Annotated in this window: 52 protein-coding genes and 1 riboswitch (1 of these 53 running past the window's edge); of the genes, 22 read left to right on the forward strand and 30 right to left on the reverse strand. The window is 73.7% G+C overall.

All coding sequences use genetic code 11. The features are described from left to right. Positions 1 to 162 precede the first annotated feature (162 nt). The 4 genes from BJ983_RS15140 (at position 163) to BJ983_RS15155 (ending at position 5658) form a co-directional block, all read left to right on the forward strand. Positions 163 to 753, forward strand: a complete 591-nt coding sequence (locus BJ983_RS15140; RefSeq protein WP_218890289.1) for a sigma-70 family RNA polymerase sigma factor — start codon at positions 163 to 165, stop codon at positions 751 to 753. Beyond that, positions 750 to 1469 (forward strand): zf-HC2 domain-containing protein, encoded by a 720-nt coding sequence (locus BJ983_RS15145; protein WP_179794539.1) that lies wholly within the window; start codon positions 750 to 752, stop codon positions 1467 to 1469. Before BJ983_RS15140 ends, BJ983_RS15145 begins: the two co-directional genes overlap by 4 nt. Positions 1470 to 1636: 167 nt before the next feature. Next, entirely contained in the window at positions 1637 to 5437 is a 3801-nt protein-coding gene (locus tag BJ983_RS15150) for a multifunctional oxoglutarate decarboxylase/oxoglutarate dehydrogenase thiamine pyrophosphate-binding subunit/dihydrolipoyllysine-residue succinyltransferase subunit (protein WP_246326213.1), read from the forward strand. Between the two features lie 41 nt (positions 5438 to 5478). Then, positions 5479 to 5658, forward strand: a complete 180-nt coding sequence (locus BJ983_RS15155; RefSeq protein WP_179794541.1) for a DUF6104 family protein — start codon at positions 5479 to 5481, stop codon at positions 5656 to 5658. A 149-nt stretch (positions 5659 to 5807) separates the two neighbouring features. Here BJ983_RS15155 and BJ983_RS15160 read toward each other — a convergent pair whose 3' ends face one another. The 6 genes from BJ983_RS15160 to BJ983_RS15185 form a co-directional block, all read right to left on the reverse strand. Next, entirely contained in the window at positions 5808 to 6731 is a 924-nt protein-coding gene (locus BJ983_RS15160; protein WP_179794542.1) for a glycine betaine ABC transporter substrate-binding protein, read from the reverse strand. 5 nt (positions 6732 to 6736) lie between these two features. Beyond that, positions 6737 to 7468 carry an ABC transporter permease subunit gene (locus BJ983_RS15165; protein ID WP_179794543.1) on the reverse strand — a complete coding sequence of 244 codons (732 nt, stop codon included), beginning with the start codon at positions 7466 to 7468 and terminating at the stop codon, positions 6737 to 6739. Between the two features lies 1 nt (position 7469). Beyond that, on the reverse strand, positions 7470 to 8117 hold the full coding sequence (locus BJ983_RS15170) for an ABC transporter permease subunit (protein WP_179794544.1): 648 nt from the start codon (positions 8115 to 8117) through the stop codon (positions 7470 to 7472). Continuing rightward, positions 8114 to 9151, reverse strand: coding sequence for an ATP-binding cassette domain-containing protein (locus BJ983_RS15175; protein WP_179794545.1), 1038 nt, complete (start codon positions 9149 to 9151; stop codon positions 8114 to 8116). The genes BJ983_RS15170 and BJ983_RS15175 overlap by 4 nt, the downstream gene beginning before the upstream one ends. A 96-nt stretch (positions 9152 to 9247) precedes the next feature. After that, entirely contained in the window at positions 9248 to 12226 is a 2979-nt protein-coding gene (locus BJ983_RS15180) for an EAL domain-containing protein (protein ID WP_343054188.1), read from the reverse strand. A gap of 415 nt (positions 12227 to 12641) precedes the next feature. After that, positions 12642 to 13808, reverse strand: coding sequence for an NAD(P)-dependent malic enzyme (locus BJ983_RS15185; RefSeq protein WP_343054447.1), 1167 nt, complete (start codon positions 13806 to 13808; stop codon positions 12642 to 12644). A gap of 392 nt (positions 13809 to 14200) precedes the next feature. Between BJ983_RS15185 and BJ983_RS15190 the strand changes: the two genes are divergently transcribed. Next, positions 14201 to 14821: a dTDP-4-dehydrorhamnose 3,5-epimerase family protein gene (locus BJ983_RS15190; protein WP_179794547.1), complete on the forward strand. Its 621-nt coding sequence runs from the start codon at positions 14201 to 14203 to the stop codon at positions 14819 to 14821. A gap of 137 nt (positions 14822 to 14958) precedes the next feature. Here BJ983_RS15190 and BJ983_RS15195 read toward each other — a convergent pair whose 3' ends face one another. Together BJ983_RS15195 and BJ983_RS15200 are read right to left on the reverse strand one after the other, a co-directional pair. Beyond that, positions 14959 to 16569: a lytic transglycosylase domain-containing protein gene (locus tag BJ983_RS15195; RefSeq protein WP_343054189.1), complete on the reverse strand. Its 1611-nt coding sequence runs from the start codon at positions 16567 to 16569 to the stop codon at positions 14959 to 14961. Positions 16570 to 16722: 153 nt separating this feature from the next. Further along, positions 16723 to 17064, reverse strand: coding sequence for a S26 family signal peptidase (locus BJ983_RS15200; RefSeq protein ID WP_343054192.1), 342 nt, complete (start codon positions 17062 to 17064; stop codon positions 16723 to 16725). A 115-nt stretch (positions 17065 to 17179) separates the two neighbouring features. Between BJ983_RS15200 and sodN the strand changes: the two genes are divergently transcribed. Next, complete coding sequence (sodN, locus tag BJ983_RS15205) at positions 17180 to 17590, forward strand: superoxide dismutase, Ni (RefSeq protein ID WP_179797861.1); 411 nt, start codon at positions 17180 to 17182, stop codon at positions 17588 to 17590. 64 nt (positions 17591 to 17654) lie between these two features. Further along, positions 17655 to 18296, forward strand: a complete 642-nt coding sequence (locus BJ983_RS15210; protein WP_179794548.1) for an acid phosphatase — start codon at positions 17655 to 17657, stop codon at positions 18294 to 18296. A 51-nt stretch (positions 18297 to 18347) separates the two neighbouring features. Here BJ983_RS15210 and BJ983_RS15215 read toward each other — a convergent pair whose 3' ends face one another. Further along, on the reverse strand, positions 18348 to 18704 hold the full coding sequence (locus BJ983_RS15215) for a hypothetical protein (protein WP_179794549.1): 357 nt from the start codon (positions 18702 to 18704) through the stop codon (positions 18348 to 18350). A gap of 87 nt (positions 18705 to 18791) precedes the next feature. Between BJ983_RS15215 and BJ983_RS15220 the strand changes: the two genes are divergently transcribed. After that, a complete protein-coding gene (locus BJ983_RS15220) occupies positions 18792 to 19712 on the forward strand; it encodes a diacylglycerol kinase family protein (protein WP_179794550.1) in 921 nt (306 codons plus the stop codon). A 607-nt stretch (positions 19713 to 20319) separates the two neighbouring features. After that, the gene (locus BJ983_RS15225) at positions 20320 to 20568 is read left to right on the forward strand and encodes a WhiB family transcriptional regulator (RefSeq protein WP_018333285.1); all 249 of its coding nucleotides are present in this window, start codon (positions 20320 to 20322) and stop codon (positions 20566 to 20568) included. 191 nt (positions 20569 to 20759) lie between these two features. On the opposite strand, the gene BJ983_RS15230 is transcribed toward BJ983_RS15225, so the two are convergent. Beyond that, positions 20760 to 22241, reverse strand: a complete 1482-nt coding sequence (locus tag BJ983_RS15230) for a histidine kinase N-terminal domain-containing protein (protein ID WP_179794551.1) — start codon at positions 22239 to 22241, stop codon at positions 20760 to 20762. 55 nt (positions 22242 to 22296) lie between these two features. On the opposite strand from BJ983_RS15230, the gene BJ983_RS32710 reads away from it, so the two are divergent. Then, on the forward strand, positions 22297 to 22371 hold the full coding sequence (locus tag BJ983_RS32710) for a 50S ribosomal protein bL37 (RefSeq protein WP_425484809.1): 75 nt from the start codon (positions 22297 to 22299) through the stop codon (positions 22369 to 22371). Positions 22372 to 22448: 77 nt separating this feature from the next. Here the strand turns inward: BJ983_RS32710 and rsrA are convergent, their stop codons facing one another. Beyond that, positions 22449 to 22790 carry a mycothiol system anti-sigma-R factor gene (gene rsrA, locus BJ983_RS15235; protein WP_179794552.1) on the reverse strand — a complete coding sequence of 114 codons (342 nt, stop codon included), beginning with the start codon at positions 22788 to 22790 and terminating at the stop codon, positions 22449 to 22451. Next, entirely contained in the window at positions 22787 to 23578 is a 792-nt protein-coding gene (locus tag BJ983_RS15240) for a sigma-70 family RNA polymerase sigma factor (protein WP_179794553.1), read from the reverse strand. Before BJ983_RS15240 ends, rsrA begins: the two co-directional genes overlap by 4 nt. Before the next feature lie 127 nt (positions 23579 to 23705). On the opposite strand from BJ983_RS15240, the gene BJ983_RS15245 reads away from it, so the two are divergent. From BJ983_RS15245 to BJ983_RS15255, 3 genes are read left to right on the forward strand one after another with little or no spacing between them, the layout of a single operon-like run. Next, positions 23706 to 24194 carry a YbaK/EbsC family protein gene (locus BJ983_RS15245; RefSeq protein ID WP_179794554.1) on the forward strand — a complete coding sequence of 163 codons (489 nt, stop codon included), beginning with the start codon at positions 23706 to 23708 and terminating at the stop codon, positions 24192 to 24194. A 25-nt stretch (positions 24195 to 24219) separates the two neighbouring features. Further along, a complete protein-coding gene (locus BJ983_RS15250; protein ID WP_179794555.1) occupies positions 24220 to 24792 on the forward strand; it encodes a TetR family transcriptional regulator in 573 nt (190 codons plus the stop codon). Between the two features lie 55 nt (positions 24793 to 24847). Further along, positions 24848 to 25693, forward strand: a complete 846-nt coding sequence (locus tag BJ983_RS15255; RefSeq protein WP_179794556.1) for an SCO4651 family lipoprotein — start codon at positions 24848 to 24850, stop codon at positions 25691 to 25693. A 28-nt stretch (positions 25694 to 25721) separates the two neighbouring features. Here the strand turns inward: BJ983_RS15255 and BJ983_RS15260 are convergent, their stop codons facing one another. Continuing rightward, the gene (locus BJ983_RS15260) at positions 25722 to 26339 is read right to left on the reverse strand and encodes an alpha/beta hydrolase family protein (RefSeq protein ID WP_179794557.1); all 618 of its coding nucleotides are present in this window, start codon (positions 26337 to 26339) and stop codon (positions 25722 to 25724) included. After that, complete coding sequence (locus tag BJ983_RS15265) at positions 26336 to 27094, reverse strand: SOS response-associated peptidase (protein ID WP_179794558.1); 759 nt, start codon at positions 27092 to 27094, stop codon at positions 26336 to 26338. The genes BJ983_RS15260 and BJ983_RS15265 overlap by 4 nt, the downstream gene beginning before the upstream one ends. Before the next feature lie 28 nt (positions 27095 to 27122). On the opposite strand from BJ983_RS15265, the gene aroA reads away from it, so the two are divergent. After that, positions 27123 to 28490 carry a 3-phosphoshikimate 1-carboxyvinyltransferase gene (gene aroA, locus BJ983_RS15270; protein WP_179794559.1) on the forward strand — a complete coding sequence of 456 codons (1368 nt, stop codon included), beginning with the start codon at positions 27123 to 27125 and terminating at the stop codon, positions 28488 to 28490. A gap of 61 nt (positions 28491 to 28551) precedes the next feature. Continuing rightward, positions 28552 to 29565: a ribosome small subunit-dependent GTPase A gene (gene rsgA / locus BJ983_RS15275; RefSeq protein ID WP_179794560.1), complete on the forward strand. Its 1014-nt coding sequence runs from the start codon at positions 28552 to 28554 to the stop codon at positions 29563 to 29565. Here the strand turns inward: rsgA and BJ983_RS15280 are convergent. From BJ983_RS15280 to BJ983_RS15290, 3 genes are read right to left on the reverse strand one after another with little or no spacing between them, the layout of a single operon-like run. Next, on the reverse strand, positions 29562 to 30473 hold the full coding sequence (locus tag BJ983_RS15280; RefSeq protein WP_343054195.1) for an esterase/lipase family protein: 912 nt from the start codon (positions 30471 to 30473) through the stop codon (positions 29562 to 29564). The two genes, rsgA and BJ983_RS15280, sit on opposite strands and share 4 nt — an antisense overlap. Positions 30474 to 30510: 37 nt before the next feature. After that, complete coding sequence (locus BJ983_RS15285; RefSeq protein WP_179794561.1) at positions 30511 to 30975, reverse strand: DUF3237 domain-containing protein; 465 nt, start codon at positions 30973 to 30975, stop codon at positions 30511 to 30513. Beyond that, on the reverse strand, positions 30972 to 31445 hold the full coding sequence (locus BJ983_RS15290) for a phenolic acid decarboxylase (protein ID WP_179794562.1): 474 nt from the start codon (positions 31443 to 31445) through the stop codon (positions 30972 to 30974). The genes BJ983_RS15285 and BJ983_RS15290 overlap by 4 nt, the downstream gene beginning before the upstream one ends. 83 nt (positions 31446 to 31528) lie before the next feature. Here BJ983_RS15290 and BJ983_RS15295 point away from each other — a divergent pair, with 83 nt between their 5' ends. The 3 genes from BJ983_RS15295 (at position 31529) to BJ983_RS15305 (ending at position 34777) form a co-directional block, all read left to right on the forward strand. Next, on the forward strand, positions 31529 to 32479 hold the full coding sequence (locus BJ983_RS15295; protein WP_179794563.1) for an SDR family NAD(P)-dependent oxidoreductase: 951 nt from the start codon (positions 31529 to 31531) through the stop codon (positions 32477 to 32479). Positions 32480 to 32495: 16 nt separating this feature from the next. Continuing rightward, positions 32496 to 33731, forward strand: a complete 1236-nt coding sequence (locus BJ983_RS15300) for an FAD-binding domain-containing protein (protein ID WP_179794564.1) — start codon at positions 32496 to 32498, stop codon at positions 33729 to 33731. 80 nt (positions 33732 to 33811) lie between these two features. Beyond that, on the forward strand, positions 33812 to 34777 hold the full coding sequence (locus tag BJ983_RS15305; protein ID WP_179794565.1) for a patatin-like phospholipase family protein: 966 nt from the start codon (positions 33812 to 33814) through the stop codon (positions 34775 to 34777). Positions 34778 to 34856: 79 nt separating this feature from the next. On the opposite strand, the gene BJ983_RS15310 is transcribed toward BJ983_RS15305, so the two are convergent. From BJ983_RS15310 to BJ983_RS15320, 3 genes are read right to left on the reverse strand one after another with little or no spacing between them, the layout of a single operon-like run. Continuing rightward, entirely contained in the window at positions 34857 to 35375 is a 519-nt protein-coding gene (locus BJ983_RS15310; RefSeq protein ID WP_179794566.1) for a DUF6912 family protein, read from the reverse strand. Then, entirely contained in the window at positions 35372 to 36361 is a 990-nt protein-coding gene (locus tag BJ983_RS15315) for a patatin-like phospholipase family protein (protein WP_179794567.1), read from the reverse strand. Before BJ983_RS15315 ends, BJ983_RS15310 begins: the two co-directional genes overlap by 4 nt. Next, positions 36358 to 37773 carry a WS/DGAT/MGAT family O-acyltransferase gene (locus BJ983_RS15320; RefSeq protein ID WP_179794568.1) on the reverse strand — a complete coding sequence of 472 codons (1416 nt, stop codon included), beginning with the start codon at positions 37771 to 37773 and terminating at the stop codon, positions 36358 to 36360. The genes BJ983_RS15315 and BJ983_RS15320 overlap by 4 nt, the downstream gene beginning before the upstream one ends. 78 nt (positions 37774 to 37851) lie before the next feature. On the opposite strand from BJ983_RS15320, the gene BJ983_RS15325 reads away from it, so the two are divergent. Together BJ983_RS15325 and BJ983_RS15330 are read left to right on the forward strand one after the other, a co-directional pair. Continuing rightward, a complete protein-coding gene (locus BJ983_RS15325; protein WP_179794569.1) occupies positions 37852 to 38631 on the forward strand; it encodes a TrmH family RNA methyltransferase in 780 nt (259 codons plus the stop codon). A gap of 132 nt (positions 38632 to 38763) precedes the next feature. Further along, a complete protein-coding gene (locus tag BJ983_RS15330; RefSeq protein WP_179794570.1) occupies positions 38764 to 39369 on the forward strand; it encodes an Rv3235 family protein in 606 nt (201 codons plus the stop codon). 120 nt (positions 39370 to 39489) lie between these two features. On the opposite strand, the gene secA is transcribed toward BJ983_RS15330, so the two are convergent. The 7 genes from secA to BJ983_RS15365 all read right to left on the reverse strand — a co-directional run bounded on the left by secA (position 39490) and on the right by BJ983_RS15365 (position 49666). Beyond that, positions 39490 to 42675, reverse strand: a complete 3186-nt coding sequence (gene secA, locus BJ983_RS15335) for a preprotein translocase subunit SecA (RefSeq protein WP_179794571.1) — start codon at positions 42673 to 42675, stop codon at positions 39490 to 39492. 176 nt (positions 42676 to 42851) lie between these two features. After that, positions 42852 to 43523, reverse strand: a complete 672-nt coding sequence (gene hpf / locus BJ983_RS15340) for a ribosome hibernation-promoting factor, HPF/YfiA family (RefSeq protein WP_179794572.1) — start codon at positions 43521 to 43523, stop codon at positions 42852 to 42854. Between the two features lie 113 nt (positions 43524 to 43636). Then, positions 43637 to 44494 carry a ComF family protein gene (locus BJ983_RS15345; RefSeq protein ID WP_179794573.1) on the reverse strand — a complete coding sequence of 286 codons (858 nt, stop codon included), beginning with the start codon at positions 44492 to 44494 and terminating at the stop codon, positions 43637 to 43639. A gap of 137 nt (positions 44495 to 44631) precedes the next feature. After that, on the reverse strand, positions 44632 to 46461 hold the full coding sequence (locus tag BJ983_RS15350; RefSeq protein ID WP_179794574.1) for an LpqB family beta-propeller domain-containing protein: 1830 nt from the start codon (positions 46459 to 46461) through the stop codon (positions 44632 to 44634). After that, a complete protein-coding gene (gene mtrB / locus BJ983_RS15355; protein ID WP_343054200.1) occupies positions 46458 to 48257 on the reverse strand; it encodes an MtrAB system histidine kinase MtrB in 1800 nt (599 codons plus the stop codon). Before mtrB ends, BJ983_RS15350 begins: the two co-directional genes overlap by 4 nt. 30 nt (positions 48258 to 48287) lie before the next feature. Next, entirely contained in the window at positions 48288 to 48965 is a 678-nt protein-coding gene (gene mtrA / locus BJ983_RS15360) for an MtrAB system response regulator MtrA (protein WP_179794575.1), read from the reverse strand. Beyond that, complete coding sequence (locus BJ983_RS15365; RefSeq protein WP_343054201.1) at positions 48962 to 49666, reverse strand: dTMP kinase; 705 nt, start codon at positions 49664 to 49666, stop codon at positions 48962 to 48964. The genes mtrA and BJ983_RS15365 overlap by 4 nt, the downstream gene beginning before the upstream one ends. 330 nt (positions 49667 to 49996) lie before the next feature. Here BJ983_RS15365 and BJ983_RS15370 point away from each other — a divergent pair, with 330 nt between their 5' ends. Then, a complete protein-coding gene (locus BJ983_RS15370; protein WP_179792414.1) occupies positions 49997 to 51070 on the forward strand; it encodes an IS110 family RNA-guided transposase in 1074 nt (357 codons plus the stop codon). Between the two features lie 304 nt (positions 51071 to 51374). On the opposite strand, the gene ahcY is transcribed toward BJ983_RS15370, so the two are convergent. Beyond that, positions 51375 to 52856, reverse strand: a complete 1482-nt coding sequence (gene ahcY, locus BJ983_RS15375) for an adenosylhomocysteinase (protein WP_179794576.1) — start codon at positions 52854 to 52856, stop codon at positions 51375 to 51377. An 88-nt stretch (positions 52857 to 52944) separates the two neighbouring features. Further along, positions 52945 to 53022, reverse strand: a riboswitch (S-adenosyl-L-homocysteine riboswitch). 235 nt (positions 53023 to 53257) lie between these two features. Here ahcY and BJ983_RS15380 point away from each other — a divergent pair. Then, on the forward strand, positions 53258 to 54904 hold the full coding sequence (locus BJ983_RS15380; protein ID WP_246325599.1) for a long-chain fatty acid--CoA ligase: 1647 nt from the start codon (positions 53258 to 53260) through the stop codon (positions 54902 to 54904). Positions 54905 to 54986: 82 nt separating this feature from the next. Here BJ983_RS15380 and BJ983_RS15385 read toward each other — a convergent pair whose 3' ends face one another. Continuing rightward, positions 54987 to 56525, reverse strand: a complete 1539-nt coding sequence (locus tag BJ983_RS15385; RefSeq protein ID WP_179794577.1) for an APC family permease — start codon at positions 56523 to 56525, stop codon at positions 54987 to 54989. A 151-nt stretch (positions 56526 to 56676) separates the two neighbouring features. Then, a protein-coding gene (manA, locus tag BJ983_RS15390) for a mannose-6-phosphate isomerase, class I (protein ID WP_179794578.1) crosses the window boundary here: on the reverse strand, positions 56677 to 57671 show its 3' portion. Its footprint extends 214 nt past the window's final position; only the last 995 of its 1209 coding nucleotides appear in the window; the start codon falls outside the window, past its right edge; its stop codon occupies positions 56677 to 56679.

Here is a 57671-nt window from a genome sequence, read left to right on the forward strand (position 1 = left end):
GGCGGCGTTGACCGGATTCCGGGGAAATGTCCTCAACGCCGCGGACCCCGCCGCCGTACCCACCTCGGGCGAACGAGGGAGAGCGATCATGACGACGGGTCCGGCGTGACCGCGATGTCCGCTTCCGCCCCGCCACACGCGCCGTCCGACACCATGGCGCCGGTGCGGGCGACCCGGGGGGCCGAGGCGAGCGACACCGACGGTGGTGTCGTCGCCGCGCTCGACCTGCGCCGCACCGCCGACCTCGAGGTCGCCTACCGGACCCATGCGGCCGAGCTGCACCGCTTCGCGACGCGCCACCTGCGGGACGCGGCCGCCGCCGCCGACGTGGTGCAGGAGGTCTTCGTCCGCGCGTGGCGGCACGCCGAGCGCTACGACGCGGCCGTGGCGAGCCTGCGGGTGTGGCTGTTCACGATCGCCCGGAACCTGGTGGTCGACCAGGTCCGCCGCGACCGCGCCCGTCCCGGGCTGCCCACCGACCCCGGGATCCTCGGTGAGGTCGCCGACCGGGCGTCGCGGGAGCCGCGGCGCACGTTCAGCGACGACCTCGTCACCGCCTGGTTCCTGGAGGACGCCCTGGGCCGGATCGGGCCCGACCAGCGCGTGGCGATCGTCGAGACCGCGTTGCGCGGGCGCCGCTACGCGGAGGTCGCCGAGGAGCTCGGCGTCCCGGTCGGCACACTGCGCAGTCGCGTGTTCCACGGCCTGCGGAACCTGCGCGCGATCATGGACGACACGGGAGTGCCGCTGTGAACCCCTCCCCCGGGAGCCCGGAGCACCGGGACCTCGTCGAGCGCCTCGGGGCCTACGCCCTCGACGGGCTGGACGCGACCGAGCGCCGGGAGGTCGACGCGCACCTGGCGACCTGCCCGTCCTGCCGCGCCGAGCTCGCCGCGATCGCCCCGCTCGCCGCTCCTCTCGGCGGGCTCGACCCGGACCGGCTCGACGTCGACCGGCACGCCGAGCCCGCCCCACCGGGCTTCGACGGGGTCCTGCGCCGTGTGCGCGCGGAGGAGACCCCGGACGTCGCGGAGGCACCGGCGACGGTGTCGGCCCTGCCCGTACCCCGCCGTCCCCACGCCCGCCTCCTCGTCGCCGCGGGCGTCGTCGTGCTCGCCCTGGCCGGCGGTGTCGTGGGCTACGGGCTCGGCGTGCGGGAGGCGCAGGGTCCGCGGGAGCCGGTGTCCGTGCAGGCCCTCGTGCCCGGCGTCGAGGCCGACGCCGCGACGGTCCCGCACACCTGGGGCGTCGAGGTGGTGCTGACCGCGCGGGGGTTCGACCCCGGGCGCACCTACCTCGTCGCCGTGACCGACCGGGAGGGGCGGGCGGTCGGCGCGGGCGCGTTCGTCGGGACCGGGGACACGGAGATGATCTGCCGGCTCAACTCGCCGGTCCTGGCGCAGGAGGCGACCGGCTTCGTCGTGACGACGGGGCAGGGCGAGGAGGTGCTCCGGTCCCGGTTCGTGTGACGTGTTCGTGTACCGGTGCAGTGGGCGACATGGGCCCCACCCCCGCGCGCGACGGGCGCTAACCTGGTGTCCGTTTCCACTCCCGCGTGTGATTGAGGCGATCTCCAGCCGTGTCGACGAGCAGCCCGGCAGCCCAGTTCGGTCCGAACGAGTGGCTGGTCGACGAGATGTACCAGCGGTACCTCGCGGATCCGGACTCCGTCGACTCCGCGTGGCACGAGTTCTTCGCCGACTACGCTCCCGACGACGGGTCGAGCGTCGCCGGCGCGAGCTCGACCTCCTCCACCGGCGCGTCGGGCAACGGCTCCGCGTCGGGCTCGGCGGCCTCCGGCGCGAGCCGGGGTGAGCGCAACGGCTCGAGCGGGTCGGGCACCGGCGGTGCGGCGAAGACCGCTGCGTCGTCCAACGGCTCCGCCCCGTCGTCGGGAACGTCCGGCTCGTCCGCCTCCTCGAACGGCGGCGGGCAGGCCCAGGCCCCCGCGAAGCCCGCCGAGAAGAAGGCCGAGCCGGCCGCGCAGAAGGCCCCTGCGAAGGACGAGGCGAAGGAGAAGCCCGCCGCGGGCTCCACCACGCCGGCGAAGTCCTCCGAGGACGCGGAGTCCGCGGAGACCGTGAGCCCGCTGCGCGGCGCGGCGAACGCGATCGCGAAGAACATGCAGGCCTCGCTCGAGCTGCCGACCGCGACGAGCGTCCGTGCCGTGCCCGCGAAGCTGCTCGCCGACAACCGCATCGTCATCAACAACCACCTCAAGCGGACCCGCGGCGGGAAGGTCTCCTTCACGCACCTGCTGGGCTACGCGATGGTCCGGGCGCTCGCGCAGTTCCCGAACATGAACCGGCACTACGGGTCCGACGCCAAGGGCAAGCCCGCCGTCGTCGACCCCGGGCACGTCAACCTCGGCCTGGCGATGGACCTGCCGGGCAAGGACGGCGCGCGCACGCTCGTCGTCGTGGCCCTCAAGGGCACCGAGAACATGAACTTCGCCCAGTTCTGGGCCGCCTACGAGGACATGGTCCGCAAGGCCCGCTCGGGCAAGCTCGGCGCCGAGGACTTCTCCGGCGTGACGATCAGCCTCACCAACCCCGGGACGATCGGCACCAACCACTCGGTCCCGCGCCTGACCGTCGGCCAGGGCACGATCGTCGGCGTCGGGGCCATGGAGTACCCGGCCGAGTTCCAGGGCGCCAGCGACGAGCGCCTGGCGAACATGGGCATCAGCAAGATCATCACGCTGACGTCGACGTACGACCACCGGATCATCCAGGGCGCCGAGTCCGGCGACTTCCTGCGCCGGATCCACCACCTCGTGCTCGGCGAGGACGGGTTCTACGACGACATCTTCGCGTCGCTGCGGATCCCCTACGAGCCGATCCGGTGGGTGCAGGACCTGCCGGAGTCGAGCATCGACCGCACCGCGCGGATCCTCGAGCTGATCGACGCCTACCGGAACCGCGGCCACCTCATGGCCGACACCGACCCGCTGGACCACCCGCAGCGCAAGCACCCCGACCTGGACATCCAGAGCCACGGGCTGACGCTGTGGGACCTCGACCGGGAGTTCCCGGTGGACGGCTTCGCGGGCCGCTCCTGCATGAAGCTGCGCGACGTCCTGGGCGTGCTGCGCGACTCGTACTGCCGCACGATCGGCGTCGAGTACATGCACATCCTCGACCCCGAGAAGCGCGCCTGGCTGCAGGAGCGCATCGAGGTGCCGCACGAGAAGGTGTCGGCGGCCGAGCAGAAGTACATCCTGTCGAAGCTCAACGCCGCCGAGGCGTTCGAGGCCTTCCTGCAGACGAAGTACGTCGGCCAGAAGCGCTTCTCGCTCGAGGGCGCGGAGACGGTCATCCCGCTGCTGGACGCGGTGCTCGACGAGGCCGCGGCGCACGAGATGGACGAGGTCGTCATCGGCATGCCGCACCGCGGCCGGCTGAACGTGCTCGCCAACATCGTCGGGAAGCCGGTCTCGCAGATCTTCCGCGAGTTCGAGGGCAACCTCGACCCGGGCCAGGCCCACGGCTCCGGCGACGTGAAGTACCACCTCGGCGCCGAGGGCAAGTTCTTCCGGATGTTCGGCGACGGCGAGACCACGGTCTCCCTGACGAGCAACCCCTCGCACCTCGAGGCCGTCGACCCCGTGCTCGAGGGCATCGTCCGCGCGAAGCAGGACATGCTCGACAAGGGCCCCGAGGGCTTCACCGTCATGCCGGTCGCCATGCACGGCGACGCGGCGTTCGCCGGCCAGGGCGTGGTCGCCGAGACGCTGAACCTGGCGCTGCTGCGCGGCTACCGCACCGGCGGCACCGTGCACGTGGTGGTGAACAACCAGGTCGGCTTCACCACCGCCCCGGAGCACACCCGCTCGACGCACTACTGCACCGACGTCGCGAAGATGATCGACGCGCCGGTCTTCCACGTGAACGGCGACGACCCCGAGGCCTGCGTGTGGGTGGCCCGCCTCGCCGTCGAGTTCCGCGAGCGCTGGAACTCCGACGTCGTCATCGACATGGTCTGCTACCGCCGCCGCGGTCACAACGAGGGCGACGACCCCTCGATGACCCAGCCGGAGATGTACGACGTCATCGACGCGAAGCGCTCGGTGCGCAAGACCTACACCGAGTCGCTGATCGGCCGCGGCGACATCTCGCTCGACGAGGCCGAGCACGCGCTGCGCGACTACGGCAGCCAGCTCGAGCACGTCTTCAACGAGGTCCGTGAGCTCGAGAAGGCCGAGATCGAGCCGAGCCCGTCGGTCGAGTGGGAGCAGGCGGTCCCGAACTCCCTGCAGACCAAGGTGCCGCTCGAGGTCATCCAGCGGATCGCCCGGGCGTTCGCCGAGCCGCCGGAGGGCTTCTCGGTCCACCCGCGCGTGAAGCCGGTGCTGGAGCGCCGCGGGAAGGCCGCGTCGACCGAGACCGCCGAGGGCATCGACTGGGCGTGGGCGGAGCTGCTCGCGTTCGGCTCGCTGCTCATCGACGGGAAGCTCGTCCGGCTCTCGGGTCAGGACTCGCGCCGCGGCACGTTCACGCAGCGGCACTCGGTGCTCATCGACCGCAAGACCGGCGAGGAGTACGTCCCGCTGCGCCACCTGACCGCCGACCAGGGCAAGTTCATGCCCTACGACTCGGCGCTCTCGGAGTTCGCGGCGGTCGGCTTCGAGTACGGCTACTCCGTGGTGAACCACGACGCCCTGGTCTGCTGGGAGGCCCAGTTCGGCGATTTCGTCAACGGCGCCCAGTCGATCATCGACGAGTTCATCTCGTCCGGTGAGGCGAAGTGGGGCCAGACCTCGGACGTCGTGCTGCTGCTGCCGCACGGCCACGAGGGCCAGGGCCCCGACCACACCTCGGGCCGCATCGAGCGGTTCCTGCAGCTGTGCGCGGAGGGCTCGATGACGGTGGCGCTGCCGTCGTCGCCGTCGAACTACTTCCACCTGCTGCGCCGGCACGCCACCGACGGGGTGCGTCGGCCGCTGGTCGTCTTCACGCCGAAGTCGATGCTGCGCAACAAGGCCGCGGTCAGCCCGGTCGAGGACTTCACCTCGGGCAGCTACCACCCGGTGCTCGACGACCCGACGTTCTCCTCGGGCGACAAGGCCGCGAACGCGTCCAAGGTCCTCATGTGCGCGGGCAAGATCTACTACGAGCTGGTCGCGGCCCGCGAGAAGGCCGGGAGGACCGACGACATCGCGATCGTCCGGCTCGAGCAGCTCTACCCGATCGCCGGCGACGAGATCTCGTCGATCATCGCCCGGTACTCGAACGCCCAGAGCATCTCCTGGGTGCAGGAGGAGCCGGCGAACCAGGGGGCGTGGCCGTTCCTGGGCCTCATGCTCCCGGAGAAGGTCGAGCGGCTGCGCGGGCTGCGCCGCATCTCCCGTCGCCGCATGGCCGCGCCCGCGGCCGGTGTGGCGAAGGTGCACGAGGTGGAGCAGAAGGCGCTGATCGCCGAGGCCATCGAGGGCTAGGACGCGAAGCGCAGCGGAGCCGGACCCGGGGAGGTCGCACGGTGTACTTCACCGACCGGGGCATCGAGGAGCTCGAGGACCGACGGGGCGAGGAGGAGGTCAGCCTGGCGTGGCTGGCCGACCGCCTCCGCGCCTTCGTCGACGCCCACCCCGAGCACGCCGGCGCGGCCGACCGCTTCGCGGTGTTCCTGGCGCGCGACGACAGCGACGATGTGGACTGACGTCCATGTGAGCACTTTCGGCGGCTATAGCGGCCGAAGTGCTCACATCGCGCGTGCAGTCAGGACCAACAGCAGAGACGTACGTTCGCGACATGTGAGCACTTTCGGGCGCTATAGCCCCCGAAAGTGCTCACATGCGCGCAGCGCACCTAGCCGATCCCGGCCGACGACAGCCAGTCCCGGGCCACCTGGGCGGGGTCCGGCTTGTCCGGGGCGTCGAGCCGCTTGTTCAGGTCGGTCAACGTCGCGGTGTCCATCTTCTGCGAGATCAGGTTCAGCACGTCGGCCACGACCGGGTTGCCGAGCTTGCTCGCGTTGATCAGCGGCACGACCTGCTGCGCCGCGAAGTTGGACTTCGGGTCGGCGAGGATCACGAAGTCGTTGTTCGGGATCGACGGGTCGGTGGTGAAGAGGTCCGCCGCCTGGATCGACCCGTCCCGCAGCGCGGCGACGGTGAGCGGCCCACCGGCGTCGAGCGAACGGAACTCCTTGAACGTGCAGCCGTAGGACTTCTGGATGCCGGGGATGCCGTAGGGCCGGGTCTGGAACTCCGGCGGCCCGCCGAACACCACGTTCCCGCAGAGCGGGCCGAGCTGGTCGAGGGAGGTGACGTTGTTCTGGGTGGCGAACGCGCGGGTGACCACCACGGCGTCCTTGTCCTCCGCCGGGCTCGCCTGCAGCACCTTGAGCTGCGGCGGCAGCTTCGCCACCACCTGCTGGTACACGTCGGCGGGGGCGGTCGCCGTGGCGTTCGTGTCGAGGTACTGCAGGAGGTTGCCGGTGTAGTCCGGGACGAGGTCGATCGACCCGTCCCGTAGGCCCGGGAAGTAGGTCTCGCGGCTGCCGATGCCGAACTGCCGCTCGACCTTCACGCCGCGGATCGACAGCGCGGTCGCGTAGATCTCGGCGAGCAGCCGGTTCTCGGTGAAGTTCGCCGAGCCCACCCGGATGGTGTCGTTCGCGGCGGGCGCCTGCGGCTGCGACGCGAGGGGGTCGCCCCCGCCGCCACAGGCGGCGACGAGGAGCGCCAGGGCGGCCAGGAATGCAGCGCCGAGGGCGCGGGTCGGTCTCACGGGCGTCAGCCTCCAGCAGTGACCGCGTCGGACGTCCCGACGGCGGGGGTGGCGGGTCGAGCATCGGATCGGGCGTCGGGTCGGGTCCGACGGGTGCCGGGCGTGACCGCCCGTTGCACGCCCTGGAGCGCGACCTCGAGCACGATCGCGAGGAGTGCGACGAGGATCGCGCCACCCGCCATCTGCGTGAAGTCCCGTTGGGCCTGCCCGTCGACGATGTAGCGGCCGAGGCCGCCGAGGGAGACGAACGCGGCGATGGTGGCGGTGGCGACGACCTGCAGCGTCGCGGTCCGCAGCCCCGCGACCATGAGCGGCAGGGCGTTCGGCAGCTCCACCTCGAAGAGAATCTGGCGTTCGGTCATGCCGATGCCGCGGGCGGCGTCGACGGCCGCGGGGTCCACCCCGGAGATGCCGGCGTAGGTGCCGGCGAGCAGGGGCGGGATCGCGAGCAGCATCAGGGCCAGCACGACGGGCGTGAGCCCGAGTCCGAGGAGCAGCACGAAGAGCACCAGGACACCGAGCTCGGGCAGGGCCCGGAGCCCGTTCGCGAGCCCGACGACCAGGAACCGGCCCCGGTTCGTGTGGCCGATGTAGAGGCCCACCGGCACCGCGATCAGCGCGCCGACCAGCACGGAGAGCGCCGTGTAGCCGAGGTGCTGCAGCAGGCGGGTGGGGATGCCGGCGGTCGCCGACCACTGGGCGGGCGCGGTGAACCAGGCGATGAGGCTGGAGAACACGTCAGGCCCCCTGCTTCTGCGGGGTACGGGCCGCGGCCCAGGGGGCGAGCGCGCGGCCGAGGAGCAGGAGCAGCGCGTCGACCACCAGCGCCAGCACCAGGATCGAGAACAGCCCGAAGACGATCTGCGCGGTGTAGAACCGCTCGAAGCCCTGGGTGAACAGGGCCCCGAGCGCGCCCTGGCCGATGATCGCGCCGACGGCCACGAGGCTGAACGAGCTCACCGCGGCGACCCGCACCCCGGCGACGAGCACCGGCACCGCCAGCGGCAGCTGCACCCCGAACAGCAGGCCGAGCGGGCGGTAGCCCATGGCCACCCCCGCCGTCATGACCTCGGTGGGCACCTCGTCGAGACCGTCGACGACGCTGCGGACTAGCAGGGCCACCGCGTAGATGGTGAGAGCGACGACGACGTTGACCGGGTCGAGGATGCGGGTGCCCAGGACCAGGGGCATGACGACGAACAGCGCCAGCGACGGGATCGTGTAGAGCACCCCGGTCAGCGGCAGCAGGATCCGGCGCGCACCCCGGGAGCTCCACGCCCACCAGCCCAGCGGCAGGCTGATCACGAGCCCCACGATCACCGGGACCAGGGCGAGCACGATGTGTTCGACGGCCAGCGGGAGGATGTCCGCGCCGAAGAGCCTCACCGCACCGCCTCGGGCGCGGCGCTCGCGTGCAGGAGCGTGATCACGGCCTCGGGCTCGATGCCGCCGAGCACCCGGCCGTCGTCGTCGACCGCCACGCCGCGACCCGAGGGCGAGCTGAGCGCGGCGTCGAGCGCGCTGCGCAGCGACCCGCCCTCCTCGTGGACGGTGCCCAGCGCCACGTGGTCGTCGCCCTGGCGCCAGCCGGTGGGCCGGTCGTCGTCGTCGACGACGAGCAGCCAGCCCTCACCCGTCGTCGGGAAGGAGGTGAGGGAGAGCGAGCCCGCCCCGACGAACTGCAACCGGCGGTAGCCGCGGTCGCGCCCCACGAAGCCGGCGACGAAGTCGTCGGTCGGGGCGGCGAGCAGCTCGGCGGGCGGCGCGAACTGGGCGAGGGTGCCGCCGACCCGGAGCACCGCGACCATGTCGCCGAGACGGATCGCCTCGTCGATGTCGTGGGTGACGAACAGGATGGTGCGGCCGAGCTCGGACTGCAGGCGGAGCAGCTCGTCCTGCAGGTCGGCGCGGACCACGGGGTCGACCGCGGAGAACGGCTCGTCCATCAGCAGGACCGGCGCGTCGCCGGCGAGGGCCCGCGCGACGCCGACGCGCTGCTGCTGGCCGCCGGAGAGCTGGGCCGGGTAGCGGCTGCCGACCTTCGGGTCCAGCCCGACCCGCTCGAGCAGCTCCCCCGCCGCCGTCCGGGCCTCGGACCGGCTGCGTCCGAGGAGCACCGGCACGGTCGCGACGTTGTCCAGCACCGTGCGGTGCGGGAAGAGCCCGGCGTTCTGGATGACGTAGCCGATGCCGCGGCGCAGCGTCGGCGGGTCCTGCGTGGACACGTCCACGCCGTCCAGCCGCACGGTTCCCGACGACGGGTCCACCATGCGGTTGACCATCCGGAGCGTGGTGGTCTTCCCGCAGCCCGAGGGACCGACCAGCACCGTGATCTCGCCCTCGCGGGCGGTCAACGACAGGGACTGCAGGGCGACGGTGCCATCGGGATACGCCTTGCGCACATCGGAGAACTCGATCACCGCTGTCGTTCCTCCGCGGCCACCGGCGGCGCCTCGTCGGCCGCCTGGGTCGCAGCACCGTAACCGAACGTTCCGCGACCCGCGCGCGAAACGCCCTTACGAGGCGTCCGCCACGTCCGGCGCGATCGGCCCACGGGCGAGGATCTCGGCGAGCTTCGGGCCCGGCATGGCCCGCGCGAACAGCCAGCCCTGGTAGGCGTCGACGCCCAGGTCGCGCAGCACGGCGAACTGGTCCTCGTCCTCCACGCCCTCCGCGACGCACGTCTGCCCGATCGCTGCGGCGAGCTCGACGACCGCCCGGGCGACGGCGCGGTCGGACTCGCCGGTCGCGACCCCCCGTACGAAGCCGCGGTCGAGCTTGACGATCTGGGCGGGGAGCCCGGTGAGGCGGGACAGCGACGAGTAGCCGGTGCCGAAGTCGTCGACCGCGAACCGCACGCCGGCCGCGATGAGCTCGTTCATCTCGCGCAGCGTGGAGGGCGGCAGGTCGGCGAGGCAGGTCTCGACCAGCTCGAGCACCAGGCGGTCCCAGGGCAGGCCGGACCCGAGGACGATCTCGTGCACCGTCGTCAGGAAGTCGGGGTCGCCGGGGAGCAGGCCCGCGAGGTTCACCGCGACCGAGGCCGCGGGACGGTCGCCGTAGGCGGGCCAGGTGGCGGCCTCGCGGACGGCCGCCCTGAGCACCCACCGGTCGAGGTCGCCCAGCAGGTCGGCCGCCTCGGCGACCGGGAGGAACTTGTCGGGGAAGATCAGGCCGTGCTCGGGGTGCTGCCAGCGCACGAGGGCCTCGGCGGTCTGGACGCACCCGTCCGGCCCCACCACCGGCTGGAAGTGCAGCACCAGCTCGTCGTTGACCATCGCCTGGCGCAGCTGCATCTCCATGCGCAGCGCCTCGTCGGCGCCCCGCATGATGGCCTCGTCGGCGAGCGCGACGCGGTTGCTGCCGCTCTTGGCCTCGAACAGGGCGGCGTCGGCGAACCGGATGAGGTCGGCCGTCGCCGGGTGCTCCGGCCCGTCGTGGACGTCGACGTCCGCGCGGGCGGCGGCGAGGACCCCCGCCACCGGGTCCGCGTAGGGGTCGACCTCGTAGCCGTCGAGCGTGGCGGGCAGCCCGAGGGCCGCCCCGACGGCGGCGCCGATGGTCGCCGAGACCCGGACCAGCTGGCCGTGCACCGGCACCGCGGTGCGCAGCAGCTTGCCGACGAGGTCGGTGAGGGCGTCCAGCCCGCCGTGCGCGTCGACGTCGGCGCAGAGCACGACGAACTCGTCGCCCGAGTGCCGGGTGGCGGTGCAGCCGGGCGGCAGCCCGTCGCGCAGCCGGTCGGCGAGCCACACCAGGAGCTCGTCGCCCGCGTCGTGGCCCAGCGAGTCGTTGACCCGCTTGAAGTTGTCCAGGTCGCAGAACAGCACGGCGGTGCGGCGGGCGGTCGGGCCGCCGAGCAGGTGCGACACCGCGCGGGTCAGCGTCCGCCGGTTGGGCAGCCCGGTGAGCTCGTCGTGCATCGCCTGGTGGCGCAGCGACGCCTCGACCCGGCGGTTCTCGGTGACGTCGGTGAAGACGACGAGGTGGGTCGCGCCGCCGGCGTCGTCGACCGAGACCGACACGTGCAGCTCGCACCACACCGGGTCGGTGAGCTCGCCGCGCGCGCCGCGCTCGCGCCGCTGCAGGGCCCGCGCCGCGCACGACCAGCTGATGGAGCCCGCGGACCCGGCCGGGCGGGCCAGCAGCGGCGTCGGCATGGCCACGGTGTCCGGACCCTGCTCGGCGACCAGGTCGAGCAGCTCGTCGGCGCGGCGGCCGCGCAGCGACTCCTGGCCCTCGCCGAGCAGCCGGCACAGCGACTGGTTGGCCTGCACCAGGCGCTCGTGGTCGTCGAAGATGGCCACGCCGACCGGGGCGACGGCCAGCAGGTCGGTGAAGCGCTGCGTCGAGGTGCGCATCCGCGTCTCGAGGGCACGGCGCTCGGTGACGTCCTCGACCGAGCCCGCCACGACGGTGCGGTGCCCGACCGACGTGCGCTCGGCGCGGACGTGCAGCAGGCGGGAGGGGTCGTGCACCGGGCGGACCTCGAGGTCGAGGCGCGCGCCGGACTCCACCATCGTCGTCCAGCGCGCCGACATCTGCGGGCGGTCCATCGGGTGGACGGACTCCGCGACGCTCGCGCGACCGACCGTGCCGAAGGGCGGCAGCCCGAACAGGGTGCGGGCGACCGAGGAGAACGACCAGGTGTCGCGGGTGCGGTCGTGCTCCCACGACCCGACCTGCGCGAGCCGGGACAGACCCTCGAGCCGGCGACGCTCGTCGGCGACGGCGGAGTCGACGGCCCGCGCCACCACCTCGTCCCGGTCGACGTCGCTCACGTCGACGAGGACGAGCGCGCCGTGCGGCGTGCCGGGCAGGCGGTTCCAGCGCACGAGGCGGACGGGCACCGTCTCCCCGTCGCGCCGACGCACCTCGCCGTGCTCGCTCGTGCCGACGGTCGACGTGGTCCGCACGAGGGCGTCCACGGGCGTCCCGACCATCTCCCCGACCGCGAGTCCGACCAGGCGGGCGAACTCGCGGGAGGCGGTGACGACGAGGCCGTCGGTGTCGACGACGACGGCGGGGCCCTCGGGCAGCAGGTCGAGCAGCGGGTCGGTCGTCCCGGGGGCGGGGACCGGCGTGGCGGCGACGGTGGCCGCCTCGACGGGGTTCCCGGTCGGCTCCGCGCCGGGACCGGTCGCCGTCCGACGGCGGCGCAGCGACCCGTCCTCACCGCGCGGGCGCGGGGACGGACGCCCGGAGGCGGCCTCGCCACGGGCCGGGCGGCCCCGCGGGATGGTGGGCAGCGTGTCGGCCTCGCACCGGTCGGCGGTCGGCTCGGCCGCGGACTCCTCCGACGACCGCGGCTCGACGACCCGCTCGGACGGGCGACGCGACTGCGGGGCGTGGTCGGGGCGGGGCTCCGGACGCGAGGTGTCGGGGCGGGCCGGACCGGGCACCTGCTCACCGGCGAGCGCGGGCGACGACTCGGACGCGTCGGCGTCCGCCACCCGGACGACGGCGAGTCGCGGCATCGGCCTGGCTCCGTTCACGCGATCGACCCCTTCACCGGCGGTGCTCCCCCGACCCGATCGGGACGACCGGACCGCCTTCTGATCTCCGCAACGAAGGACACCCCGTCGAGGTCCGGGCACATCACCCCGTCGGGTGTACCGGGGCGCCGACCGTCCGCTCTGACGCGGTCGCCTGCATCAAGTCCGACGGGTGTGTCTCAACTCGGACGGTGAACGGTCCGGAGACTGCGGGTGGAGGCGACGAACGGCACAGATCCGATCGCGTGTCGTTCGCCGCGCCATCGATTCACTCAATCGCGTGTCGCGCTTCACGAAGCGTGTGAGCTCGTGCTCGTCAGCGGTCGTCGACGAGCCGTGACCGGCACCCACCGTCCGATCGGTTCACCCGTGATCACCCGGAAGTCCGTGCCGCTCGTCGACGCGCCGCGGGCGATCACACGTCCGACGCGACCTCGGCGACGTGGGCCTTCACGACCCCGTCCGCCCCGGCCGCCGCCGCGACGGCCTTCGCCACGGCCGGCGCCACCCGCGGGTCGAGCGCGCTCGGCACGATGTGGTCGACGCCGAGCTCCTCCTGCGCGATCCCGAAGATGGCGTCCGCGGCCGCGAGCTTCATGTGCTCGGTGATCCGGCGGGCCGAGGCGTCCAGGGCGCCCGCGAAGACGCCGGGGAACGCGAGCACGTTGTTGATCTGGTTCGGGTAGTCGCTACGGCCGGTGGCCACCACGGCCGCATGACGGCGGGCCACGGCCGGGTCGATCTCCGGGTCCGGGTTGGACAGGGCGAACACGATCGCGTCGTCGGCCATCGTCTCGATCACCGACTCGGGCACCGTCGAGCCGGAGAGGCCGAGGAACACGTCCGCGCCGGCGAGCGCCGTCGTCAGGTCACCGCGCAGGCCACGCGGGTTGGTCTGCTCGGCCAGCGCGTACTTGGCCACGTTCATGTTCTCGCGCCCGGTGTGGATGACCCCGCGGGAGTCGAGCACGGTCACGTCCTCGACGCCGGCCTCGAGGAGGATCTTCGCGCAGGCGACGCCGGAGGCCCCGGCGCCGCTCACGACCACCTTCAGCGGTTCCAGGTCGCGGTCCAGCGCCGCCGCGGCACCGCGGAGCGCCGCCAGCACCACGATGGCCGTGCCGTGCTGGTCGTCGTGCATGACCGGGCAGTCCAGCGCCTCGATCAGCCGCCGCTCGATCTCGAAGCACCGCGGGGCGGCGATGTCCTCGAGGTTCACGGCCCCGAAGCTCGGCCGCAGGTGCACGAGGGTCTGCACGATCTCGTCGACGTCGGTGGTGTCGAGGACGAGCGGGATCGAGTCGAGGTCGGCGAACGCCTTGAACAGCGCCGACTTGCCCTCCATCACCGGCAGGGACGCGCGCGGGCCGATGTCGCCCAGCCCGAGCACGGCCGTGCCGTCGCTCACCACGGCGACCAGGCGGTGGGTCCAGGTGTAGCGGGCGGTGAGGGCGGCGTCGTCGGCGATCGCGCGGCTGACCTTCGCGACGCCGGGCGTGTAGGCGATGGACAGGTCGCGGCGGCCCGCGAGGGCCACCGTCGGCGCCACCGAGAGCTTGCCGCCCTCGTGCGGGCCGAAGATGTCGGCGTCGGTGAGGTCACGGCCGCTCGGGTCGTGGGCCGGGGAGCCGGTGTCGGCCGCCGGGACGGAGCTCGTGCTGCTCACGCGGTCCTCCTACGTGTCGTGTCGCGGTGGTGGGACGCGGCCCCCGCGGCGGGAGGCGGTCCGGACGAGGCGTTGGGGCTGGTGGCGGCGACGGGTGCACCCTCCGTCGCGAACGGTCGGGTCCGCGCGGGGCGTCGGTCGCCGCCGGACGCCGGAGAGGGGTGTCTCACGTCGGGCGGAGCGGGCAGGGGTGACCCGGAGGTGGTCGATCCTCGCGCCTGCCGGGCCCGGTGTCTGCGCCCCGACCGGGTCGGACCGGTCACAGGGACACCGACCGCCGGCACCGTCGGCCGATAGGGTCCGACGCCGTGCAGGCCAAGGAACTCGCGGTGCCCGGTGCGTGGGTGTTCACCCCGCCGGTCTTCCCCGACGCGCGCGGCGCGTTCGCAGCGCCCTTCCAGGCGGAGGTGTTCGCCGGGACGGTCGGGCACCCGCTGCATGTGGCGCAGGCCAACACGAGCGTATCGGGCCGTGGGGTGCTGCGCGGTCTGCACTACGCCGACGTGCCGCCCGGCCAGGCCAAGTACGTGCAGTGCTCGGCGGGGGCACTGATCGACGTGGTGGTCGACATCCGGGTCGGCTCCCCGACGTTCGGGCAGTGGGACGCGGTGCGGCTCGACGGCGAGACGCTGAACGCGGTCTACCTGTCCGAGGGACTGGGCCATGCGTTCCTCGCGCTCGTCGACGGCACCGTCGCCACCTATCTCTGTTCCACGGCCTACAACCCGGGCGCGGAGCACGGGGTGAACCCGCTCGACCCGGCCCTCGGGCTCCCCTGGACAGAGCATGTACCCGCTGCGGAGCTGATCCTCTCCGACAAGGACGCCGCCGCCCCCTCGCTCGCCGACGCCCGCGACGCCGGGGCCCTTCCCGACGCCGGGGCCTGCCGCGCCCGCGTGGCGGCGCTGATCGCTGCCGGGACCTCCTGACGTCGGCCGTGGCCCACCCCTGACGCCCGACGTCAGCAGGTCGCCGCACCAGGCAAGATCTCGTCGCGCCGAGTGAAGTGGTCGGTGAGCGAGCACTTCGCACGGTCCGACGAGATCTTGTTGAGTTCAGGGCGGGGTCAGGCCCAGGCCGGCGCCAGCTTCGTCAGCGCGGCCGTGGCGGTGGCGGCCGGGACCTTCGCCGCGGGCGGGACGGAGAGGACGACGCGGTCGCCCGGGACCGTCCGGCTCACGCCCGCGCCCGGCGCCGGGGCGGGTGCCGACGCGGTGGCGGCCGCGACCGCCACGACGAGCGGCTTCCCGCTACGGCTGACCGTGCAGGTGACCTGGCCCGCCTTCGGCCCGTCGTCCGTGGCGGCCGTCAGCTCGGTGACCGGGACATCGAAGGCCTTCGCGACCGCCGGGAGGGACTTCGTGCACCGCTGGGCGGGCGACGGCGAGGCGGTCCGCGGCGGCGTGGTGCTCGTGGTCGTGCTGCTCGTGGTCGTGGTGGTCGCCGGCGGGGTGCTGCTCGAGGACGGCGGGGTCGTGGACGCGGGCGGGGTCGTGGCCGGCCGTGGCGTGGACGGTCGCGGTCCGCTGGCCCCGGGCGCCGACGACGGACCGGCCGGGGTCGAGGACGACGAGCCCGCCGGGGTCGATGACGGCGGCCCGGGCAGAACGGGCGCGCCGGACGACGGACCGGGCACCGAGGACGACGGACCGGGCACCGACGCGGACGTCCCGGGCACCAGCGCGGGCGAACCGGCCGGCGGCGCCACCGCACCGGGAAGCACCGGCGCCGCCAACGGCGAGGCCGAAGCCGACGGCACGCCTGCCGGCACCGGGCTGCCACCGAGCAGACCCGCACCGGACGGGGCGGCAGCCGCACCCGTCGTCGGGAAGGAGCGCGGGAGCGCGGCGAGGGTCGGGTCCCCGGAGGCGAGGACCGCGTCGGGGATGCCGCCCTCGGTGTCCGGGACCGGCAGCGCGCCGGAGGCGTAGGCGTCGGCCCACCGCAGGACGGTGGCGACGTAGGCCTCGGAGTGGTTGTAGCGGAACACCGCGTCGTGCCGGCCGGAGGCCGTGGCGAGGTCGGTGCCGCCCGCGCAGAGGTAACGGCCGGTGGCGAGGGTGGCGTCGAAGGCGTTGTCGGGGTCGGCGACGCCGTCGCCGTTGCCGTCGGCGCCGTAGGTGCGCCAGCTCGTGGGGATGAACTGCGTGGGGCCGACGGCGCGGTCCCAGACGGCGTCGTGGTCCAGCGCGCCGCCGTCGGTGTCGGCGATCGAGGCGTTGCCGCCGGTGCCGTCGAGCTGCGGGCCGAGGATGGGGCTCTCGGTGGTGCCGTCGGCCGACACCGCACCCCCGTAGGCGTGGCCGGACTCCACCTTCCCGATCCCGGCGACCAGCGCCCACGACAGGTGACAGTCCGGTGCCGCCGCGGCCAGGGACGACTCCGCGCCCCGGTAGGCCGCCAGCATGGTCTCGGGGACACCCGACCCCGAGCCCGGACCGGGACCGCCGAGCGACGGCAGGCCGCCCGGGTCCGCGGGCAGCGCCTCGGGCAGCGGGGCGGGTCCGGCGTCGGGCACCCGGCCGGTGGCGCCGGCCAGGCTGGTGTCGACGGGCGGCAGCGGGAGCGCGGCGGTGCGCGGGTGCGGCCCGGCCGCGCCGAGCACACCCAGCAGGACGGCGACCCCGACGGCCCAGGTCACGACGACCCGCGGCCGGGGTCGGTCACCCCGTGCCACCGTCGACACCATCCACGCCGAGCCGATCCACGGCCCTCGCTCGTCCCCCACCGACCACTCCCGTCACCGATCCCCGTCGGTGGGACTGTCGTTCGTCGACACGCTGACGCTATCGGGTGGGAGCGAATCTCCCCCGATCGTGATGCGACCGTGTCAGCGGCGCGCGATCCGCCCGGGCCGCGGCCAGAGCCGGTGGGTCACGACGGCGAGCGCCTCGGCCGGTCCCAGCGTGCGCGAGTCGGTCGACGCCAGGGCCGCGTCGCCCAGGGCGAACCAGCCCCCGTCGTCCGGAAGGGCGAGGCGCTTGACCGAGAGCTGCTCCGGCCGCGCCGCCCAGCGCACGAGGGCCACCTCGCCGGCCCGGATCCGACGCCGGGGCCACGCGAGGACGACGTCCCCGTCCTGCAACGTCGGCGCCATCGACCCGCCGCGGACGAGGACCCGCCGCGGTACCCGGGCGCGTACCCCGGAAAACGCCGCTCGCAGACGCCTCACCAGCGCGGACACCCTGCTCCCATCCCCTGCTCGGCGGCGTCGGGCGGAGTAGGTTGGGCCCCGGTCGGAACGATCACCGGTATATCCCCCGTGGTGTGGGGAGATGGGAGGCGACATGGGACTGCTCGCGAGCATCCTCCGTCCGCGCCTGGAGGCCACCGCGCACTGCGACCTCCCCTGCGGCGTGTACGACCCGGCTCAGGCCCGGATCGAGGCCGAGTCGGTCAAGATGATCCAGTCGAAGTACCAGGACTCCGACGACCCGGAGTTCAAGGAGCGTGCCATCCAGATCAAGGAGGAGCGCTCCGACCTGGTGAAGCACCACCTGTGGGTGCTGTGGACGGACTACTTCAAGCCGCCGCACTTCGAGAAGTACCCGCAGCTCCACGAGCTGTTCAACAAGGCCACCAAGGCGGCCGGCGCCACCGGGACCAAGGGCTCCACGGACCCGAAGACCGGTGACGAGCTGCTCGGCTACATCAGCGAGATCTCGGACATCTTCTGGGAGACCAAGAAGGCTGCCTGAGGCCCGTGAGTCGACGCGCCCGTCCCGCTCGGGGCGGGCGCGTCGTCGTTCCAGGAGGAGGTACGTGGTGAGCGAGAGCCCGGTCGGCCGGCTGTACCTGCTGCGCCACGGGGAGACCGAGTGGTCGCGCTCCGGGCAGCACACCGGCCGTACCGACATCCCGCTCACCGGGCGTGGTGAGGACCAGGCCCGCGTCGCGGGCGACCTGCTCCGCACGCTGCGCGGGGACGCCCAGCCGGACCCGGTGGTCTGGTGCAGCCCCCGCACCCGCGCCCGGGACACCGCCCGGCTCGCCGGTCTCACCGTCGACGACGTCCGCGAGGACCTCGTCGAGTGGGACTACGGCGACTACGAGGGCCGCACGACGCCGGACATCCGCACCGAGGACCCCGGCTGGACGATCTGGACCCACCCGGTCCCCCACGGCGAGTCCGACGAGGCGATCGCGAAGCGCATCGACGCCGTGATCGCCGACGCCGACCGTGAGCTCGCCGTCCGCGACGTCATCGTCGTCGGTCACGGGCACGCCTCCCGGGTGCTCGTCGCCCGCTACCTGGGCCTGCCGCCCGCGGCCGGGGTGGGCTTCGCCTTCGACCCGGCGTCGGTGACGGTGCTGGGCCACGAACGCGGCGAGCACCGCATCGACCTGCTCAACGTGCCCGGCGGGCTGGCCGAGCCCCCTCCCCCGCCCGCCGACCGCCACTGACTCCCCTTCCTGACAGAGCAACCGAGCACGCCGATAGGGGGCCGGGGCCGGCTACTGCTCCGCCCAGTCCCGTCCGGCCCGGGTCAGCACGCCCGCGAGCACGCCGAGGCAGAGGACGGCGATCGGGGCGCCGAGGTCCGGGCGTCCGGACGTGACGCCCGCGTAGAAGGCGACGCCGAGTCCGATCAGCTGGGCGACCACGACCGGCCCCCGCGCCCCGCGCGTGCCGCGGGCCAGCGCGACGCCGGCCGCGCCGATCCCGAGACCGAGCAGCAGGACGAAGGCCCACACCTGCGGTGTCCCCTCGACCACCAGGAGCACCGCGCCGGTGACGAACAGGGCGATGCCCTCCCCCGCACAGACCAGTGCGGCCACCACGACGGACCGGGGCGGGGACGTCGACAGCACGTCCCCCAGCGTAGGCCGCGGCGACGTGAGCGACCCGTGCCCCACGCCCGGCCCAACCACGGACCGTGCCGGGCTACGGTGAGTGCCGTGCGCGCCCTGCTCGTGGCCAATCCCTCGGCCACCACCACCACGGCAGCGGGCCGCGACGTCATCGCCCACGCCCTGGCGAGCGAGCTCAAGCTCGAGGTGGTGGCGACCCGGTACCGGGGCCACGCCAGCGAGCTCGCGGCACGGGCGGCGATGGAGGGCGTGGACCTCGTGGTGGTCCTCGGCGGCGACGGCACGGTGAACGAGGCCCTCAACGGACTGCTCGTCGACGGCCCGCACCCGCAGGTGCCCGCGCTCGGCGTCGTCCCCGGCGGCTCGGCGAACGTGTTCGCCCGGGCCCTCGGTGCCCCACGGGACCCCCTGGAGGCCACGCACCAGCTCCTCGGGGCGCTCGCGACCGGTCGCAGCCGCACCGTCGGGCTCGGGAAGGCCGACGAACGCTGGTTCAGCTTCAACGCGGGACTCGGCTGGGACGCCGACGTCATCGCCGCCATGGAGCGCGCACGGAGCGACGGCCGCGAGGTGACGCCCGCCCGCTACGTCAACACGGCCATCCGCCGGTGGGCGCGGGCCCGGGCCAACCCGCCGTCGCTGACGATCGAGATGCCGGGCGAGGAGCCCGTGGAGGGCGCGAAGATGGCGATCGTCTCGAACACCGACCCGTGGACCTACCTCGGGGGCAACGCGGTCCGCACCAACCCCGGCTGCTCCTTCGAGTCCGGGCTGGGCTTCTTCGCCATGCGCAACCTCGGACTGCCGACCATCGCGCGCACCGTCCGCCAGATCCTGCGGCCCGGTGGGTTCCGCGGTCTGTCCTCGGTGGTGCGCCGCGACGACGTCTCCGCGCTGCGGATCACCTGCGACGAGCCCGTCAACCTGCAGGTCGACGGCGACCACCTGGGGCGGCGCAGCGACGTCGAGTTCGTGGCCGTACCCGACGCGCTGCGCGTCATCGTGTAGCCACGCACGTCCAGCACTCGTGAGCCGCGTCACCGTCGGACCGACGGGCGTGGACCGTAAGCCGACGAACGGCGGCTTGATCCGGCCTTCGGGGGACCTGCGGGACCCCGTCCGAGGCCACGGACGTGCTGCTCGGGAGCATACCGACCGCTCGTCGTCGCCCGACGCCCGGGTCGACGCCTCGTCGTGTCGCGTTTCCCGCTCGTCGCAGTGACAGGACCGTCACGGTCCGCCGATATCCACTCACCGCCCGCGCAAGCCCGTCGAGCCGCTTGGGACTCGATCCAGACGCGTTCCTCCTGCAGATTCTTGGTCATCCCCCGCGAGAGCCGGGCAGGAATGCGAGAGCAGAACTGCGCGGCCGGTCCCCGGGAGCCGGTGAGGGATCACCGGAATCCGGAGGGCACGGGAGGCGGACACCACCAGGTGGCCGGCCGGCGGCAAGGACGTCGCAGGTCGGGACCGGAGGAGTCGGACCTCCCCGCACGTACGAGAACGCTACCGAGGACCGGCGAACATCGGTCCGCGGGATTCCGCCCCGACGGAATCACCCACGACGACGCAACCGGTGCGAACCCCGAGTCGCACCCAGCTGAGGAGAAGCACGATGGACTGGCGAAACGACGCTGCTTGCCGCGACGAGGACCCGGAACTGTTCTTCCCCATCGGGACGAGTGGCCCGGCTCTCACCCAGATCTCCCAGGCGAAGGCCGTCTGCCGTCGCTGCCCCGCGATGTCCGAGTGCCTGACCTGGGCCCTCGAGTCCGGCCAGGACGCCGGTGTCTGGGGCGGTGCCAGCGAGGACGAGCGCCGCGCCATGAAGCGCTACGGCGTGCGCATGGACGTCCAGGCCTGATCCGGCCTGCCGGGGACGGACGCTCGCTCCCCACGCGTCCGCCCCCTCGTGGTTGAGCGAAGGGCCCCGTCGGTCGACTCCTCGACCGGCGGGGCCCTTCGTTCGTCTCGTCCCCACCGCGTGAGGGGAACCCTCGTGCCACAAGAGCGCTCGAATCCTCCCCTCGCGAACGGCGTTCCCGACGGCGGGTCCTACCGGCCGGTGAGCGGGATGCGCAGCTCCGCGCGGGTGCCGCCGACGGGATCGGGGCGCAGCGACAGCGTGCCGCCGAGCTCCGAGTCGACGAGCGTGCGCACGATCTGCAGGCCGAGGCCGGGAGCCCGCTCCAGCGAGAACGTGTCCGGCAGGCCCCGGCCGTCGTCGACCACGTCGATCTGCAGCCGGCTCGCCGTCCGGGTGGCCACGATCCGCACCGTCCCGGAGGTCCCCTCTCCGAAGCCGTGCTCCAGCGCGTTGGACACCAGCTCGGTGACGACGAGGACCAACGGCGTCGCCATCACCGCCGGCAGCACCCCGGCGCGGCCCTCCCGGGCCATCGACACCCCGGCGCCGGGGCGCACCAGGTCGTTCATCATCGGCACCACGCCGGCGAGCACCTCGTCGATGTCGACCCGCTCGTCGACCGACGCGGCCAGGGACTCGTGCACGAGGGCGATCGACGCCACCCGGCGCATCGACTCGTTCAGCGCCGACCGGGCCTCCTCGTGCCGGGTCCGACGGGCCTGCAGGCGCAGCAGGGCGGCCACGGTCTGGAGGTTGTTCTTCACGCGGTGGTGGATCTCGCGGATCGTCGCGTCCTTGCTCATCAGCGCGCGGTCCCGCCGCCGCACCTCGGTGACGTCCCGGACGAGGACCAGCGCCCCGCCCGGCACCCCACGCGGGCGCAACGGCAGGGCCCGCAGCACCGCCGTGGCCCCCCGGCTCTCCAGCTCGGTCCGCGGCGAGGGGGTGCCGGCGAGCGCGTCCCGGAGCACCGAGACCGCCTCCGCCCCCTCGAACGGGTCGGCGGACACCCGGCGGGCGACGAGCGGCAGGTCCTCCCCGACCAGCTCGTCGGCCCATCCGAGCCGGTGGAAGGCCGAGGCCGCGTTCGGGCTGGCGTAGAGCACCGTGCCGGCGGCACTGACGCGCACGAGCCCGTCGCCCACGCGGGGCGAGGAGCGGCCCTCGTCGACCCCCTCCGGCGTCGGGAAGGTCCCGTCGGCGATCATCTGGCAGAGGTCGCCCGCGACCGCGAGGTAGGAGATTTCGAGGGTCGACGGGACGCGGGGCGCGGCGAGGTTGGTGTCCCGCCCGAGGACGGCGATGACGCGGCCGTTCCAGCCGACCGGCACCACCTCGCGCCGGATCGACCGGCCCCGGTGCCAGCGGGGCTGTTCCTCGCGGCGCATCGTCGTGTCGGCGAGCGCTCGGACCAGCTGCGGGTGCTGGGTGGCGGTCGCGGTGCCGCCCACCATGTCGTCGGGGTGGGCGGTCGGGGCGGTCGTCGGCCGGCTGTGCGCGACGCAGACGAACGAGGGCGGGCCGGTCTCGGTCACCGGCACCCACAGCAGGAAGTCGGCGAACGACAGGTCGGAGAGCAGCTGCCACTCCGAGGCGAGCCGCTGCAGGTGCGCGACCTCCTCGCCGGACAGCGAGGTGTGCGTGGCGAGCAGGAAGCTCAGCGTGCTCACGGCCGTCATCCAACCATCGGTGCGGCCCGTCGGACGCGCGTGGGAGAATCACCTCATGTCGAAGCGTGCACGCCAGAAGCGGGACCGCAAGAAGAAGGGCGCGAACCACGGCAAGCGTCCCAACAGCTGACGCGGTGTCGTTCCCCTCTCGGAACGACGAAGGGCCCCCGGATCATTCCGGGGGCCCTTCGTGTGTCCGGGCCGGGATCAGCCCCGGCGCCAGGTCTCCACGCGGGTGGAGTTGACCTCCACGACGGTGCCGCTCACCGTGTGCTCGACGCTGACCTGGGCCTGCTCGAGGACGGTCGACCGAATCCGCTCACGCAGCTTCTGGTGCAGCTCCTCGGGGGCGCGCTCGCCACCGCAGGTGCGGGCCAGGAGGGTCTTCACCTTCTCCTCGAGGCCGTAGCGCGCCAGGCACGGCCCGCACTCCTCCAGATGGCGGCGCAGCTGGGCGTCGCGCTCGGCGCCGCACTCGTGGTCGAGGAGCAGCCAGACCTCGGCGAGCACCTCGTCGCAGTCGGTCTCGTGGTGGTTGCCGCAGCTCATGCCTCGCTCACCCCGTTCCGGATGAACCCCCGGTCGCGCGCCGTGTCGGTCAGGGCCTCCCGCAGCTGCCGACGGCCGCGGTGCAGGCGCGACATCACGGTGCCGATCGGCGTCCCCATGATCTCGGCGATCTCCTTGTAGGCGAAGCCCTCGACGTCGGCGAGGTAGACCGCCATCCGGAAGTCGTCGGGCAGGGCCTGCAGCGCCTCGCGGATGTCGGTGTCCGGCAGCCGGTCCAACGCCTCGGCCTCGGCGCTCGGCAGGCCGGCCGACGAGTGCTCGGCCGACTGCGAGAGCTGGTAGTCGGTGATCTCGTCGGTCGAGTTCTGCTGCGGCTGCCGCTGCTTCTTGCGGTAGGTGTTGATGTAGGAGTTGGTGAGGATGCGGTAGAGCCAGGCCTTCAGGTTCGTCCCGGGCCGGAACGACGTGAAGGACGAGTAGGCCTTGAGCACCGTCTCCTGGACGAGGTCCTCCGCGTCGGGCGGGTTGCGGGTCATCCGCATCGCCGCCGCGTAGAGCTGGTCGACCATCGGCATCACGTCGCGCTCGAAGCGTTCGGCGCGTGCGGCAACCGTCTCTGTCTCCAGGTCCGCGGGCGTGGAGCCGCCCTGCTGCACGTCGGTCGACGACTCGTCGACCTCCGCCTGCTCGACCGCCTCGGACACCGCACTCCCTTCGCGCCACCGCTCGACGATGACGTCGGATCGCGGCGAGGTTACCCCGGTGGGCGTGCGGACACCCCCCTCGTCGGGGATGCGGAGCCGGATCGGGGTCCGCTCCATCGTCATGGCTGGCATGTCCGTGTCAACACGGTCCGGGGTGCGCGTGTTCCCGCGTCCCCCCGTGGCAGGACAGCGTCGTCGCTGTCGTCCAGTGGCAGGGAGTCCACGTCCTCGTACGTCCTAGGCTGCGCCCGTGGCCAAGCGATCCGCCGCCGGCACCCCGGCCCTCGCCCTGCTCGCGAAGGCCGGCGTCACGGTCACGACGCACACCTACGAGGCGCCGGGCGTCGCCGCGTACGGCACCGAGGCCGCGGACGCGCTGGGCCTGGACCACGCGCGGGTGTTCAAGACCCTGGTGGCCGAGGTCGACGGGAAGCCGGTGCTCGCGATGGTCCCGGTGTCGGGCTCGCTCGACCTCAAGGCGCTGGCCGCGGCGCGGGGCGGCAAGAAGGCGGTGATGGCCGACGTGGCGGTCGCCGAGCGGCTCACCGGGTCCGTCGCGGGCGGCATCTCCCCGCTCGGCTCGCGGACCCGTCTCCCGGTCGTCGTGGACTCCTCGGCGCTGCGCTTCGACACCGTCTTCTGCAGCGCCGGAAAGCGCGGCCTGCAGATGGAGATCGGCCCCTCCGACCTCGTCACGACGGCGGGGGCGACGACCGCCGCGGTCGCCTCCCCTGCGTGACCGAACGGTTGGTTACCCTCCCGGGATGCCGAAGGACGGGAGCGCGACCCGGCGGCGCCTGCTCGACGCGGCGACCGCGGAGTTCGCCGCGCGGGGGATCGCCGGGGCGCGGGTCGACCGCATCGCCGCCGCGGCCGAGGCGAACAAGGCCCAGATCTACGCGTGGTTCGACTCGAAGGACGGGCTGTTCGACGCCGTCTTCCACGAGCACCTCGCCCTGATCGTCGACCTCGTCCCGTTCGACGCGCGCGACCTCCCGGGCTACGCGGTCCGCCTCTACGACGCCTACCTCGAGCAGCCGGCGGTGATCCTGCTGGCGGTCTGGGCGCGGCTCGAGCGCGTCCCCACCGGGGACCTGCTCACCGCCGTCACCGACGAGGTCGCCCGCAAGCTCGACGCGGTCCGCGCGGCGCAGGCGGAGGGCCTCGTCGACCCCGCCTACGCGGCGGAGGACGTGTACTCGCTCGTCATCGCCCTGTCCATGACGTGGTCGCCGGCGGCCACCGTGATCGCCGCCGCGCCCGGGGACGCCGAACGCGACCACACCCGTCGTCGGGAAGCCCTGGCGCGGGCGGTGCGGGGGGCGCTCGGCCCCTGACCCGATCGGAGTACGCAGCCGGGACTGCGCCGGTCGGGCCGGTCTACTGGGCCGTATGCGCGTGTTCGTCGTCGTCCTCGTGCTCCTGGGCGTGCTGTCCGGGTGTACCTCCCTGGGGCTCGGCCGGGACGACACCGCGGCCGGGCAGGCGGCCCGCCCGGGCGCAACGACCGACGCGGGCGCGGCCGAGTCGATCCGCACCGCCGCCCGGGCGACCGCGGCGGCGGACGGCGCGACGGTCCGCGTCGCCTCCTCCGGTCCCGCTCGCGACCGCTCGATCACGACGACGGGCTCGGGCGTCCTGGACTTCCGCGGCCGGACCGCGTCGACCGCGCTGCGCCTCGGGGACCTGGGGCGGGTGGACGCGCTCGCCGTCGGGCGGACCGCCTACGGGGCCCTGCCGCCGCGCGCCATCAACGACATCTCCCGGGGCCGTCAGTGGGTCGCGGTCGCCCTCGACGACGTGGACACCGGTCTGTTCGCCGACACGGTCATCCAGCTCGGCTACGGCCTGACGGGCAACCCCGCGGACCTGATGACGCTCCTGCTGGCGATCCGCGACGAGGTCGTGGTGGTCGGGCCGGAGACGATCGCCGACGTCCCGACCGTCCACCTGCGCGGCACCGTCGACCTGGCCCGGCTGCGGGCCATCGCGCCGGACCTCGGTCCGGTGGTGGACCGGGCCCGGACCGAGCTCCAGCTGACGACGCTGCCGGTCGACGTGTGGCTCGACACCGAGGGCAAGGTCCGGCAGGTCACCGAGACGCTCGTCCCGGGGCAGGCCTCGACCACGACGACGCTGACCGACCTGCTCCCCCAGGCGACCGTCGTCGCACCGCCCGCGGAGATCGTGCGCGACCTCTTCCGGGAGCTCCGGGCGCGGGGTGGCTTCGCCCCGTGAGCACTCATCCGTGTCCTGGCCCGGATTTCTACCCACAGGGCGGCGCCACCTGCGCGATCCACGGGGCGACCGCGTCGCGGACCGGGCCCTGGGCACGCAGCGAGTGGTCCCCGCGCACGGTGACCACCTCGCGGTGCGCGGCGACCGGCGGGACCCCGAAACGGTCGCGGTCACCGGAGACGGCCAGCGCCGGGATGCCGGCCGCGTCGACGGCGTCGATCTCGGGCGAGCGGTCGGGCCGGGTGCCGTCCTTGCGGGCCGGGGCCAGCAGCGGGAAGGCCAGCGCCAGGACACCGACCGGACGCGGGTCCGCCACGACCGCCCCGCGGCACGCCACCCGCGCACCGGACGACCGGCCGCCGTGGACCTGCGGCACCCCCGGGAAGCGCGCGGTGAGCTCGGTCAGCACGCAGGCCCACGCCTCGTCGAGCTGCGGCGCCCGCGGCGGCGCCTTCCGACCGGCGACGCGGTAGGGCTGCAGGACCCGCGCGGCGACGAAGCCCGGTGCGGCCGCGACCGCCGCGAGCAGGTCGGGCGCCTCGATCCCCCCGCCCGCGCCGTGCCCGAGCACGAGCAGGCCACGCGGCTCGCCGTCGGGATGGTCGATCACCACCTCGGCCGGGCCGTGCGGGGTCTCGACGATCACGACGGGTTGACGGCTTCCAGGTCGAGGCCCTGCTGCTCGGGCTCCTCGTGGGCCTCCTCGATCAGCTCGGCGCCGTGGTTGCGCACGTTGTTGACCATCGAGGACACCTGGCGCATCCCGATCGCGGCCACCACCTCCTCGGAGGGGACCAGGAGGTCGGTGACGTCGTCGGCGTCGGGGTCCAGCCAGGCCGCCCAGCTCTCCCGCGGCAGCACCAGCGGCATGCGGTGGTGGATCTCGGTGAGCACGCCCGCGGAGGCCGTCGTCACCACCGTCGTCGAGATCAGCGGCGGCTCACCCTTCGCGGGCCGCCACGTCTCCCACAACCCGGCGAGCGCGAGCGGGCGCCCGTCGTCGTAGCTCATGAAGTACGGCGTCTTCTGCTTGCCGTCGCGCAGCCACTCGTACCAGCCGTCGGCCGGCAGGAGGCAGCGCCGGGAAGCGGCCGCGCGGCGGAACGCGGGCTTCTCGGTGAGCGACTCGGCCCGCGCGTTGATCATCTTGTTGCCGACCGACAGGTCCTTCGCCCACGACGGCACGAGGCCCCACCGCATGGCGCGCAGCGAACGCTCCACCGTCGACGGGTCGGGCGTGCCGTCGTCGGCGCGGGGATGGCGGTCGACGACGGCCGGGACGGTGAGGGTGGGCGCGACGTTGTACTCCGGCCCGATCGCCTCGCCGCCGGTCTCGTCGCGCGCGTCGAACTCCGCGGCCAGGTCGGCCGGGTCCTTGGCCAGGGCGTAGCGACCGCACATGGTTCCCGATCCTGCCAGGATGAGGGCCATGACCGCGTGGAGCGCCCCGACCGCCGACGGCCCGGTGCACGGCACGGTCGCCGTCCCCGGCTCGAAGTCGATCACCAACCGGGCCCTGCTCCTCGCCGCGCTCGCCACCGACGGGGTGACGCGCACCGTCTCCGGCGCCGCACGCTCGCGCGACACGACGCTGATGGTCGACGGCCTCGCCGCCCTGGGGGTCGACACGGCCACCGCTCCGGGCCGCGACGGCACGCTCGACGTCACGATCACCGCCCCCGCCCACCTGCGGGGAGGGCGGGTCGACTGCGGGCTCGCCGGCACGGTCATGCGGTTCCTCCCCCCGGCGGCCGCCCTGGCCGACGGTCCGGTGGAGTTCGACGGCGACCCGCACGCCCGGACCCGCCCGATGGGCGGCGTGCTCGAGGGCCTGCGCGGGCTCGACGTCGCCCTGGAGCCTGCCGACGCGGACCGCCTGCCGTTCACCGTCCTCGGCCGCGGCGGTGTGCGCGGAGGCGCGGTGACCGTCGACGCGTCGGCGTCCTCGCAGTTCGTCTCCGGCCTGCTGCTCTCCGGGCCCCGGTACGACGCCGGGCTCGCGGTCACCTCCTCGACGCCGGTCCCCTCGCTCCCCCACGTCGACATGACCGTGACGATGCTGCGCCTGGCGGGTGTCACGGTGACGTCGGAGGACTCGCGCTGGGCGGTCTCGGCGGGGCCGATCACGCCGGACCCGCGTTTCGTCGTGGAGCCCGACCTCTCGGGGGCGGCGGTCTACCTCGCCGCCGCGATGATCACCGGCGGGCGGGTGACGGTGGCGGGCTGGCCGGAGCGGCGGCCCGGGGCGAACCCGGAGCGGCACACGCAGTCCCGCCACGACCTGCCCGACCTGCAGCCGCTCGGCGCCGTCCGCCGCGCGCTCGAGGCGTTCGGGGCGACGGTCTCCGAGGGCCCCGACGGCCTGACGGCGCAGGGGCCCGACCGGCTCTCGGGCGCGGACGTCGACCTCGGCGAGATCGGCGAGCTCACCCCGACCGTCACGGCGCTGGCCATCGTGGCCTCGCTCGGCGGGCACGCCTCGCGGCTGCGCGGGGTCGCGCACATCCGCGGCCACGAGACCGACCGGCTCGCCGCGCTCGCCGCCGAGGCCGCGGCGATCGGCGCGCACGTCGCCGAGACCGAGGACGGTCTGGAGGTGCACCCGCCGTCGGGACCGCTGCGCCCGACCCGCCCGTGGGGCGCCTACGCCGACCACCGGATGGCGACGGCGGGCGCGCTGGTCGGCCTGGTGGTGCCCGGGCTGGAGATCGACGACGTGGCGGCGACGGGCAAGACCCTGCCGGACTTCGCGGACGACTGGTCGACGCTGGTGCGCGGGGCGGGGATCCCGGCGTGACGATGCGGCTCTCCTGCCACTGGATGACAGCAACGACGCTCTGCTGCCACCGGGGGACGCGATGAGCCCCCGCAGCGCCGCCGGGCGGTACGACGAGAGCGACGTCCGGATCCGGCCGGGCAAGGGCACCCGGCCCCGCTCCAAGCGCCGACCCGAGCACGCCGACGCGCGGCCGGCGATGGTCGTGGGCGTCGACCGCGGCCGCTGGACGTGCGCGCCGGACGACGAGCCGGAGGTCCGGATCATCGCGATGCGGGCCCGCGAGATGGGGCGCACCCCGGTGGTCGTGGGCGACCACGTGGACCTCGTCGGCGACACCACGGGCGCCGACGACACCCTCGCCCGGATCGTGCGCGTCGCCGACCGCACGAGCGTCCTGCGCCGCACCGCCGACGACACCGACCCCTACGAGCGCATCGTCGTCGCGAACGCCGACAAGCTCGTCATCGTCACCGCCCTCGCCGACCCGGTGCCCCGCACCGGCTTCGTCGACCGCTGCCTCGTCGCGGCCTACGCCGGCGGCCTCACCCCCGTGCTGTGCCTGACGAAGGCCGACCTCGCCGACCCGGGCCCCTTCGCCGCCGAGTACGCCGAGCTCGACCTCCCCGTCGTCGTGACCCGCTCCGACGAGGACCCCGGACCGCTGCGCGCGGTCCTGCGCGACCAGGTGTCGGCGCTGATCGGACACTCCGGCGTCGGCAAGTCGACGCTGGTCAACGCCCTGGTCCCGGATGCGGAGCGCGCGGTCGGGGTCGTCAGCGGGGTCGGCAAGGGGCGGCACACGTCCACCTCGGCGGTGGCGCTGAGCCTTCCCGACGGCGGATGGGTGGTCGACACCCCCGGCGTGCGGTCCTTCGGGCTCGCGCACATCTCCCCCGACGACGTCGTGGCCGCCTTCGGCGACCTCGCGACCGCCGTCGAGAACTGCCCGCGCGGGTGCTCCCACCTCGGCCCGCCCGCCGACCCGGAGTGCGCGCTCGACCCGCTGGTCGAGTCCGGCGCGCTCTCGGCCGGTCGGCTGGACGCGCTGCGCCGCGTGCTCACGGCGCTGCGCACCCCCGCCTGGGAGATCTAGCCGCGCAGGCCCCGCGGCGGCACCGGCAGGCACTGCACCGGCTGCGCGTGCGCGGGGTCGAGGGCGTTCGCGATGTGCTGCATGGTCACCGGGTCGTAGGCGACGGCGACGTGCTCGGCGAGGTCGGTCGGGCACCCGTCCTGCAGCACGATGTTCGTCGCGCCGTCGAGCAGCCCCGAGGTGTAGGGCACGACGAGCTCGTCGTAGCGGGTGAGGATCATCGTGTAGGTCACGCCCGGGACCTTCGGGCCGCCGTCGGAGTTCATGCGGCGAACGAAGTCCGACCCGGCGAGGAACTGGCGGCACGACGCGCACGCCTGGTCGAGGGAGGCGACGAGCACGGGGTCGAGGCCCAGCTCCTTGCCCGTCCGGTTCAGGAAGTCCAGGGCGAGCGTGTTCGTGCCCTGCCACAGCGGCGTCATCCCGACGTACCGGTCGACGTACCGGGAGCCGCCGAGGAACTTCACGTAGTAGTCCGGCATCAGCGAGCCCTCGGAGTGGCCGACGACGTCGACCTTCTGCGCCGTCGTCGCGGTCCGGACCCGCTGGACGAACGTCGCGAGCTCCTGCGCGCTGCGCTCCATCGGCGCGAGGCCGCCGACGAGACCGACCGGCGGCGGGAGCAGCGCGTTCTGCCCGTAGGTCAGCGAGAAGACGCAGTACCCGCGGGCCTTCAGCTGCGGGGCGATGTACTGCCAGTTGTCGAACTGCGTCGCGAGGAGGCCGTGCACCAGGACGACGGGGTTCGGGTGCTGCGCGGTCGGGCGGCAGGAGAAGTCGTTCGACCCGGGCGGCGACGGCGCCAGCAGGTCCGCGCCGGGCGCGGCCTGCGCCGGCGCGGCGAGCACGAGGGCGGCCACGAGGGCCGTCACGGCGGTCAGCAGGATCGCGCGCAGGCGGCTCGTCACACAGGCGACAACGGCGCCGATCGGGTGAGGATGCGGGTCAGGTCATCGCGTACAGGTCGTAGACGACCTGCGACGCGCGCCGCTGTGCCACGGCCACCGTGAGGAGCCGGGTCATCCAGCCGTATGCCGGCGCCGACGTCTCGAACGTCGCGTGGACGCGGAAGTAGTACGACGACGGGTCGGGCTCCTCGCCGCGCGCGAGGGCGGCCAGGACCTCCGGCGGACCGGACCGGACACCCGCCGTCCGGATGAAGACGTCCGCGCCGTCGTCGGAGCGCAGCAGGTAGCGGGTGTCGATCGTGGTGGCCCCGTCGGCCTGGATCACCTGCCAGTCGGCGCCGCCGGGCACGACGACGCCGGTGAACCGCTCCCCGGTGACGCGGCCGCCGACGATCGGCACGATGCGGCGGTGGCCCGCGTCGGTGACGCCGAGGTCGACCGGGACGTCCAGGTCGACCTCGACGTGGGCCAGGTACGCCAGGCCGGGCACGGGCAGCGTCATGACCGGCGAGGCTCCCCGCCGGCCGGGGGCTCGGAGATGACCGACTCGTCGTCGGGACCCGGGTCCTCGAGCAGCGTGATCTCGCTGGGCTCGTCGATCACCTCGATGGGATAGGTGGGCCCGGCGTCGCGCCGGCGCGCCATCTCGTCGAGGTGGTCGTTCTGGAAGCAGACCGTGGCCTGCGGGTCGTCGACCACCCAGCGCGGGAAGAAGATCGTGCCGTGGGTGACCCGGTGCTCCAGGTCGGCCACGATCGACACGCTCGTGCCGGTCGGCTCGGTCCAGTGCACGGTGTGGACGCCCTCGCGGAGCCGCGACACGTACGCGCGCTGGTCGCGCACCCAGCGGCCGCCGACCAGCCCGGAGTGGATGCGGTAGTCGACGGTGGTCTCGTTCTTGACGTACAGCTCGTACTCCCAGCCGTTGGCGTAGGTGTAGACCAGCCGCTTGCCCACGATCGTGTCGCTCACGGAGATCGAGTACCCGCTGCCCGCCGAACGAGCGTGCTACGTTGGAAACCAACCAGATGGTTACTGACGACGAGGAGACCCCGATGGGCATCACGACGGCGTTCGACGCCCGCAGCACCGCCCTGGAGGTCGTCGAGGGCGTCGACCTCACCGGCCGCACGGCCGTCGTCACCGGCGCCGCCTCGGGCATCGGGGTGGAGACGGCGCGGGCGCTGGCGGCGGCGGGCGCGACGGTGACGGTGGCGGCGCGGTCGGTCGAGGCCGCGGAGCGGACGGTCGAGGACATCCGGTCGACCACCGGCAACCCGTACGTGCAGGCCGCCCGGCTCGACCTCACCGACCTGGACTCGGTCCGCGCCTTCGTCGACGCCTGGAGCGGCCCGCTGCACCTGCTCGTGAACAACGCGGGGGTGATGGACACCCCGGAGACCACCACCGCCTACGGCTGGGAACTGCAGTTCGCGACCAACCACCTCGGACACATGGCCCTCACCCTCGGGCTGCACGACGCGCTCGCGGCCGCGGGCGACGCCCGGGTGGTGGTCGTGTCCTCCAGCGGCCACGGCAGCTCGCCCGTGGTGTTCGACGACCTCTTCTTCGAGCGCCGCGCCTACGACCCCGGGCTCGCCTACGGCCAGTCCAAGACCGCCAACGTGCTCTTCGCCGTCGAGCTCACCCGCCGGTGGGCGGCCGACGGGATCACCGCGAACGCGCTCATGCCCGGCGGCATCTGGACCGGGCTGCAGAAGCACTGGGACCCGCAGGTGATCGAGGAGCTGTCGGTGACCGCGGCGTCGATCATGAAGACCCCGGAGCAGGGCGCGGCGACCTCGGTGCTGCTGGCCGCGTCCCCGGAGCTGGCGGGAGTCGGGGGGCGGTATTTCGAGGACTGCCACGAGGCCGAGGTCGTGGACGAGATCCAGGACGGCATCCACGGCGTGCGGGCGTACGCGCTGGACCCCGAGGCCGCCGAGCGGCTGTGGGACGTCTCGCTGGCGCTGCTGGAGAAGGCCGGATGGGACATCCGCGGCTGAGCGGGTACGCCCCCGTGTGCAGCTGCCCGTCCCGGACACCGGACCCGACGCCGCCGTCGACTTCGTCTCCCAGCACCTCGGGGACCTGACCTGCGACACCCCGGCCGCGTCGGGCGCGTTCCGGGGCGGGCAGACGGCGGCGGACATCGCGCTCGACGCGCTCGACGTCGGGAACTACGCCCGCCGGCGCAACGACGTCTGGCCGCCGGAGCGCCGCGGCGCCTCCCGGATGTCGCCGTACATCCGCCACGGGCTGCTGCCGCTGCCCACGCTGTGGGAGCACGTCGCCGACGCCCCGCAGCGCGACCGCACGAAGTACCGCGACGAGCTCGCCTGGCAGGAGTACGCCCGCCACGTCTACGCCCGGATCGGCCCGGCCCTGGGTGACGACCTGCGCGCCCGCCCGCCGCGCCCGCCCGAGACCTGGGACGACCCCTGGCCCCGGGACATGAACTGCATGGACGTCAACCTCACCGAGCTGCACGGCGACGGGTGGCTGGTCAACCAGTGCCGGATGTGGCTCTCCAGCCAGTGGACGGTGCGGGCCGGGGCGCTGTGGCGCGACGGCGAGGACGCGTTCTTCACCCATCTGCTCGACGGGTCCCGGGCCGCGAACCGGCTCGGCTGGCAGTGGACGGTCGGCACCGGGACCGGCAAGGCGTACGGCTTCTCCCGCAACCAGGTGGAGAAGCGGGCCCCGAAGCTGTGCGCGGAGTGCGCCCTGAACGCCGACTGTCCGGTGCAGGACTGGCCGCCCGAGCAGCGCACGACGCGGATCGAGCCGCCGGAGTCGCTCCGCTCGGACCCCGACCCGGAGTCGACCGGCGGCCCCTCGTCGTCCCCCGAGGACGGCGACGTCGAGGCGGTGTGGCTGACCGCGGAGTCGCTCGGGGACGACGACCCGGCCCTGGCCGCCCACCCCGACGCCCCCGCGGTCTTCGTGTTCGACGAGCCGCTGCTCGCCCGCCTGCGCCTGTCCGGCAAGCGACTGGTCTTCCTGACGGAGACGCTGTCCGACCTGGCCACGCGGCGTCCGGTCGAGCTGTACCGCGGTCGCGTGCCCGAGGAGCTGTCCGGACGACGGGTCGCGGTCACCTTCGCCCCCGTCCCGGGCTTCCGACGCCGGTCGGCGGCCGTCGACCCGGTCGAGGTGCACCCGTGGCCGTGGCTCTTCCGCCCCCGCGGCGGGCGGCTGCAGAGCTACACCGCCTGGCGCAAGGGGATGCCCCAGCGGCCGGACGGGGTCGGCTGACCGTCCCGCCCACGTCGGGTGCGCAGGCACTCCCCCGAGTGCCGCGACTAGCGTCCGCGCGCCCGGGGCATCACCCCCTCGTGCCCCGAGTCGCCATCGCCTGTCAGGGCGGCGGCAGCCAGACGGCGTTCACCGCCGGCGTGCTGCGGCCGTTGCTGCGCTCCCCCGACGTCGAGCCCGTCGCCTTCACCGGGACCTCCGGCGGCGCGATCTGCGCCCTGCTCGCCTGGTACGGCTGGCGCACCGGCGGGCCGCGCCGGGCCGTCGAGCTGCTGGACGGCTTCTGGCGGGACAACGCGGCCACGTCCCCGCTCGACGCGGTGTCCAACGCCGTCGGGGTGGGCCTGCTCCGACTGCGCGACCTCGGGGTGCTGCCGCTGCCCGCGTTCGACCCGTACCGGTTCCCGGAGATCGCCCGCGGCCGGCTGCAGGACCTCCTCGAACGGTGGGTGGACTTCCGACTGCTCGCCGCGCTGCCCCGGAACGAGGGCCCCGTCCTGCAGATCGGGGCCGTCGAGGTGCGCAGCGGCGCGTTCCGGCGCTTCGACTCCCGGCGCGGGGAGATCACCGTGGAGACGGTGCTCGCGAGCGCCGCGATCCCGACCCTCTTCCGCGCCGTCGACACCGGCGACGGCGTGTACTGGGACGGCGTGTTCTCGGAGAACCCGCCGGTGCGCGACCTCCCGGCCCTCGCCCCGGACGCCCTCTGGATCGTCCAGCTCTTCCCGCAGCGCATCGACGTCGAGCCCCGGACGCCGGGCGCGATCGCCGACCGGCGCGCGGAGCTGACCGCGAACCTGTCGCTGGAGCAGGAGATCGACGCGATCCAGAAGATCAACGAGTTCGTCCGCGCGGGCTACCTCGACGGGGCCGGGTACCGCGAGGTGGGCATCGAGCGCATCCAGCTCGACCGGCGGCTCGACTCGGCGTCGGCGGCCGACCGGTCGCCGGCCTTCCTGGAGGGGCTGATCGCCGACGGAGTGCAGGCCGGGGAGGCGTTCCTGGCGCGCTCCGTCCCTGCGGCCGTCCGCGCGACCGGGACCTGATCCGCGACGTTCACACCAGGCAGGCCGGAGCGCCCGGGAACCTGCCTCACGTCGACCTCGCCGCGGGCACCCCGCGCGCTCACCCGCCGTCGGGAACGTCCAGCTCCAGCAGGAACGGGAGTTCCTGGACGCCGTACCAGGCGAGGTCGTGGTCCTCGGCGTCCCCGAGCGCGAGCTCGGCGTCCTCGTCGCCGAGGTCGGCCGCGTCGATGACCGCCGCGGCGCGCCGGACGGCGTCCTCGGCGTCGACGAGGTCGAGGTGGATCGCGGCGAGCTTCCCGCTCGGGATCGGGCCCGCGACCCGGACGACGGCCGCGTCGAGGTCCGGGCGCAGCGTCACGTCGTCGACGTCCGCGGCGACCACCGCCCGGCGGGCGGGGGTCTCCGGGTCCGCCGCGAGCTCGGTGGCGAGCAGCCGCAGCGAGGCGCGGGCGGCCTCGGTCATCGCGACGTACTCCAGCTCCTCCTCGTCGCCCGCGAGGTAGGACTCGCGCAGCCCCGGGGTCAGCGCGAACGCGGTGCCCGAGAGCGGCTGGACGTGCCCGTCGGCCAGCAGCCGCCGCAGTCCGCCGACCGTGGTCGGGATGTAGATCCTCACGTGTCCCGGTCCTTCCGCGACCACCACTGCGCCGTCGTGCGCAGCGCGGTCCGCACCACGTCCGCCTGACGGCGGGCGTCCATGACGTTCCATCCCATCACCGCGCGTTCCTCGGGCCCCGGGGCGTGCGAGGTGACCGTCAGGCCGGCCTCGCGGAGCCGGGCGATCTCCCGGGCGCTGCGGGCCCCGACCATGCCACGGAACAACCCGTCCGCCGCAGCCCCCACCCCCGTCAGGTGGGCGCGACCGCGGCGCGCGAGCGGCACCAGCACGAGCGCCTCGTCGAGCGCGGGCATGTCCGACCCGAGCAGCAGGTCCGCCGAGGTCGCCGAGCACACCCCGCCGTCGACGTAGCGGCGTCCCCCGATGCGCACCGGGGAGAACCAGCCCGGCACCGCGCACGAGGCACTCGCGGCCTCCGCGCACGACGCGGGGGGCGCACCCTGGCGTCCGAACGGCACCCGGGCGCCGCTGTCGTAGTCGGTGGCGACGATCCGCAGCTCGGGGGCCGTCGGGGGTGCGGGCCACGTCTCGGGGGCGAAGGAGGAGACGAGCCGGATCACCCCGGTGGTGTCCGCCCGGCCGATCGGCAGCAGGGCCGAGGCGACCGCGAACGGCGGGAAGCGTCGCGGGTGCCGGGCGACCTCACGCAGCAGCCGCACCGAACCCGGCCCGACCCGCGGCAGCGGCGGGAGCCCGCCCCGCGCTCCCCGGCGCCTCGGTCGCGTTCCCGACGGCGGGTGCTCCCGCGGCTCGAGCAGGTGGGCCACCAGGTCGTCGACGGCGACCCCGCTGGCGAGCGCCGAGGCGACGATCGACCCGGCGGACGTCCCGATGATCACGTCGGCGTCGCGCACGTCGAGGCCGGTGTGCTGCTGCCAGGTCGACAGCGCGGCCACCGTCCAGGCGTAGCCCAGCGAACCGCCGGTGCCGAGGACGAGCGCCCGGCGCGAGAGCGTCCGGTCGGGGCGCTCGCTCCCGCTCACCGCGGCACCGTGGCGACGAGCTCGGCCAGCGCCTCCGTCACGAGGTCGCCGAACTCGTCGACGTCGGCCATCGAGTCCCGGTCGGCGTTGAAGCCGTAGAACACCCCGCCGTCGTAGGAGGTCAGACCCACCGCGAGGGACTGGCCCTTGGCGAGCGGCACGACCGGATACATCTCGAGCATCCGCGCCCCACCCGCGTAGAGCGGGTGCTGCGGGCCGGGCACGTTCGAGACGACGACGTTGAACAACCGCCGCGACAGCCCGCTCGCGGCGCGGGCCCCGAGCGCGTGCAGCGTCGGCGGCGCGAACCCGCCCACCCGGACCAGCGCGTTCGCGCCGACGGACTGCCCGGACTGCTTGTGCTCGCGCATCGCGTGCGCGACGTGGTGCATCCGCAGCACCGGGTTCGGCTCGCCCACCGGGAGGTCCACGAGGTACGAGGCGATCCGGTTGCCCAGCAGCCCGCTGCCGCTGATCGCGCCGGTCGCCGCCGCCTCGCCGCGCACCGAGAGCGGGACCATCGCGCGCATCGTCGTCGTCGGGGTCACCGAGGCCCCACGGGAGAGCAGCCAGTTGCGCATGGCTCCCGCGATGACCGTGAGCACGACGTCGTTGATGGTGCCGCCGTGGGCACGGCGGACGGCGCGGTAGTCCTCCAGCTCGGTGCGCGCGTGGGCGAAGCGCCGCTGGGTCGAGATCGGCACGTTGAGCGGGCTGGTCGGGGCCGGGCGCACCGCGGTGCGCACGGCGGACAGGAGGCCCCCGGCCACGCCTGCGACCTTCGTGACGGTGTCGGCGGCGTCGCGCATCGCCGCGTGCGCGGCCTCCACGGCGTTGCCGGGGCGCGCGACCGCCTCTCCCACCGCGTCGAACACGAGCTTCCAGGGCGGCGGCTCGGGCCGCGCGACCCAGTCGTCGTCGGCCTCGCCGCGACCCTCGGGCGAGTCGTCGAGCACGACCTGGGTGATGTCGATCGAGGCGATCCCGTCGACCATCGCCTGGTGGGTCTTCGTCACGATCGCGACCCGGCCCCCGGAGAGCCCGTCGACGAGGTACATCTCCCACAGCGGCCGCGTGTGGTCGAGCGGGCGCGACATGAGGCGCGCGACCAGCTCGTTCAGCGCCCGGTCGGTGCCCGGACCAGGCAGCGCGGAGCGCCGCACGTGGTAGGTGACGTCGAAGTCGGTGTCGTCCACCCACACCGGACGGGCCACGCCGTACGGGATCTGCTTGATCTTCTGCCGGTAGCGCGGGACCAGCCCGATGCGCCCGGAGATGAGCTCGACGAGCCGCTCGTAGTCGAAGCCGGACCGGGGCTTGCGGAAGACGGCGACGCTGCCGACGTGCATCGGCGTCGTCGGCTGGTCCATGTAGAGGAACGAGGCGTCCAGGGCCGTGAGGCGGTCCGGCATGGCCTCGATCCTCGCACGAGGGCGGGGGTGACCCGTCTGACACAGTGGACTGCGATGCCGCCCTCCCACCGACCCGCGATGCCACCTGCAGCGCCTGACGACGAGGTCTCCCCCAAGGACCGGTTCGTGACCGTCTACGGCCGCAAGCCGGTGCTCGAGGCCCTCACCGACCGCGCCCTGGAGGTCGACAAGGTCGTGCTCGCCGAGGGGGTCGACCAGCGCGCCGTGCGGCTGATCCTCGACGCCGCGCGCTCGCGCGGGGTCCGCGTGACGCGCGCCTCCGCCCAGCGGGTGAAGGTCCTCGCGGGCAACGGCCGGCAGGACCAGGGGGTCATCGCCGACGTCGTCGCCCCCGGCATGCGGACCGTCGAGCGGTTCCTCGCCGAGCTGGGCCCGGACGCGCCCGCCCGGGTGCTGGTCCTCGACGGGCTCACCAACCCGGCGAACGTCGGCATGATCCTGCGGTCCGCGACCGCGGCCGGACTGGAGGGCGTCCTGCTCCCCCGCCGCGGCCTCCCCTCGATCGACCCGCTGGTGGTCAAGGCCTCCGCGGGCGTCGCGTTCCACGCCCCGGTGCTGCGGGCCGGGACCGCCGCGGCCGGCCTGGCCGCCCTGGCCGAGGCCGGGTTCGTGCTGCTCGGGCTGGACGGTGGCGGAGCGACCTCGCTGTTCGACGCCGAGCTCGCCCCCCGCACGGCCCTCGTGGTCGGCGGGGAGACCGACGGCCTCACCGAGGAGGTCCGCGGCGAGCTGCACGGGACGGTGGTGATCCCGATGGCCGGGGGCGTCGAGTCGCTGAACGCGGCGTGTGCGGCCACCCTCGCGTGCTTCGAACTGACCCGGCGCTTTACCCCGTGACGAGATCGTCCAAACCGGCCCCGGCCGACGATCTCCGCTCCTAGAGTCGGGTCCGTCCGCGGAGCCCTCCCGATCCGCGGACGGCGGGCGCCGACCGGTGCCCGCGGACGATCGCACCGGGAGGACACGGCCATGAGCGTCGCGGCACACGACCCCGCACCGGCGTCGACGGGAGGCGACACCGGACGCGGGAGGCCCGAGGTCACGACGCCGGGCGTCCGGCCGCGGGCCGGGCGGGTCTGCGCCGCGCCCCGGCTGGCGCGCCGGATGGACCGACGGCCGGCGCCGCGGCTGCGGTCGTTGCAGGCCGTCCGGGCCGTGCCCGTGGCGCGGGCGGAGCCGGAGCCGGCTCCCGAGGTCACCTCCACCGCCTGGGACGCGGCGATGGAGGCGGCCCGCTCGCAGGTGGGCCCGGTGGCCCTCCGGGTGCTCTCGGCCGTCGCCGAGGTGCTCGACGGGCGGCGTCCGGTCGGTCATCTCGAGGGCGTCTGTCCCGCCGGAATCCTGCCGGTGGTGCGGGCGGCGGCGCGTCGACCCGCCGTCCGGGGCACGCGTGTGCGCGGGCTCCGGATGTGCCCGCTGGTGACGACGGGGGCCGCCCCCGCGCTCGCCGTGGAGGTCGCGGGCGCCCTCTGTCCGCCGGCCGGCCGCGGGACGGCCGGGCGGACCCGTGCCGTGGCCGCCCGGTTCGAGCGGCACGACGACGCCTGGCGGCTCACCGAGCTGGTCGTGGGCTGAGGGCGGGCCGCCCCGACGCGAGTGCGGCGGAGTGCGTCAGGGGTGACGCACTCCGCCGCACTCGCTCGGGCCGGGGGTCGGGCGGGTGCCGCCCGGGGCCGCACTCCCTCGGCGACGGGGTCAGCCCCGGGCGGGCGCCCCGTGGCACTGCTTGTACTTGCGACCGGAGCCGCAGGGGCACGGCGCGTTGCGCGACGGGGTGTCGGCCCGGCGTGCCTGCTGCGGGTTACCGGGGTTGCCGCCGCCCGCGTGCCGACCGCCCTGCTGGCCGTTCCCGCCACCGGCGGCCGCCCGGCCGTCCTCGTCGGGACCCGAGTAGTTGAGCTGCTGCGGACGGTGTCCGCCCAGCCCGGCGCCGCGGAACGCGTCCGGCACCGGGCCGCCGTTCAGCTGCGACATCGCGGGGCCGGCCGCGGTCGGCTGCGTGGCCGGCTCGGCCGGGCGCGGGGCCTGGCGGCCCTGCCGTCCGGTCGGCACCCGGCCCGAGCGGCCGGTCGGCACCGGGGCCACGGGCGGCTGCGGACCGCTCGGCTGGGACGGCCGGTCGACGGGGGCCGGGGGCCGGCCCGCCGCCGGGATCGCGGTGGTCGGCGTCGAGCGCGGGTCCGGCGGGACCATGCGCGGGGGCGCGGTCGGGCGGCCCGGCACCGGGCCCCCGTTCGGGCCCAGTGGCCGGGGCGGGGCCGAGACCGGCGCCGCACCCGCCGTCGTGAGCCGACGGCCGTCCTGCGGCGGCTCCGGCGTGATCGCGGGCTGCATCGCCGTGTCGGTGTTCGGGTTCGCCCCGGGCACCGCGTCGACCGGGGCGACCTCCTCGACCTGGATCGTCAGGTTGAACAGGAAGCCGACGGACTCCTCCTTGATGCCCTCCATCATGGAGGTGAACATCTCGAAGCCCTCGCGCTTGTACTCGATCTTCGGGTCGCGCTGCGCCATCGCTCGCAGGCCGATGCCCTGCTTGAGGTAGTCCATCTCGTACAGGTGCTCGCGCCACTTGCGGTCGAGCACCGAGAGGATCACCTGGCGCTCGAGCTCGCGCATCCCGCCCTCGGGCACGATGCCGTCGATCTCGGCCTCGCGGCGCCGGTAGGCCTCGAGCGCGTCCTCGGTGAGGATCTCCATGAGGAGGTCGCGGTCGATGTCGTCGTGCTCCTCGGCCACGTCCTCCCAGTTCACCCCGACCGGGTAGAGCTGGCGCAGGCCCTCCCAGAGCTTCTCGAGGTCCCAGTCCTCGCTGTAGCCCTCGGACGTCGCACCGTCGACGTAGGCGGTGACGACGTCGACGATCATGTTCTGGATCTGCTCGGACAGGTTCTCGCCGTCGAGCACGCGGTGGCGCTCGTCGTAGATCACCGTCCGCTGCTGGTTCATGACCTCGTCGTACTCGAGGATGTCCTTGCGGATCTCGAAGTTCTGCTGCTCGACCTGGGTCTGCGCGCTGCGGATCGCCCGGGAGACCATCTTGGCCTCGATCGGCATGTCCTCGGGCAGGTTGAACCGCGTCATGATCGTCTCGACCATGGCACCGTTGAACCGGCGCATGAGCTCGTCGCCGAGCGAGAGGTAGAAGCGGGACTCGCCGGGGTCGCCCTGGCGGCCCGCGCGACCGCGGAGCTGGTTGTCGATGCGCCGCGACTCGTGCCGCTCGGTGCCGAGGACGTAGAGGCCGCCGGCCTTCTTGACCTCCTCGCCCTCGCGTCGCACGTCGTCCTTGACCCGGGCGAGGGTGTCGTCCCACGCCGCCTCGTACTCCTCGCGCGTCTCGACCGGGTCGAGGCCCTTGGCGCGCAGCTCGAGGTCGGCGATGAAGTCGGGGTTGCCGCCGAGGACGATGTCGGTGCCTCGACCGGCCATGTTCGTGGCGACCGTGACGGCCCGGCGGCGGCCGGCCTGGGCGATGATCCCGGCCTCCTGCTCGTGGAACTTCGCGTTGAGCACGGAGTGCTCGACGCCGCGCTGCACGAGCAGCTTCGCGAGGTACTCGGAGCGCTCGACGCTCGTGGTGCCGATCAGCACCGGCTGGCCGCGCTCGTAGTGCTCGGCGATGTCGTCGGCCACGGCCTCGAACTTGGCCGCCTCGGTCTTGTAGACCAGGTCGGGCTGGTCGACGCGCTGCGGCGGCCGGTTGGTCGGGATCGGCACGACGCCGAGCTTGTAGGTCTTGGACAGCTCGGCGGCCTCGGTCTGGGCCGTACCGGTCATCCCGGAGAGCTTCTCGTAGAGGCGGAAGTAGTTCTGCAGCGTGATCGTGGCGAGCGTCTGGTTCTCCTGCTTGATCTCGACGCCCTCCTTCGCCTCGATCGCCTGGTGCAGACCCTCGTTGTAGCGGCGGCCGGCGAGCACGCGGCCGGTGAACTCGTCGACGATCAGGACCTCGCCGTCGCGGACGATGTAGTCCTTGTCCTTGAGGAAGAGCTCCTTGACCTTGATCGCGTTGTTCAGGTAACCGACCAGCGGGGTGTTCGCGGCCTCGTAGAGGTTCTCGATGCCGAGCTGGTCCTCGATGAAGGCGACGCCCTCCTCGGTGACCCCGACGGTCTTCTTCCGCTCGTCGACCTCGTAGTGCAGGTCCTTCGACATCTTCGGGGCCAGGCGCGCGAACTCGGAGTACCAGCGGGCGCTCTGCTCGGCGGGGCCGGAGATGATCAGCGGCGTCCGGGCCTCGTCGATGAGGATCGAGTCGACCTCGTCGACGATCGCGAAGACGTGGCCGCGCTGCACGCACTCGGACTTCGCCCACGCCATGTTGTCGCGCAGGTAGTCGAAGCCGAACTCGTTGTTCGTGCCGTAGGTGATGTCGGCCTTGTAGGCCTCGCGGCGCTCCTCGGGCGGCATCTCCGAGTAGATCGCGCCGACGGTCAGGCCGAGGAAGCGGTGGACGCGGCCCATCCACTCCGAGTCGCGGCGGGCGAGGTAGTCGTTCGTGGTGACCACGTGGACGCCGTCGCCGGTGATGCCGTTGAGGTAGGCGGGCAGCGTGGAGACCAGCGTCTTGCCCTCGCCGGTGCGCATCTCGGCGACGTTGCCCAGGTGCAGCGCCGCGCCGCCCATGAGCTGCACGCGGTAGTGGAACTGCCCGAGGGTGCGCTTGGCCCCCTCGCGGACGACGGCGAACGCCTCGCCCAGCATGTCGTCGAGCGACTCCCCGTCCGCGTAGCGGTCGCGGAACTCCTGGGTCTTGCCCCGCAGCTCGGCGTCGGAGAGCGCCTCGATCTCGTCGGCGAAGGTGTCGACGTAGTCCGCGATGGCGCCGAGGCGCTTGACCGTCCTCGCCTCGCCGGCCCGCAGCAGTCGGTTCAGCACCACGATGGGTGACCTCGCTCGTCCTCGTCGTCGTCGGCCCGCGTCCGGCACTCGCGTGCGAGTGCGTGGGCGCACCCCCCATGGTAAGCGCGCGCCCCGACAGGGGCCCGGGGCCCGGTCGTCGCCCGACCGGACCCCGCGACCCCGCGGACCGTCCGACGGTGTCGTCGGCGGGGACGTCAGACGAGGTGGATGACGCCGTAGTCGTAGCCGCGGCGCCGGTAGACCACGCTCGGTCGGCCGGTGGACTTGTCGGAGAACAGGAAGAAGTCGTGCCCGACCAGTTCCATCCGCGACAGGGCGTCGTCGACCGTCATGGGGACCGCCTCGTGCTCCTTCACGCGGGCGATGTGGCCGGGGCCGTCGCCGTCGACCTCGCGGTCGAAGCGGTCGTCGAGGGCCTCGCGGGCGGCCGGGACGGTGTCGGTCGGCGCGGTGTCGTCGGCCTCCCGGAGTGGGTCGGGCAGGGCCTCGTCGAGCTCGGCGCCGGAGGTCGGCAGCTCCTCGCCCGGTCCGCCGGCGCCGACGACCACGCGGCGACGCGCGGTGCGGTGCACGCGACGGTCGTGGGAACGGCGCATCCGCTCCTCGAGGCGGCCGATGGCCAGGTCGAGGGCGGAGTAGAAGTCGCCGGCGCTGGCGACGGCGCGGACGACGGGTCCGCGTCCGCGGCCGGTGATCTCCACGCTCTGACAGGTCTTGGTCTGGCGCGGGTTGTTCTCGTGCGAGAGCTCGACGGACATCCGGATGACCTTGTGGTCATAGCGTCCGAGTCGGGCCAACTTCTCGGTCGTGTGGTCACGGAAATGCTCCGGGACCTCGACGTTGCGGCCACAGATGACGATCTCCACATCAACTCCCGGGGGAAGTACGGAGCGCCGCCACCCGGCCGGGCAGGCCCGTGGCGTCGCGGTAGGACTCCTCGTGCCTCCTCTCGGTCGCCGGACCGGTGAGAGGGGACACGCTAGCGATTCCGGCGGGTGGCCGGAAGGTGTCGGGCGGGCGTCTCCCTGGTCGGGGGAGACGCAGCGGAGCGGAGCTCGACCGCGGGGTGGGGACGGACGGCCGCGTCCTGCTCCCGGCGGCTGGACACCGGGCGCGGTGCAGCCGTCCGGGTGACCCCCCGTCGAGGGAGGCGACCCCCGGGCACCACCGGTCGCCGGGCCCCGACCGCGGTGACGACCAGGACCAGGTCGACGGGCAGCCCCGCGGCCGCCAGGGCGCGTGAGCACGCCAGGGCGGTGGCCCCGGTGGTGAGGACGTCGTCGAGCAGCACCACCGCGGGTCGCCCGGTCGGCGGGCGGAGGCCCGGCCGGACCCGCAGGTGGGCCGCCAGGTTCGCGGCGCGCGCCCGGGCGTCCAGACCGACGGAGTCCCGCGCCCGCCACGACAGCGCCAGGGCGGGCAGCGCGACGTGGTCGCCGCCGGCCGCGACCGCCCGGGCCAGCCGCAGCATGTGGTCGCCGCCCCGCGCCCGGGCCGCCCCCGGCCGGGAGGGCGCGGGAACGAGCAGGCACTCCTCGCGCGGGAGGGCCTGGGCGAGCGCCGCCGCGAGGGCCCCGGCCAGGGGCACGGCGAGGTCCCGGCGGCCGCGCTCCTTGTAGGCGATCACGGCCCGCCGGGGTGCTCCGCGGTAGGGCGCGAGCGCCAGGGCGGGCGGGAGCCCGGCCAGCTCGGGGGTCGGTACCGGCCGCGCCAGGTCGGCCCGGCAGGCCGTGCAGAGCCCCTCCCCCGGCGCCACCACGGCGTCGCAGCCGCCGCACGGGGTCGGGAGCAGCAGGTCGAGCAGGGCGCGCACGGCACGCCGCAGGGCGGGGATCACGGTCGGAGATGCTCGGCGCGCCCGTCCCGGACCGCCAGGAGCCCTCCCGGGCCTGGGGACGGCCCGACGTCGGGAACGGGCCTGGGGACGGACCACTGGGCCGGACGCCGCCTCCCACGGGCGGGTGGAGCAGGCGCCTAGCCCGGGTAGGCGGGCACCGACGAGTTCGACCCGCCGGGGACGGAGCTCCAGACGTCGCCGCCGCTCGCCGGCAGCGACCAGAGCCCGCCCTGGTCCACCACGAGGGTCGGCCGCTCCGGGGCCGCCGCGACGGCGGTGACGGGCGGGGTGAGGTTCGTGGTGGTCGGGCTGTCGAGCTCGAGGCCGTCGACCGAGGCGACCTGCACCGGCCGTCCGAGCGCCGTGCCGACCGCGACCAGCCGGTCGGTCTGCGACCAGGTCACGTCCAGCACGCCGGCGAGGGCCTCCCCGACGGGGCCCGGCCGCAGCACCCGCACCGGCCCGAGCCGCGCGCCGCCGCCGGTGTCGCGGATGACGGTCGCGATGAGCACGCGTCCCCCGGAGACCAGCGCGACCTTCGTGCCGTCCGGGGAGAGTCGCAGCGTCGACGGCGGGCCGTAGCCGGCCAGCGGGGCGGTGTCGAGCGCGACCGGCGTCAGGGCGCCGCCGGCCCCGCGGACCGCGCGCACCGGGGTCCCGTCCACCACCGTCCACACCTCGGTGCCGTCCGGGGTCCACGACGGCCGGCTCACGACCCGACCGGCGACCGGGCTCGGGGTGGCCGCGGCCCCCGTGCGCCCCACCCACAGGCGCATCCCGTCGAGACCGTTGCCGACCACGGCGACGTCGCGGCCGTCGGGCGAGAGGCTGGCGCTGCGGGCGTCGTCGACGCCGGTGACGAGGTCGGGACCGTTCGTGGTCGCGGTCGACGGGTCCGGCACCGTGAGCACCCGGCCGCCGGTCACCACGAGGGCGGGCGGGGTGGCCGCGGTCGACGCCGTGTTCCCGCTCGGGAGGTCGGGCCGTTCCCGGACGACGGGCGGCAGGGCGGCGAGGACGTCGCCGACGCCGAGCTCGGTGCGCCCCTCGACGAGCGGCTCGCCGTCCACGCTGGGGGCGACGCGGTCGATGCCGACCCCGGCCAGCGTGAGCACGATCTGCTGGGCGATCTCCGTCCGGCGCGCCTCGTCGAGCGCGTCGACCGGACCGATCCGGGTGAGGTCGACGGTGGTCACGCCGTCCGCGCTCGTGCCCACCGCGGAGCGCAGCATCGCGCCCGCCGGGAGGGCGGACAGGGCGGCCCCGCGCAGGTCCTCCGACGGCCCGGACAGCAGTTCGTCGAGCACCCGCGACGCGACCGACCGGGCCGGGCTCGTGGCGAGGTAGCGGGTCTCCGCCACCGGTGCGCCGCCCACCGCCGCCTGGAACCAGATGCGGACCGGGCGCGTGTTCGCCCGCAGGTCGGTGCGGCGCACGATCGTCCCGGGCGGCAGGTCGGCGATCCGCCACACCCCGTTGTCCTGCGTGAGGCGCACGGTCACGTCGACCGTCCCCGGGTCGGCCACGAAGGCGCCGTCCGGGCGCAGGACGCCGAGCTTGTCCGCCCGCACCCGCACCGACGCGTCCGGGGACTGGCCGCTGCCGGCGACGAAGGTGGTGTCGACGCGGTCGGAGACGACGGTCGGCGAGGCCCCGTCGTCCCAGCTCCCGGCGGTCGCCGGACTGAGGAAGGCCCGCGCCGCGCTGTGCCGCTCCGCCGTCGAGCCCGAGGCGAGGATCCAGCCGCGGACGATCTCCAGCGGCCCCGCGCCCCGGGCGGGACCGGGCGGGGCGCTCGGCTCGGCCGGGTCGCCGACCCGCCGCAGCACCGTGACGTCCGACGAGCCGGGCACCGTCGCGCAGCCCGCCGGCAGCAGCGCGACGAGCCCGAGGACGGCGGCCAGCACGGCCCGGGCGGGGCGAGCGGAGCGACGGGAGGGAGAACGCCGTCGGGACCCTCCGGTCATCGCACGTCCTCCGGCGTTCCCGACGGTCGAGCTCCGCTGCGCTCCGTCTCCGGTCCCGACGACGGGTCCGGCAGGTCCTCGGGCACGATCGCCGCGAACTCGCCGGTCTCCGGGGGCGGCAGCGCCGTCCCGGTGGTGCCCGCGGCCTCGTGGATGCCGGGCTCGGCCTCCGCGGGCGCCGCCGAGACGGGGATGAGTGGCAGCGGGCTGGTGCGCAGCAGGTCCCCCGCCTCGCGCGGGAGCGTCAGGCGGAACACGGAGCCGTGGTCGGTCTCCCCCCACGCCTGCAGCCAGCCGCCCTGCAGGCGCGCGTCCTCGAGGCTGATCGCGAGGCCCAGGCCGGTGCCGCCGCTGCGGCGCTGCCGGGAGGGGTCGGCGCGCCAGAACCGGTTGAACACCAGGCCGGCCTCGCCGGGCTTGAGCCCGATCCCGTGGTCGCGCACCACGACGGCCACGGCGTGCTCGTCGGCCGCGACCCGCACCTCCACCGGCCGGCTCTCGCCGTGGTCGATCGCGTTGGCCAGGAGGTTGCGCAGGATGCGCTCGACCCGGCGCGGATCGACCTCGGCCACGGCCGGGTCGGTGAGGTCCAGCAGCAGTGGGGTCGCGCTGTCGTCCACGAGGTGGCGAACGGTCTCGGCGGCGCGGCGCACCACGTCGCGGACGTCGACCTGCTCGACGGCGAGCTCGGCGACCCCGGCGTCGAGCCGGCTGATCTCGAGCAGGTCGCCGAGCAGGGACTCGAAGCGGTCCAGCTCGTCCACCAGCAGCTGCGCGCTGCGCTGCGCGATCCGGTCCATGTCCTCGGCCTGCGCGTGCAGGACCTCGGCCGCCATCCGGACCGTCGTCAGCGGCGTCCGCAGCTCGTGGCTGACGTCGGAGGTGAAGCGCCGCTGCAGCGCGCCGAACTCCTCGAGCTGGTGGATCTGCTGCTGGATGCTCGCGGCCATCTCGTTGTACGACTCCGCGAGGCGCGCCACCTCGTCGTCGCCGTAGACCGGCATCCGCTCGTCGAGGTGGCCGTCGGCGAACCGCTCGGCCACGTCCGCGGCCTGCCGCACCGGCCGGACGACCTGCCGCGTCACGATGCTCGAGATGCCCGCGAGCAGGCCCAGCAGCGCCAGCCCGGCGAGGGCCAGCGTCGACTGGATCAGCGCGAGCGTCCGCTGCTCCGCCGAGAGTGGGAAGATCAGGTACAGCTGCAGGTTGCGACCGGCGGTCCGCACCGGCTGCCCCACGACGTAGGCGGGCACGTCCGGGCGCCCGGCCTGGCTCACCGTCACGTACTTGGTCGCGAGGAAGCCCTTGAGCACCGGGGCGCGCAGCTGCGGGGGCACCACGCTCGCCGGTCCCGACGACGGGTCGGTCACCGACCCGGTCGCCCCCACCGCCCCCGGCGTCCCGATCGCCTCCGTGCCGGCCACCAGCACGGCCTCGAACGCCCCGGCGTCCCGGTCCGACCCGGAACCCGACGACGTGAGCCCGTCGAGGGCCTCGTCGAGCGTGGCCTGCGTGCCGTCGCGGTCGGGGTCGACCCGGGCGAGATCGCGCTCGAGGTTGCCGCGGCTGATGTCGGCCTGCACCAGGGCGGCCTGCTCCTTGCCCTCGAGCAGCCGGTCCGCGATCTGGGTCTGCAGGACCAGCCCGAGCACCAGCACCACCACGGTCGACATCGCGACCGTGGAGAGCACCACGCGCAGCTGCATCGAGCGGCGCCACAGCACGCGGACGGCGCCGACCCGCTCGGCGAGGGCCAGTTCGGCGCGACGACGGAGCCCGGCGAGACGGTCAGCCACGGGGCGCGCCGCGACGGGAGGCCATGCCGATCAGGGCGGTCCGGCCTTGTAGCCGACGCCGCGCACCGTGAGCACCACCTCGGGGTGCTCCGGGTCCTTCTCCACCTTCGAGCGCAGCCGCTGCACGTGGACGTTGACCAGCCGCGTGTCCGCCGCGTGCCGGTAGCCCCACACCTGCTCCAGCAGCACCTCGCGGGTGAACACCTGCCGCGGCTTGCGGGCCAGTGCCACCAGCAGGTCGAACTCCAGCGGCGTCAGCGGGATCGGGGCGCCGCCCCGCCGCACCTGGTGCGCCGGCACGTCGATCGTCACGTCGCCGATCTGCATCTGCTCGCTCGGCTCGCTGGGGAACTGCCGCAGCCGCGCCCGGATCCGCGCGACCAGTTCCTTCGGCTTGAACGGCTTGACGATGTAGTCGTCCGCCCCCGACTCCAGGCCGAGGACGATGTCCACCGTGTCGGTCTTCGCCGTCAGCATGACGACGGGCACCCCGGACTCCGCCCGGATCGCCCGGCACACGTCGATCCCGTTCATCCCCGGGAGCATCAGGTCGAGCAGCACCAGATCCGGCGCGGACTCCCGCACGGTCGGCAGTGCCTCGGCCCCGTCGGAGACGACGGTCGTCTCGAACCCCTCGCCCTGCAGGACGATCGTCAGCATCTCGGCGAGCGAGGAGTCGTCGTCCACGACCAGGATCCGGGAACTCATGTCTCAATGGTGTCACTTCTCACCGACGATCCGGGAGCGAATGCGTCCGTGAGCACGGCATCCAGGATCGCGTCAGCCGTACGGGTGAGCGCATCATCCCCCGACTGCCGATTGTCCGACACCCACCAGGGGGAGAGCCACTGCTCCGCGACGAGGGCGTCGTAGACCGCGGCACACCGGCCCTGCAGGGCGGCGTCGGCCTCGAACCCGTCGGCCGCGCGGTCGGGCTGCTGTGCGGCCCGGTCCCGGACCCGCTGCGCCGCGAGGTCCGGCGGCACCCGCACCAGCACCTGCGCGTCCGGGAGCGGGAGCCCGAACCGCTCGATCTCGGTGGCCCGCACCCAGTCGGCGAAGGGCCCGATCGTCTCGTGCCGCCGGGCCGAGCCGTACGCGGCGTTGGACGCGACGTAGCGGTCGACCAGCAGCAGGTCGGAGTCCCGACGAAGGGTCTCGAGCTCCTCGCGCGCCGCCCGGCGGTCGAGTGCGAACAGCAGGGCCATCGCGTGCACCGAGGCTCCCGTGTCACCGTGCGCGCCGCGCAACGCCTCGCCGGCCAGCGCCGCGTGCACGTCGTCGTCGTAGCGGGGGAACGCCAGGGTGCCGACCCGGGCGCCGCGGGCCCGGGCGCCACGGCTCAGGGCCGCGACGATCGTCGCCTTGCCCGCCCCGTCCAGGCCCTCGACGGCCACCAGAACACCCACGGACGGCACGCTAGCCAGGAACGCAGTGTGACCGCGGTGCGGGACCCGCGAGGTGCACATCGGGCAGGGCTACCGGCCTCCGGACCTGCCCCACGTGAACCTCAGTGTCAGGGTCGGTGGTGCCGCTGTTGCGGTGGTCGGGATCCTGGTCGTCGGTGCTCTGGCTCTCCATGTGACTGCCCCTGATGGGCCAGCGCGAGCTGTGCCGGGCACCGGCGGCCAGGCCGGCCGGCGTGACTTGATAGGAGCGTGGCAGCGCCCCCACTGAGGTGTGTCCGCCGACCGGCCCGGCCTGTTGTCCCCCGCAGGCTAGGAGCAGGAGACCCTTCGATGGTCCTGATGGTCGGAGTCGATGTCCACAAAGACACCCACACCGCGGTGGTGGTCGATCAACTCGGGGTGCGCCGCGCGCAGCGTCGGGTGCAGGCCACCGACGCCGGGCACCTGGAGTTGTTGGCGTGGGTCCAGGGTGTGGGTGAGGAGTTCGCGGTCGCGGCTGGGCCCGAGATCGAGTGGGCGGTGGAGGACTGCCGGCATGTGTCGCTGCGCCTGGAGCGGGCGTTGCTCGCCGCGGGGCAGCGAGTGCGGCGGGTGCCGCCGAAGCTGATGGCCGGTGCCCGGAGCTCGGCGCGGGAGTTCGGGAAGTCCGACCCGATCGATGCGACCGCGATCGCCCGGGCCGCGTTGCGGGAGCCGGACCTGCCCCTGGCCGAGCACACCCCGGCCAGCCGGGAGCTGAAGCTGCTGGTCGATCACCGTGAGCACCTGGTGGCGGAGCGGACCGCGATGATCTGCCGGCTGCGTTGGCACCTGCACGAGCTCGATCCCGAACTCGAGCGCAGCATCCCGGCCCGCGGGCTGGACAAGCCCACCCGTCTGACCGCGCTGGCCGCGCTGCTGCCCGCCGAGCACCCCGGGCTGGTCGGCGAACTGGCCGCCGAGCTGGTCGGCGACATCGCCGCACGCACCACCCGCATCCGCGCCCTGGAGCGCGAGATCGCCCGCCGCGTCGCCCAGCTGGCCCCGCAGCTGCTCGAGTTGCCCGGCTGCGGGCCGCTCTCGGCGGCGAAGCTGCTCGCCGAGACCGCCCGCCCGGGCCGGTTCCGCTCCGAGGCCTGCTTCGCGATGCACGCCGGGGTCGCACCGATCCCGGCCTCCTCGGGGCGCACCGACCGCCACCGGCTGGCCCGCGGCGGCAACCGGCAACTCAACGCCGCCCTGCACCGCATCGCGCTGACCCAGACCCGGCTACCCGAGAGCCTCGGACGGGCCTACTACGACAAGCGTCGAGCCCGCGGCGACCGACACAACGACGCCCTCCGCGCCCTCAAACGACGCCTCGCCCGCGTCGTGTTCAACCTGCTCCGACAGACCGAACCCACCCCAACCCCCGCCGCCGCTTGACATAGGAGCAGCTCGTGGACCGGCTGGCCGACCGCAAGCCGCCGGCCGGACCCGCCGTCGGGAAGCCCCCCGCCGAGGTTCACACCAGGCAGGGCCAGCAGCCCCGGAACCTGCCCCACGTGAACCTGGTGGACCGGCCGCTCGACCCGCCCCCGGCGAGGTGCACATCAGGCAGGGCCAGCGGCCCCGGAACCTGCCCCATGTAGACCTCGCGGCGAGAGCGCGCCCGGACACGACGAAGGGCCCCGCCGCACGTGGCGACGGAGCCCTTCGAGGTCAGACCGTGGGGCGAGCCCGCGAGCGACTAGTACCGGTAGTGCTCCGGCTTGTACGGGCCCTCGACGTCGACGCCGATGTACTCGGCCTGCTCCTTGGTGAGCTTGGTCAGCTCCGCGCCGAGTGCCTCGACGTGGACCTTCGCGACCTTCTCGTCCAGGTGCTTGGGCAGGCGGTAGACGCCGATCGGGTACTCGTCCTGCTTCGTGAAGATCTCGATCTGCGCGATCGTCTGGTTCGCGAACGAGTTCGACATGACGAAGCTGGGGTGCCCGGTGGCGTTGCCCAGGTTCAGCAGGCGCCCCTCGGACAGCAGGATGATCGAGTGGCCGTCCTCGAACTTCCACTCGTCGACCTGCGGCTTGATGTTGATCCGCGTGGCGCCGGACTTCTCGAGCTTCTCGACCTGGATCTCGTTGTCGAAGTGGCCGATGTTGCCCAGGATCGCCTGGTGCTTCATCCGCTTCATGTGCTCGAGCGTGATGATGTCCTTGTTGCCGGTCGTCGTGATGACGATGTCGGCCTCGTCGATGACGTTCTCGACGGTGTTGACGTCGTAGCCCTCCATCAGCGCCTGGAGCGCGCAGATGGGGTCGGCCTCGGTGACGGTCACGCGGGCGCCCTGGCCACGCAGCGACTCCGCGGAGCCCTTGCCGACGTCGCCGAAGCCGCAGATGACGGCCTTCTTGCCGGAGATCAGCACGTCGACGGCGCGGTTGATGCCGTCGATGAGCGAGTGGCGGCAGCCGTACTTGTTGTCGAACTTCGACTTGGTGACCGAGTCGTTGACGTTGATCGCCGGGAAGAGCAGCTTGCCCTCGTTGAAGAACTCGTACAGGCGGTGCACGCCCGTCGTGGTCTCCTCGGTGACGCCGCGGATGCCCGAGGCCACCTTGGTCCAGTGCTGTGAGTCCTCGGCGAGCGAGCGACGCAGGGTCTCGAGGACGACCTGGTACTCGGCGGGGTCGTCGAGCTCGGTGCTCGGCACGACGCCGGCCTTCTCGAACTCGACACCTTTGTGGACGAGCATGGTGGCGTCGCCGCCGTCGTCCAGGATCATGTTCGGGCCGCGGGTGTCACTGTCGCGCCACGCGAGCATCTGCTCGGCGCACCACCAGTACTCCTCCAGCGACTCGCCCTTCCAGGCGAAGCAGGCGACGCCCTTGGGCTCCTCGGGGGTGCCGTGCGGGCCCACGACGACGGCGGCGGCCGCGTGGTCCTGGGTGGAGAAGATGTTGCAGGAGGCCCAGCGAACCTCGGCGCCGAGCTCGACCAGCGTCTCGATGAGCACCGCGGTCTGGATCGTCATGTGCAGCGAGCCGGAGATGCGCGCGCCGTGCAGCGGCTTCGCCTCGGAGTACTCGCGCCGCAGGGCCATCAGCCCGGGCATCTCGTGCTCGGCGAGGCGGATCTCGCGGCGACCGAAGTCGGCCTGCGAGAGGTCGGCGACCGCGAAGTCGATCCCGTTCTTCTCGGCGTACTTCTCGTGCGTGGTGCCTACTGCTGCCATGACTCCTCATCCGCTGTCGTGGGTGAGTGGTACGACCGCGCACTTCTCAGACCCGGCTCGTCGCCGGACCTCGGGCGCGGTCCTCCACCGTGTGGAGGCGCCCTTGCGATGGTGCGGAATCCACCGAGCGTGGCGGGCGAGGCCCGTTGCAGCGCCACTCGGCGGCTCCGACGCACGTCACGTGCGTTCGATTGCCGTGATTCGAGGTTCACACAGGTCCCGGGGAGGGTCAAGGCGAACGGCGGGCACGTCGCCCGACCGCGCGGAGTCCCCGCAGGTCGTCGCCCGGTAGTCCCCGATCGTCACCCGGGTCACAGTCGACCGCGTCACAGTCGGTGCGCGAGCGAACGGTATGACCGGCGCCACACTCGGCCGTAGAGTCGCGGTCCGGATCGTCGACGATGCAGCTCAGGAAGGCCGCGCCCGTGCTCGGACAGATGCAGAACCGTCCCCTCGCCCTGCCCCACGTGTTCCACCGGGCCGAGCAGATGTTCGGCCACAAGCCCCTCACCGGGATCGGGGTGGGGGGCGCTGTCACCAGCACCACCTACGCGGACTGGGCGCAGCGCGTCCGCCGCACCGCCGCCGCCCTCGACGCGCTCGGCGTCGCCGGGGACGCGCGCGTCGGCACGTTCTGCTGGAACACCCTCGCCCACCTCGAGCTCTACTTCGCAGTGCCCTGCACCGGCCGCGTGCTCCACACCCTCAACATCCGACTCTTCCCCGAGCAGCTCGTCTACATCGTCGACCACGCCGACGACGAGGTGATCTTCGTCGAGCGGGCGTTGCTCGGGCAGCTGTGGCCGCTGGTCGACCAGATGCCGCGGGTGAGGAAGTTCGTCGTCATCGACGACGGCGCCGACACCGAGATTCCCGACGACGAGCGCATCGTCGACCACGAGGAGCTGCTCGCCTCGGTGGAGCCGTTCACCGGTGCCTTCGAGATCGAGGACGAGAACACGGCCGCCGCCATGTGCTACACGTCCGGCACCACCGGTAACCCCAAGGGCGTCGTCTACTCCCACCGCTCGTCGGTGCTGCACTCCATCTCGCTCCTCATGGCCGACGTCGCGGGCATCAGCGAGCGCGACGTCATCCTGCCGATCGTCCCGATGTTCCACGCCAACGCCTGGGGCACGCCCTACGGCGCGGTGCTGTGCGGGGCGTCGATCGTCATGCCCGGGCCGAACATGGTCCCCAAGGCCATCGCCGGGATGCTGCGCGACCACGACGTCACCGTCACCGCGGGCGTGCCGACCATCTGGATGGGCGTGCTCCCCGAGCTCGAGCGCGCCGAGGTCCCGCACCTGCGCCTGCTGCTCTGCGGCGGGTCCGCCGTGCCGCGCTCCCTGTCCGAGGGCTGGCGGGAGAAGATCGGGCTGCCGATCACCCAGGCCTGGGGCATGACGGAGACGAGCCCGATCGCGACGACGGGCATGCTCCGCTCGATCCACGACGGGCTCTCCGACGACGAGCTCGCCGACGTCCGGGCGACCCAGGGCCAGGTGACGCCGCTGGTGGAGCTGCGCCTCGCCGACCCGGACTCCGGCGAGATCGTGCCCTGGGACGGCACCTCGTCGGGCGAGCTGCAGGCCGCCGGCCCGTGGATCGCGGCGTCCTACTACCGCAACGAGGACGGCGGCAAGCAGTTCACCGCGGACGGCTGGCTGCGCACCGGCGACGTGGCGATCATCGACCCCACGGGCTACGTCCGGCTCGTCGACCGGACGAAGGACCTGGTCAAGTCCGGCGGGGAGTGGATCTCCTCGGTGGACATGGAGAACCAGATCATGGGGATGCCCGAGGTCGCCGAGGCCGCGGTGATCGCGGTGCCCGACGAGAAGTGGTCGGAGCGCCCGCTGGCGTGCGTGGTGATCCGCGACGGCGCCGAGCTGACCGCCGAGCAGGTCAAGGAGTACCTCGCGACGAAGGTCGCGAAGTGGCAGATCCCCGACGACGTCGTCTTCATCGACGAGGTCCCCAAGACCTCGACGGGCAAGTTCTCGAAGAAGACGCTCCGGGAGAAGTTCGCGGCCGAGCGGGGCTGACCGCAGCCGGGCGAGCGAAGCGAGGGGAATTCGGCAGAGCCCCGACGGCGGGTCGCACCGCAACCCGCCGTCGGGATGCTCATCAGTCCCGGGGCGCGGACACCGTGCTCTCGGGGAGCTCGCCCCGCTCGCGCTTGCCGAGCACCGAGTTCCGGCGCGAGTACGCGAAGTAGATGATCACGCCGAGCACCATCCAGCCGATGAACCGGATCCAGGTCTCGACGGTCAGGTTGATCATCAGCCACAGGCACGAGATCACCGCGAGGGTCGCCACGATCGGCAGGCCCTTCACGACGAAGCTGCGCGGCAGGTCGGGCTGCTGCTTGCGCAGCACCCACGTGCCGACCGCGACGAGCACGAACGCGAACAGCGTGCCGATGTTGACCATCGACTCCAGCTCGTCGGCCGGGAAGAAGCCCGCGAGGACGGCGCAGAGCGTGCCGATGATGATCGTGATGGTCACCGGGGTGCCGCGGGAACCGGTCTTCGCGAGATTGCGCGGGAGCAGTCCGTCGCGGGACATCGCGTAGAACACCCGGCTCTGGCCGAGCATGAGGACCATGACCACGGTGGTCAGACCGGCGAGTGCCCCGACCTCGATGATCGTGGACGCCCAGTTCGCCCCGACCAGGGTGAAGGCCGTGGACAGGGTGGCCGAGTCGCCGTTCGGGCCGGTCTGCAGCTGGGTGTAGCTGACCATGCCGACCAGCACGAGCGAGGTCGCCACGTAGAGCACGGTGACGACGCCGAGCGAGCCGAGGATGCCGCGCGGCAGGTCCTTCTGCGGGTTCTTCGTCTCCTCGGCGGTGGTGGACACGGCGTCGAAGCCGATGAAGGCGAAGAAGACCAGGGACGCGCCGGCGAGCAGGCCGTACACGCCGTAGGTCGACCCGTCGCTGCCCGCGACCAGCGAGAGCAGCGAGGACTTGATGCCACCGCCGCTCTCCTGCTCGCCCCCGGGCGGCGGGATGAACGGCGAGTAGTTCGCGGACCGGATGTAGAAGGCGCCGACGACGATCACCAGGAGCACCACGCCGACCTTCACCGCGGTCATCACGGTCGACACGGTGCTCGAGAGCTTGATGCCGAGGACGAGGACGACGGTGAGGACCGCGATGATGAGCATCGCGCCCCAGTCGACGGTGAGGCCGCCCAGGTCGACCGTCGCGGCGGTGCCGTCGCCGGTGAACAGCTGACCGAGGTACTTGGCCCAGCTCGTGGAGACCACGGCCGCACCCAGCGCGTACTCCAGGACGAGGTCCCACCCGATGATCCAGGCGATGAACTCCCCGAAGGTCGCGTAGGAGAACGTGTAGGCGCTGCCCGCGACCGGCACCGTCGAGGCGAACTCGGCGTAGCACAGGCCGGCGAACCCGCACGCGATCGCGGCGATCACGAACGAGACCGCGACGGCGGGCCCGGTGATGTCCCCGGCCACCCGCGCGGTGATGGTGAAGATGCCGGCCCCGATGAGGACGGCGACCCCGAAGACGGTCAGGTCGAGTGCACCGAGCTCCCGGCGGAGCTTGCTGTCCGGTTCGTCGGTGTCGCGGATCGACTGCTCGACCGACTTGGTGCGGAACAGGCTGTTCGTCCGCGGCGAAGGCGTCGTCGTCGCCATGACCCGGCCCCCTCTCCCTGTCACATGCGCGTGTAGTGGCGCGGACCCTACTGGGGGACACCGACAACCGTCGTCCGGTACGTCCGACAGGTACCGACCTGTGGCGCATCCGGCCCAGCGGCCGACCTTCCGGCGGGGTCGACCGGCGGGCCTACCGGCCGTGCCGTCCGTCGCCCGCGACGAACACGAGCGCCGGGCCGCCCACGGCCGCGACGTCCACCGAGCGGTCCGCCGACGGCAGCCACACCGCGCGCCCCTGTCCGACGGTGAGCGTGCCGCCCGCCCCCTCCAGCTCGATCTCGCCGCGGACCACCACCGCGATCCGCGGGCCGTCGAGGCCCACGTCCGCCGACCCGCCGTCGGGAAGGTCGAGCCGGACCAGCCGGAAGTACTCGCTGGGGGCGTGGAACACCGCGCGGGGACCGTCGACCTCCGGGCGGATCAGCATAGGCGGCCCGCAGCGGAAGTCGAGGATGCGCAGCAGCTCCGGCACGTCGACGTGCTTCGGCGTCAGGCCCGCCCGGAGCACGTTGTCCGAGTTCGCCATGAGCTCGACCCCGCAGCCCGACAGGTAGGCGTGCGGCGAGCCGGCCGGCTGGAAGAGGCACTCGCCCTCGGCGAGGACCACGCGGTTGAGCAGCAGCGCCGCGAGCACCCCGGCGTCCCCGGGGTAGCGCTCCCCCAGGTCGAGCAGCGTGCGGACCTCGCGGTCGAACTCCCCCGCGCCGCCGCGGAGCAGCGCGATGCAGGCGTCGAGCAGCTCCGGCACCAGCTGGTCCACCGCCCGCTGCGGCAGCGTGATCCACGTGGTGAACACGGCACGGAGGCCGTCCGGGTCGGGCTGTGCGGCGAGCAGTTCGGTGTGGTGGCGCAGTCCGGGCACGTCGAGGGCCCGCATCAGGCGCAGCGTCACGCGGGCGTCGCGGAAACCGGCGAGGGCGTGGAACTCCTCCAGCGCGCAGAGGATCTCCGGCTTGGGCAGGGCGTCGCGGTAGTTGCGGTCGGACGCGGTGCGCGGGACACCGGCCGCCTCCTCGCGGGCGAACCCGGCCACGGCCTGCTCCGCCGACGGGTGGGTCTGCAGCGACAGCGGCTCCTCCGCCGCCAGCACCTTGAGCAGGAACGGCAGGCGGCCGCCCCAGTGCT

Source organism: Actinomycetospora corticicola (assembly GCF_013409505.1).
Lineage (GTDB): Bacteria > Actinomycetota > Actinomycetes > Mycobacteriales > Pseudonocardiaceae > Actinomycetospora > Actinomycetospora corticicola.

Coding starts and splice junctions, on each gene's coding strand:
- BJ983_RS15150 (WP_246326213.1), top strand. CDS start 1,637: ATGTACCAGCGGTACCTCGCGGATCCGGACTCCGTCGACTCCGCGTGG.
- sodN (WP_179797861.1), top strand. CDS start 17,180: ATGGGACTGCTCGCGAGCATCCTCCGTCCGCGCCTGGAGGCCACCGCG.
- BJ983_RS15225 (WP_018333285.1), top strand. CDS start 20,320: ATGGACTGGCGAAACGACGCTGCTTGCCGCGACGAGGACCCGGAACTG.
- rsrA (WP_179794552.1), bottom strand. CDS start 22,790: ATGAGCTGCGGCAACCACCACGAGACCGACTGCGACGAGGTGCTCGCC.
- BJ983_RS15240 (WP_179794553.1), bottom strand. CDS start 23,578: ATGACGATGGAGCGGACCCCGATCCGGCTCCGCATCCCCGACGAGGGG.
- BJ983_RS15250 (WP_179794555.1), top strand. CDS start 24,220: ATGCCGAAGGACGGGAGCGCGACCCGGCGGCGCCTGCTCGACGCGGCG.
- BJ983_RS15255 (WP_179794556.1), top strand. CDS start 24,848: ATGCGCGTGTTCGTCGTCGTCCTCGTGCTCCTGGGCGTGCTGTCCGGG.
- BJ983_RS15265 (WP_179794558.1), bottom strand. CDS start 27,094: ATGTGCGGTCGCTACGCCCTGGCCAAGGACCCGGCCGACCTGGCCGCG.
- aroA (WP_179794559.1), top strand. CDS start 27,123: ATGACCGCGTGGAGCGCCCCGACCGCCGACGGCCCGGTGCACGGCACG.
- rsgA (WP_179794560.1), top strand. CDS start 28,552: ATGAGCCCCCGCAGCGCCGCCGGGCGGTACGACGAGAGCGACGTCCGG.
- BJ983_RS15285 (WP_179794561.1), bottom strand. CDS start 30,975: ATGACGCTGCCCGTGCCCGGCCTGGCGTACCTGGCCCACGTCGAGGTC.
- BJ983_RS15295 (WP_179794563.1), top strand. CDS start 31,529: ATGGGCATCACGACGGCGTTCGACGCCCGCAGCACCGCCCTGGAGGTC.
- BJ983_RS15320 (WP_179794568.1), bottom strand. CDS start 37,773: ATGCCGGACCGCCTCACGGCCCTGGACGCCTCGTTCCTCTACATGGAC.
- BJ983_RS15325 (WP_179794569.1), top strand. CDS start 37,852: ATGCCACCTGCAGCGCCTGACGACGAGGTCTCCCCCAAGGACCGGTTC.
- BJ983_RS15330 (WP_179794570.1), top strand. CDS start 38,764: ATGAGCGTCGCGGCACACGACCCCGCACCGGCGTCGACGGGAGGCGAC.
- BJ983_RS15350 (WP_179794574.1), bottom strand. CDS start 46,461: ATGACCGGAGGGTCCCGACGGCGTTCTCCCTCCCGTCGCTCCGCTCGC.
- mtrA (WP_179794575.1), bottom strand. CDS start 48,965: ATGAGTTCCCGGATCCTGGTCGTGGACGACGACTCCTCGCTCGCCGAG.
- BJ983_RS15370 (WP_179792414.1), top strand. CDS start 49,997: ATGGTCCTGATGGTCGGAGTCGATGTCCACAAAGACACCCACACCGCG.
- ahcY (WP_179794576.1), bottom strand. CDS start 52,856: ATGGCAGCAGTAGGCACCACGCACGAGAAGTACGCCGAGAAGAACGGG.
- BJ983_RS15380 (WP_246325599.1), top strand. CDS start 53,258: ATGCAGCTCAGGAAGGCCGCGCCCGTGCTCGGACAGATGCAGAACCGT.
- BJ983_RS15385 (WP_179794577.1), bottom strand. CDS start 56,525: ATGGCGACGACGACGCCTTCGCCGCGGACGAACAGCCTGTTCCGCACC.